A 57,049-nucleotide genomic window follows, 5' to 3' on the forward strand; every position below is an offset into this window, starting at 1 on the left:
AGTCGTCATCAGGATAGGCCGGAACCGCAGCAGGCAGGCCTGGTAGATGGCCTCGCGCGGCGTGTGTCCCTCCTCGCGCTGCGCCTCCAGCGCGAAGTCGATCATCATGATCGCGTTCTTCTTGACGATGCCGATCAGCAGCACGATGCCGATGATGGCGATGATGTCCAGGTCCAGCCCCGCCAGCAGCAGGGCCAGCAGCGCGCCCACGCCGGCCGAGGGCAGCGTGGACAGGATGGTCACCGGGTGGATGGTGCTCTCATAGAGCACGCCCAGCACGATGTACATGGTGATCACGGCCGCCAGCACCAGCAGCAGCGTGTTGGACAGCGAGGCCTGGAAGGCCAGGGCCGCGCCCTGGAAGGCGGCGTCCACCGACAGCGGCATATGGCCCTCGGTGCGCAGCTGTGCCATCAGGTCCTGCACGGCCTTGACCGCATGGCCCAGCGACACGCCGGGCGCGGTGTTGAACGAGATGGTGGCGGCGGGCAGCTGGCCCACATGGTTCACGGCCAGGGCCATGGGCCGCTCGCTGACCGTGGCCACCGAGGACAGCGGCACGGGCGCGCCCGCGCTGGAGGCCACATAGATGGCCTGCAGCGACTCGGGCCCGATCTTGAACTGCGGCGCCACTTCCAGCACCACGCGGTACTGGTTGGACTGCGTGAAGATGGTGGAGATCAGCCGCTGGCCGAAGGCGTTGTACAGCGCCGTGTCGATGGCCGCGACCGTCACGCCCAGCCGGCTGGCTTGGGCCCGGTCGATCTGCACGAAGGCCTGCAGGCCCTGGTTCTGCAGGTCGCTGCCCACGTCCACCAGCTCGGGCAGGTCGTGCATGCGCTCGACCAGGGCCTGGGTGCTGGTGGTCAGCTGCGCCATGTCGGGCGAGGACATCAGCAGCTGGTACTGGGTGCGCGCCACGCGGTCCTCGATGGTCAGGTCCTGCACGGGCTGGGCGTACAGGCGTATGCCCGGGATCTGCAGAGCATCGTCGGACAGGCGGCGCAGCACGGCGGGCACGCCATCGCGCTGGCCATGGGGCTTGAGGTCGATCAGCAGCCGGCCCGTGTTCAGCGTGGTGTTGCTGCCATCGACGCCGATGAAGGACGAGATGCTCTGCACGGCCGGGTCCTTGAGCAGCAGCTCGGCCAGGGCCTGCTGGCGCTCGGCCATGGCGGCAAAGGAGATGGACTGGTCGGCCTCGGTCGTGGCCTGGATGGTGCCCGTGTCCTGGTCGGGGAAGAAGCCCTTGGGCACGGCAAAGTACAGCAGCACGGTCACGGCCAGCGTGGCCAGGAAGACGATCCAGGTCAGGCCCCGGCGGTCCAGCACCCAGGTGAGGATGCGGCCGTAGCCGGCAATGGTGCGGTCGAAGAAACGGCCCGTGGCGTGGTACAGGCGGCCATGCCGCTCTTCCTCGGCCCCTTCGGGCTGGTGGCGCAGCAGCCGTGCGCACAGCATGGGCGTGAGCGTCAGCGAGACCACGGCCGAGATCAGGATGGCCACCGCCATGGTGATGGCGAACTCGTGGAACAGCCGCCCCACCACGTCGCCCATGAACAGCAGCGGGATCAGCACGGCGATCAGCGAAATCGTCAGCGAGATGATGGTGAAGCCGATCTGCTTGGCGCCCTTGAGCGCGGCCTGCATGGGCGGCTCGCCCTTTTCCACGAAGCGCGCGATGTTCTCGATCATCACGATGGCATCGTCCACCACGAAGCCGGTGGAGATCGTCAGCGCCATCAGCGTGAGGTTGTTGATCGAAAAGCCAGCCAGGTACATCACGCCGAAGGTGCCGATCAGCGACAGCGGCACGGCAAAGCTCGGGATCAGCGTGGCCGAGGCGCTGCGCAGGAAGACGAAGATCACCGCCACCACTAGGGCGATGGCCAGCATCAGCTCCAGCTGCATGTCGTTGACCGAGGCGCGGATGGTCACCGTGCGGTCGGTCAGCACCTGCACGTCCAGCGAGGCCGGCAGCGTCTCCTTGAGCTGGGGCAGCAGCGCCTTGATGCGGTCCACCGTCTCGATCACGTTGGCGCCGGGCTGGCGCCGGATGTTGAGGATCACGCCTGCGCGCGAACCGCCCTCGGGCGTGCCGGCCCAGGCGGCCAGGCGCGTGTTCTCTGCATCGTCCACGGTCTGGGCGATGTCGGACAGGCGCACGGGCAGGCCGTTCTTGAAGGCGATGATGAGGTTGCGGTACTCGGCCGCCGACTGCAGCTGGTCGTTGGCATCGATGGTGGAGGCGCGCGCCGGGCCGTCGAAGCCGCCCTTGGCCTGCTTGACGTTGGCCGCGGCGATGGCGGTGCGCACATCGTCCAGCGTCATGCCCAGGCCGGCCAGCGCCGTCGGGTTGGCCTGGATGCGCACGGCAGGCCGGCGCCCACCGGCAATCGCCACCAGGCCCACGCCGTTGACCTGCGAGAGCTTGGGCGCCAGGCGGTTTTCCACCAGGTCATTGACGCGGATCACCGGCAGCGAGGGCGAGGTGATGGCCAGCGTGAGGATGGGCGCATCCGCCGGGTTGACCTTGCTGTACAGCGGGGGCATGGGCAGGTCGCTGGGCAGCAGGTTGGAGCCCGCGTTGATGGCGGCCTGCACCTGCTGCTCGGCCACGTCCATGGCCATGTCCAGCGCAAAGCGCAGCGTGATCACCGAGGCGCCGCCCGAGCTGGTGGACGACATCTGCGACAGCCCCGGCATCTGGCCGAGCTGGCGCTCCAGCGGCGCGGTGACGTTGGAGGTCATCACGTCGGGGCTGGCACCGGGGTACAGCGTGGTGACCTGGATGGTGGGGTAGTCCACCTCGGGCAGGGCCGAAATCGGCAACAGCCGGTAGGCCAGCAGGCCGGCGATCAGCACCGCCACCATCAGCAGCGAGGTGGCGACGGGTCGCAGGATGAAGATGCGGGAAAGATTCATGGGGCCGCCTGGAAGGGCTTGCAGTCTTCAGGTGCCGGGGCGCTGCTCAGCGCCCGGCCGGAGCGGGAGCCGCCGGAGCAGCAGGCGCAGAGGGCGCGGCAGGTGCCGGGCCGGGCGAAGGCTGGGGCGATCCGGGCGACGGTGCCGGCGACCGGCCTGCGGGCGCGGAGCCTTCGGCCGCCGGCGCGGTCACGTTGCCGCCGTTACCCCCATTGCGCTGCCCACCGCGCTCGGCACGCAGCTTCTGCAGGTAGGCCTTGCGCTCGTCGGGGTTCATGGTCGCCAGCTTGGCGCGCACATCGGGCGGCAGGTTGCGCATGCCGCGCGGCTGGCCGGAGGCATCCTGCACGGCCTGGTCCACCTTCTGCACCTTGTCGGGCTCGATCACCGTGACCTTGGCGCCTTCGCGCAGGCGGTCAATGCCGTCCACCACCACCTGCTCGCCAGGCTTGAGTTCGCCCTTGACGCTCACCCGGTCGCCATCGGTCACGCCCACGGCAATGCGCCGCTGCGTCACCGTGCCATCCTCCTGGACCAGATAGACGTAGTTGTTCTGCACGGCCGTGGTCGGCACGGTCAGCGCCTGCTCCAGCCGGTCCACTTCCAGCTTGACGTTGACGAACTGGTTGGCGAACAGCCGGCTCTCGGCATTGTCGAAAGCGGCCTTGGCCTTGATGGTGCCGGTGGCGATGTCGATGCTGTTGTCCACCGCATTGAGGCTGCCGCGCCCCAGTTGCTGCTTCAGGTCACGGTCCCACAGCTCCACGGGCAGCTCGCGCCCCTCGGCCAGGCGCCGCGCCAGAGTGCCCACATGGGCCTCGGGCACGGAGAACACCGCGTCGATGGGCTTGACCTGGGTGATGGTGACGATGCCGTTGGCATCCGAAGGGTTGACCACATTGCCCCGGTCGGCCTGGCGCAGGCCCAGCCGGCCCGCAATGGGCGCCGTGATGCGCGTGTAGCTCAGTTGCAGCTTGGCCGCATCGGCCTGGGCCTGGTCGGCGGCCACCGTGCCCTGGTACTGGCGCACCAGCGCAGCCTGGGTATCGACCTGCTGGCCGGCAATGGAATCCTGGGCCTGCAGCTCCTTGTAGCGCTGCAGGTCCAGCTGGGCGTTCTTGAGCAGCGCCTGGTCGCGCTGCAGCGTGCCCTGGATCTGGTTGAAGCTGGCCTGGAAGCTGCGCGGATCGATCTCGGCCAGTAGCTGGCCGGCCTTGACCTCGTCGCCTTCCTTGAAATGCAGGCGCAGCAACTCGCCCGACACCTTGGCGCGCACCACGGCCGTGGCGCGCGGGTTCATGGTGCCGATGGCGCTGATCAGCACGCGCATATCACGCCGCTCCACCACGCCCACGGACACCGGCTGCGCCTGGGCACCCATGGCGCCGGGGCCGCCAGGCCCACCCGGCCCGCCGGGGCCGCGCCGCCCGCCTCCCGCACGCCCGCCACCCGGGCCGGGCGCACCGGCCGAGGCCTGCTCGCCCTGCGCTGGCGCCCGCTTGTTCCACCACCACAGCCCACCCCCCGCCACCAGGGCCAGTGCCACCACGCCCCACATCAGGGCGGGCCGTACCCGGCCGCGCTGGCGTACGCCGTGGGCATCTGCAACAAAGGGGCTGCTTGACAGGCGTTTCATGGTCACTGCGGGAAGTCGTGGGAGGAAACCGTGGGTCCGGCCCCAGAACAGGGAACGGCGGCGGATGCGGCTATGGTAGCCAGTCCCATGCTCTCCAAAACGAGGCAGATCGCCGTTTTACGCAGGCATTACCCCCGCTTTACCCCGGCTTTACCCGCTCTGACATGGTCGTTTTCGGAACAGGTCGGGCACCCGTCGGCAGGGTCTCAGACAGGGCACGGCGCTCAAAACACTGTTGACCCAGGCACGGCCAATGCGGGGCGCATCAGCCCGAAAGTCCATTGAAAACAAGGCATTGCACCGCACCCCGGCGCGGGCCGCGCCTCGCCCCCGGTTGGACTGCCCCCCGCGCTTGTGGCTACGATGCGCGGCCGCCGGCCTGCAAGCGCAGGCCGCCATCCATCCGTCCCAGGAGAACACCATGACGACTGCCAACCCACGCCTGACCGACCACCCCGAAGAAGCCGCCGTGCGCGTGCCGCTGGAGCTGTACATGCGCGGCCATGCCGAGGACAACAGCGCCCACATGCGCGCCGCCTTCATGCCCACCGCCCGCATCGAAAGCGTGCGAGAAGGCCCGCTGACCTCCTGGGACATCGACACCTATTGCGCCCGCTTCAAGGGCCAGCCCGCCGCCGACGAGGCCACGCGCCGCCGCAGCATCGACGCCATCGACATCGGCGGCACGGCGGCCAGCGCCAAGATCACCCTGGTGCACGGTGCCATCACCTTCATCGACTACTTCGTGCTGCTCAAGACCGAGGCCGGCTGGAAGATTGCCAACAAGGCCTTCCATGCCCAGCCGCACTGACATCACCAGGGCTTGACATGGGCCAACAGGCCGTAGGTCAGCGCACCAGCCAAGGTCGGCATGGCAATGCCTCCCCGCACCAGGCGTGCGAGGCAGATGGCCAGCAGCGCCAGGGCGATCACGGCCACCCGCCCCCAGCGGACATCGCTGGCCAACAGCCCCCAGGTTGACACCACGAACAGGGCAGCGATGGCGGCGGGCCCGACACCCGCCAGCCACCTCTGCACCTTCCGGGACGCCCGTGCAGAGTGCCCTCTGCGGCGTGCCTGCCACAACGGCAACCAGCGCAGGCCAAAGGTGCCGGCACCGCACAACAGCAAGATCCAGAATGTGTACGACATGGTGATCAGCCCCTATCGGCCGTGGCCGCATGCGCCAGCGCACCGCACAGGATCGCCAGCGCCAGGGCGTGGTAGCCCGGAATGAAGCAAACCAGCACCGCAGCGACCACGGCGGCCGTGAGCACCGCACGCCACCAGCGCAGCACCCCCGCCTCCAGCAGCAGCGCAAAGAACAACGCCGGCAGAACGAAGGCCAGCCCCTCGCGGACGGCTGCCGGCCACCGATCCACCTCGCCCACCAGCGTCACCCCCATCACCGTGCCGCCCACCCAGGCCGCGTAGGCGCCAAGTTGCAAGCCCAGAAACCAGTGCTCGCGCTCGGCCTCTGGCACGCCCTGCATCTTGCTCATGGCGGTGGCAAACACTTCGTCGGTCAGGCCAAAGGCCAACCAGGGCGTGGCCAGGCGCTGCCGCGGCCCCAGCACCACCTGCAGGGCCGGGCCATACAGCACATGCCGCGCATTCATCAACAGCACCGTGGGCAAAGCGGTCCACAGCCCGGCTCCCGAAGCCAGCAACGAAATCAGCAGGAACTGGCTGGCTCCGGCATAGACCAGCACGGAAGCCAGCACCGCAATGGATGGAGCAAGACCCGCCTGAACGGCCGCCACGCCAAAGGAAAAAGCAATCGGCAGATAGCCTGTTGCCACGGAGAGGCTGGCGGTCAGGCCGGCAGCCAGCGGACGAGCGCCGCTCACGCCGCGCCTCCGAACCATTTCGCTACAGGATTGCCGACAATCGTGCCGGGCAAGCCGGCCTCATTCCCAGCCAAACACATGATCGCCTCCCTCTATGAAAGAAGATCGATCAATATAGCGTCTCAACTCCCGTCACTGCAGCCCCATTCCACCCGCCTGCGGCGCCCCGTCTACCCCACCCCGCACACCAAGGGCGTGATGCCCTCGGACCCGTCATCCTCCAGCGGCTGCGGGGGCTGGGCTGCGGCGAGCTTGCCTTCTTCCACGGTCATGCCGCGCGGCAGGGCCACGCCGTTCTTGGCGGCCAGGACCTCGGCCATGATGCTGACGGCGATTTCGGGAGGCGTCTTGCTGCCTATGTACAGGCCGATGGGGCCACGCAGGCGCGCCAGTTGCGCGTCGCCCAGGCCGAAGTGCTCGCTCAGGCGCTGCAGGCGCAGCGCGGTGTTGCGGCGCGAGCCGATGGCGCCGACGTAGAAGGCCGGGGATTCCAGGGCTTCCATGAGGGCCAGGTCGTCGAGCTTGGGGTCGTGCGTGAGGCCGATGATGCAGGTGCGCGCATCGGCGCGCATGGTGCGCACGAGGTCGTCGGGCATCTCGCGCGACAGCTGCACGCCGGCCACGCTCCAGTGGCGGCTGTATTCCTCGCGCGGGTCGCAGACGGTGACCGCAAAGCCGTTGAACAGCGCCATGGTGGCCAGGTATTCGGACAGCTGGCCTGCGCCGATGAGCAGCATGCGGTACTCGGGCCCGAAGCTGTTGGCGACCTGCTGCCCGTCATGCACCAGCGGCTCGGGCGCGTCGCTGACCTGCTGGACGACCTGGCCGGTTGCCTTGTCCACGGTGCGCCGCACCATGCGGCCTTCGTCCAGCCATTGGACGAGTTGCTGCAGCGCAGCAGCGTCGGGATTGAATTCGAGCAGCAGCTCCAGCGTGCCGCCGCAGGGCAGGCCGAAGCGGTGGGCCTCGTCGGCGCTGACGCCGTAGCGCAGCAGCCGGGGCGCGCCGTCGCGCAGGGCGTCGGCGTCCGAGGCATGGCTGTAGCGGGCGATCAGGTCGTCCTCGATGCAGCCGCCGGACACGGAGCCGACCACGGCGCCCGAGGCCCCCAGCGCCATGATGGAGCCGATGGGCCGGGGCGACGAGCCCCAGGTACGCACCACCGTGGCCAGCAGCGCGCGCTCGCCCTGAGCGCGCCATTGCGCGAGGTGGCGCAGAACATGAACATCCAGGTTTTCCATTGCAAATCTCCACGCCGGCACCTGGCTTGCCTGTGCAGCTGGGCGCCTGGCGTTTTTCGGCGGCTATTGTCTCTCTGCATCAAGAAGGGTGCAGCAGCATGTAAAAAGGGCTTGGTAGCGCAGGGCGAAGCATAGAAGCCACAACAAATCTGAGGCCAGAGACGCCGAGCAAGAGCCGCCTCGCGGCGAGGGCGTCGTCCCCCTCCCGCGAAGCGAGAGAGAGGGGGAAGCGGCGCAGCCGCTCAGGGGGAGCGCCCTAGTACCGCGAAAGCAGCCAGCCAGCCCCGAGGACGACGACGATGGCCAGCCCCCAGCACCACAGCGGGATGGCGCGGCGCGAGCGTTCCTCGGCCTCGGTGGCCGGTGCGGCATCCAGCGGCGTGGCCACGCCGGCTGCGGCGTCGTGCTCCCAGGCCTGGGCGTCCACGGTGGGCTCGATGTGGCCGGTTTCATCGGCCAGGCCGGCAGGCAGGTGGGACAGGTCGGCGGTGTCGCCTGCATCGGCAGGCGCTGCGGGCGCGCGCGGGTGGCGCTGCTGCATCAGCGTGTCGAATCGCGCGAAGAAGTCGTCGGCCATGTTGCGGGCGGCGCCGTCGATCAGCCGCTGGCCCAGCTGGGCGATCTTGCCGCCGACCTGGGCCTGCACGCTGTAGCTGAGCAGGCAGCGCGGCTGGCCTGCGGCGTCGTCGGGCTCGGGGGTGAGGGTGACGTCGGCCTCGCCCTTGCCGAAGCCGGCCACGCCGCCCTGGCCTTCAAAGGCGATGCGGTAGCGCTCGGGCGGCGTGATGTCGGACAGCGTGACCTTGCCGCTGAACTTGGCCGATACCGGCCCCACCTTGACCGCCATGCCCACGGCGTACTGGTCATCGCCCAGGGGTTCGAAGCGGTCACAGCCGGCCAGGCAGGCCTTGAGCGTTTCAGGATCGTTGAGCGCCTCCCAGGCCTGCTGCTGGCTGACGGCAAGGGAACGGCTGGCTTGCATTTCCATGGCAATTCCTTTCTGCGATGGGGGTGGCCGCAAGCGGCTCAGCGGCCTGGCGCCGCCAGCAGCCGCGCCAGGTGACCGGCCAGCTGCTGCAACGATTCCAGGTTGTGTACCGCAAGCATGGCATGGGCATGACGATGCAGCACGGCTGCCCCCTGGGCCAGTGGGGCATACCCGTCAAAGCGCAGCAGCGGGTTGAGCCACAGCAGCCGCGCGCTGTGGCGGCGCAGCCAGGCCAGTTCGCGGTCCAGCTCGGCGGCATCGCCGGTGTCCAGGCCGTCGCTGATGATGAGCACCAGGGTGCGCCGGCCCACCAGGCCTGAAACCCGGTGGCGCGCATGCAGGCGGCGCAGTTCGCCCAGGCTGCTGCCCAGGCGCGTGCCGCCGCCAAAGTCGGCAATGGCGGCGTTGGCGCGCTCGAGCATGGCGTCGGTATCGGCCTGGGCAAAGGCCGGGCCCAGGTCGCGCAGCTCGGTGCCGAAGCTGAAGACCTGGCGGCGCAGGCCCGCATGGCGCTGCGTGCTGGTGGCCGCGTGCAGGAAGGCCAGCAACAGCCGCGCATAGCGCTCCATGGAGCCCGAGACATCGACCAGGGCCAGCCAGGGCAGCGGCAGGCGCCGCCGTTCGCGCCGCAGCAGCTGCAGCATTTCGCCGCCATGGTGCGATGCCGCGCGCAGGCTGGCAGCCCAGTCGGGCACCGCGCCGCGCTGGCCGGTGCGCGTGCGGCGGCTGCGGTAGCGGGGCAAGGGAAGGGCAATGTCCCGGGCCAGGCGCTGCACCAGCAGGTATTCGCTGGCGCTGAGCTGGTTGAAGTCGGCATGGCGCAGGCGGTGGCGCTCGCTGGCCGTCATGGCGGCGTCCAGCTTCAGCTCTTCGTCGACGGCGGCCCTGCCCTCGCCTGCCTGGCGGGGCGACAGGGCTTCCTGCACGCGCGGGCGGTGGCGCGGCGCGGACGGCAGGGGCGCCTGTGGCAGCAACTGGGCCAGCAGTTGCCGGGCCACATCGGGATTGCGGAAGTAGGCGTCGAACAGTTCGCGGAACACGGCGCGGTCCTGGGCGTTGCTCACAAATACGGCCTCCAGCGCTGCGGCCATGTCCTCGCGCGCCAGGCCGACCAGGGACAGGGCCTGCTGGGCCAGCGCCATGCGCCCGCCATCCACAGGCACGCCCGCGCGGCGCAGCGCACGCGCAAAGCCGACCAGGTTGCCTGCCAGCTTGCCGCTGCGCGCATCGCCCAGCCAGCTGGTGCGCTCGCCCCGATCGGCGGCACCGGCGGCACCGGCGGCACCGGCTGCACCAGCCGTCACGGCGCGGGCTCCGGCGCCAGCAGTTGCTGCAGCCGCTCGGGCGTGAGCGCGGCCACGTCCTCGCGCTGCTTGAAGAGGATGCCGGCCGTGTCGTGCACGACTTCGGGATCGACCACCAGGGTGTCCAGCGCCACCAGTGCCTTGGCCCATTCCACGCTTTCGGCAATGCCGGGCACCCGCTGGAAGGCGTCGGCAAAGGGCTGGCTGCGCAGCCGTCCCACGAAGCTCGCCACCTGGGCGGTCAGGGCCTGCCCGGCCCCGGGCACCAGGGCGCGCACGATGGCCAGCTCGCGCTCGCGCCCGGGATAGTCCAGCCAGTGGTAGAGGCAGCGGCGCTTGACGGCGTCGTGCAGGTCGCGCGTGCGGTTGCTGGTGAGCACGGTCACGGGCGGCACGCGCGCCGCCACCGTGCCCAGCTCGGGAATGCTGACCTGGTACTCGCCCAGGTACTCGAGCAGGAAGGCCTCGAAGGGCTCGTCGGCACGGTCGATCTCGTCGATCAGCAGCACGGCGCCGGGCTCGGGCTGCTGCAGGGCCTGCAGCAGCGGGCGGCTCACCAGGTAGCGCTCCTGGTAGACCTCCTGCTCGGCGCGCTGCAGTCGGTCCTGCTGCGGTGCGGCCGCGGGCTGCGTCGAGGCCAGCTCGGCCGCACGCAGGTGCAGCAGCTGGGCCGCGTAGTTCCATTCATACAGCGCCTCGCGCTGCTCCATGCCGTCATAGCACTGCAGCCGGATCAGGCGGCGCGCCAGCACGCGTGCCAGCGCCTGGGCCAGCGCGGTCTTGCCCACGCCGGGCTCGCCCTCCAGCAGCAGCGGCCGCTGCAGCCGCAGGGCCAGGAAGACGGCCGTGGCCAGGCGCCGGTCGGCGAAATAGCCTTCGGCCTGCAGCGCGGCGACCAGGGCGTCTATGGAGGCAATGGCTTGCTCGGAAGGCATCCGCCGTGTCACCCGAGCAACTGCGATACCGCACGCTGCGTCTGCACGCTGATCAACTGCGCCCGGTAGCGCGCGCTGGCATGCAGGTCGCTGTTGAGGTCGGCATGGTCGATCAACACCTGGGCGGCTGCGTCGGGCGTGAAGCTCTGGTTGAGCGCGGCCTCCAGCCCCGCATGGCGGAACACGCTGAGCCCGGCGCCCGTGATGGCCACGCGCACGCCGCTGTCGGTCTGGGCGACGAAGACGCCCACCAGGGCGAAGCGCGAGGCGGGCTGCTTGAACTTGAGGTACGCGGCCTTCTTCGGCACGGGAAAGCGCACGGCCGTGATCAGCTCGCCGCTGCCCAGCGCCGTGGTGTACATGCCCTGGAAGAAGTCGTCGGCCGCGATCTCGCGCCGGTCGGTGACGACGGTGGCGCCCAGGCCCAGCACGGCGCTGGGGTAGCAGGCAGCGGGGTCGTTGTTGGCCAGCGAGCCGCCGATGGTGCCGCGCGCACGCACCTGGCGGTCGCCGATGCCGCCGGCCAGCTCGGCCAGGGCCGGGATGGCGGCCTGGACCTGCGGGTTGGCGGCCACGTCGGCATGGCGCGTCATGGCGCGGATTTCCACGGTCTGGCCGTTGACGGCGATGCCGGCCAGGCCCTGGACGCGGTTCAGGTCCACGATCTGTTCGGGCCGCGCCAGGCGCAGGCGCATCGATGGCAGCAGGCTCTGGCCGCCGGCCAGGTACTGGCCTCCCTGCGCGGCCAGCGCGGCGGCGTCGGCCGTGGTGCCCGGGGCTTCATAGGTGAATGCGTACATGGCGCTCTCCTCAGGAGGTGGCTGCGGCGTCGATGGCCGACCAGACACGGTGCGGGCTGGCCGGCATGTCCAGGTCCCTGACACCCAGGGGGTGCAGTGCGTCGAGCACGGCATTGATGACGGCGGGCGGCGAGCCGATGGCCCCCGCCTCGCCGCAGCCCTTGGTGCCCAGCGGGTTGTGCGTGCAGGGCGTGCAGACGGTGCCGAGCTTGAACTCGGGGAAATCGTCGGCGCGCGGCATGGCGTAGTCCATGAAGCTGCCGGTGAGCAGTTGGCCGGTCTCGCGGTCGTAGACGCAGTTTTCCAGCAGCGCCTGGCCTATGCCCTGGGCCACGCCGCCGTGCACCTGGCCCTCGACGATCATGGGATTGATGATGGTGCCGAAGTCGTCCACGGCGCTGAAGCGGTCCACGCGCACCACACCCGTGGCCGGGTCCACCTCGACCTCGCAGATGTAGGTGCCTGCTGGGAAGGTGAAGTTGGTGGGGTCGTAGAAGGCGGTTTCGTTGAGGCCGGGCTCCAGCTTGTCCAGCGGGTAGTTGTGCGGCACATAGGCGGTGAGCGCGATCTGGGCAAAGGGGATTTTCTTGTCCGTGCCGCGCACCGTGAACTCGCCGCCCGCGAAGTCGATGTCGGCGTCGCTGGCCTCCATCAGGTGGGCCGCGATCTTCTTGGCCTTGGCCTCGATCTTGTCCAGCGCCTTCATGATGGCCGCGCCGCCCACGCTGATGGAGCGCGAGCCATAGGTGCCCATGCCGAAGGGCACACGGCCCGTGTCGCCGTGGACGATGTCCACGTTTTCCACGGGTATCCCCAGGCGCGCGGCCACCACCTGGGCAAAGGTGGTCTCGTGCCCCTGGCCGTGGCTGTGCGAGCCCGTGAACACGGTGACGCTGCCCGTGGGGTGCACGCGCACCTCGCCGCATTCGAACAGGCCGGCCCGCGCGCCCAGGGCGCCCGCGATGTTGCTGGGCGCCAGGCCGCAGGCCTCGATGTAGCTGCTGTAGCCCAGGCCGCGCCTGAGGCCCCGCGCCTCGCTGTCGGCCCGGCGCGCGGCAAAGCCGGCCACGTCGGCCAGGGCCTCGGCCTTGTCCATGCAGGCGCCATAGTCGCCCACGTCGTACTGCAGGGCCACAGGCGTCTGGTAGGGGAAGCTGGTGACGAAGTTGCGCCGCCGGATCTCGGCCTGGGTCAGGTTCAGCTGCCAGGCGCAGCGGCTGACCAGGCGCTCCAGCAGGTAGGTGGCCTCGGGCCGGCCCGCGCCCCGGTAGGCATCGACGGGGGCGGTGTGGGTGAACCAGGCATCGACTTCCACATAGACCTGGGGCGTGGCGTACTGGCCGGCCAGCAAGGTGGCATAGAGGATGGTGGGCACGGCGCTGGCGAAGGTGCTCAGGTAGGCGCCCAGGTTGGCATCCGTGTGCACGCGCATGGCCAGGAACTTGCCGCTGGCGTCCATGGCCATCTCGGCATGGCTGACGTGGTCGCGGCCATGGGCATCGGTGAGGAAGGACTCGCTGCGGTCGGCTGTCCACTTGATGTTGCGGTTGAGCTTTCGCGCACCCCAGGTCAGGCAGACATCCTCGGCATACAGGAAGATCTTGGAGCCGAAGCCGCCGCCCACGTCGGGCGCGATCACGCGCACCTTGTGCTCGGGCAGGCCCATGACGAAGGCCGTCATCAGCAGCCGCTCGACGTGCGGGTTCTGGTTGGCCACGTACAGCGTGTACTCGTCATTGGCGCGGCTGTAGCTGCCGATGGCCGCGCGCGGCTCCATGGCGTTGGGAATCAGCCGGTTGTTGACCAGGTCCAGTTGGGCGATGTGGGCAGCGCCCGCAAACACGGCATCCACGGCGGCCTTGTCGCCGATGGCCCATTTGTAGCAGTGGTTGTCGGGGGCGATGTCGTGCACCACCGCGCCGGGCACGCTGCCGGCCGCGGCGTCGGCCACCAGCACCACGGCGGGCAGCGGGTCGTAGTCCACCTCCACCAGCTCGGCCGCGTCGCGTGCCTGCTCCAGCGTCTCGGCCACGACCATGGCGACCTGGTCGCCCACGTAGCGCACGGTGTCCAGCGCCAGGATGGGGTGCGGCGGCTCCTTCATGGGCTCGCCGTTGGTGCTGGTGATCAGCCAGCCGCAGGGCAGGCCGTTGATCTTGTCGGCCGCCACATCGGCGCCCGTGAGCACGCCGATGACGCCGGGCGCGGCCTTGGCCGCATCGGTGGAAACGGAGCGCACACGCGCATGCGCGTGCGGCGAGCGCACGAACACCGCATGGGCCTGGGCGGCCAGCGCGATGTCGTCGGTGTACTGGCCCGCGCCCGTGAGGAAGCGGTAGTCCTCCTTGCGCTTGACGGGCTCGCCGATGTGGGGGAGCTTGGAAAAGTCGGATGCACCCATGGCTGTCTCCTTGTGGTGACCTGCGGCGCTCAGGCCGCAGGCCCTGCCATGGCTTGGCTGCCCTTTTTCACGGCGGCCACGATGTTCTGGTAGCCCGTGCAGCGGCACAGGTTGCCCTCCAGCGCCTCGCGGATCTCGCGATCGCCCGCGCACGGCTGGCGCTGGCACAGGTCCACGGCGCTCATGACCATGCCCGGCGTGCAAAAGCCGCATTGCAGGCCGTGGCACTCCTTGAAGGCCGCCTGCATGGGGTGCAGGCCGCCGTCGATATCCGCCAGCCCTTCGATGGTGCGCACCTCGCAGCCCTCGGCCTGCACGGCCAGCATGGCGCAGGACTTGACGGCGTGGCCGTCGACGATGACGGTGCAGGCCCCGCACTGGCTGGTGTCGCAGCCCACATGCGTGCCGGTCAGGCGCAGGTGCTCGCGCAGCGCATGCACGAGCAAGGTGTTGGGCGGAACGTCGATGCGCTGCGCGCGCCCGTTGACGGTGAGCTGGACATTCATCGTGCTGTCTCCTGCCTGTGATCGGCGGTGATCTGGAACGTGGGGGAACGCCGGGAACCTCGCCTGCCATGGTCGCCCTGCCCGCAGGCGCCCGTTCTAGGGTTGACCCGCAAGCCCGGGCCGGGCGGCGCGGATATTCTCAAAATGACACAGTCGTCACCGTAGCCGCAGCCCGCACCGCTTGCGCCTGCGCCTGCGCCTGCGCCCCAGCTTCGACCGTGCCCGCCTGCCAGCCCGTTCGCAATCCCTTGCCAGCCAGCCACAGGAGTTCCCGCCCCATGTTCGCCCTGAGCCCCGACGCCGCGCAGCCCTGCCCCGCCGATCCGCGCCACCAGCAGGTCGCCCGGGCCCGCAGCCTGGTTTTCGGCGATCAGGCGCTGGCCGGTTCACCGCCCGGCATCGCACCCTGGCTGTGGCGCTCCTGGCAGCGATGCCTGGCGGCAGGCCGCCGCCCGGACGAGCGCGTGGTCTACGAAGCATTGGGGCCGCATGCGCTGCGCCAGACCCGTGATGGCCAGGAGGTGCTGCTGCAGGCCGCGCGCCCCGTGATGGCCCAGCTGGTGGGCGCCGTGGGCGCCATGCACTACTTCAGCCTGCTGACCGATGCACGTGGCACGGTGCTGGAGGTGCAGGGGCCGCTGGAGCGCAGCGACATCCGCGTGCAGGCCATCGCCCGCGTGGGCGTGGACCTGTCCGAGCAGGGCGTGGGCACCACGGCCATTGGCGCGGCCCTGGCCGAGCACAGCCCCGTCTGGCTGCACCGGGCAGAGCATTTCTTCGAGGCCAACCGCCACTACAGCTGCGCGGGTGCGCCGCTGTCCGGCCCGGACGGCCGCTGCCTGGGCATGCTGGACATCACGGGCGTGGACGTGCCGGAGCGGCCCGAACTCATGCACCTGGCGCTGCGCTGCGCCCGCGCCATCGAGGACCGGCTGCTGCGCGCCCTGCCCCATGCCCTGCTGCTGCACCTGAACTGGCCCGGCGGGCCGCTGGGCCAGGAGGGCGAAGGCCTGCTGGCCGTGGACGCCGAAGGGCATGTGGCGGGCAGCAATACCCTGGCGCGCCAGCTCGTGCCCCAGCCGCTGTCGCTGCCGGGCCAGCCGCTGCACTGCAGCGAACTGCTGGCCATGCCCTGGACGGCGCTGGTGGACCATGCGCGCCAGCGCCCCAACGAGCCGCTGCGCCTGCCGCTGTGGTCGGGCCTGCGGCTGCAGGCCCTGGTGCAGCCCGGCCCCCAGTTGCGCCAGCTGCTGCCTGCGCTGGGCACGGCAGCGCTGGCCACCGCCGCCCAGCCCAGCCCGCTGCGCGCCAGCGAGGGCGTGCTGATCGAGCAGGCCCTGCAGGACGCCCAGGGCAATGTGACCCGGGCCGCCCGCGCGCTGGGCATCAGCCGGGCCACGCTGTACCGCAAACTGGGGGCGCGCAAGCCGGTTTCACCGCCCTGAAGGCCGGTGTACTGGGGTTCCTACCGATTTCTTAGGGGGTGGATACGGCCGCGAACCCTGGCGGGTCTTCGTAAAATCCAGGCTTTCCGGTCCAGGCGCCGACAAGAGCGCAGCGCACAGGCCTACAGGCCGCCGCTTGAAGGACCCCACAGCCTATCCTTTGGAGACACCATGCAGGCTCTATGCACAACACCCCAGTCCCACGGCGCAAGCCAGGCACCGGCACGCCCGGCACGTTCCACCGCTCCCGCGGGCGCAAGCCTCTCCATCTAGCCATCGGCCCCAGCGGGCCTATTTTTTTGTTCATACAAGGAGAGCAAGCGTGTCAGGACTCCTCAAATTCGCCATGGGCATGGACTGGGTATCCACCAAACTCAGCAAGGTCGCGGGCTGGGCCGTGCTCGCTGCCGCACTGATCTCCGCAGGCAATGCGGTCACGCGCTACGGACTGGACATGAGCTCCAACGCCTGGCTGGAGATCCAGTGGTACCTGTTCGGCACCACGGTGATGCTGGGCGCGCCGCTGGTGCTCAAGCTCAACGAGCATGTGCGCGTGGACATCATCTACGGCAAGCTGCGCGGCAAGGGGCCGGTCTTCGTGGACCTGTTCGGCCTGATCTTCTTCCTGCTGCCGGTGATGGGCCTGCTCACCTGGCTGACCTGGCCCTTCTTCTGGAACATGTTCGTGACCAAGGAGATGTCCGGAAACATCGGCGGACTGATCCGCTGGCCCGCCGGCCTGCTGCTACCCCTGGGCTTTGGCGCCATGTTCCTGCAGGGCGTGGCCGAGATCATCAAGCGTGTTGCCTATCTCAACGGCAGCTACGCGATGACGACGCACTACGAGAAGCCGGTTCAGTAACCCCGGCCCCGCTCCCACCGACTTCTCCAGGACGACACCAGAATGCACATGGAAAACTTTGCCCCGATCATGTTCACGGGGCTGATCGTGATCATGCTGATCGGCTTCCCCGTCGCGTTTTCGCTCGCGGCGCTGGGCCTGTTCAGCGGCTTCTTCGCCATCGAAATGGGTTGGTTCCCCGCCAACTTCATGTCCACCCTGCCGATCAACATGTTCGGCATCCTCTCCAATGACCTGCTGCTGGCCATCCCCTTCTTCACACTGATGGGCGCGGTGCTGGAGAAATGCGGCCTGGCCGAGGACATGCTCGACTCCATGGGCCAGCTGTTCGGCCCCGTGCGCGGCGGCCTGGGCTACTCGGTCATCATCGTGGGCTTCATCCTGGGCGCCATCACGGGCACCGTGGCCGGCCAGGTGATCGCCATGGCCATGATCTCGCTGCCGGTGATGATGCGCTATGGCTACAACATGCGCTACGCAACGGGCGTGCTGGCGGCCTCGGGCACCATCACGCAGCTGGTGCCGCCCTCGCTGGTGCTGATCGTCATGGCCGACCAGCTCGGCCGCTCGGTGGGTGACATGTACAAGGGCGCCTGGGGCCCGGCCATCCTGCAGGTGCTGATCTTCGCCATCTACACCTTCATCCTGGGCCGCATCCGCCCCGAGTACGTGCCCGGCCTGCCCCGCACGGCACGCACGCTGCACGGCTGGGCGCTGTGGGGCAAGTGCCTGCGCGGCATCATTCCCTCGGCCATCCTGATCTTTGCGGTGCTGGGCTCCATGGGCGGCCTGCCCTTCATGGACCATGCCATCGCCACGCCCACCGAAGCCGGCGCCATGGGCGCTGTGGGCTCGTTGATCCTGGCGGCCATCCACAAGCGCCTGAACTGGCAGCTGCTCAAGGAGGCCATGGACGGCACCATGCGCCTGACGGCCATGGTGGTCTTCATCCTGATCGGCTCGCGCGTGTTCTCGCTGGTGTTCCAGGGCGTGGACGGCGCCATCTGGATCGAGCACATGCTCACCGACCTGCCGGGCGGCCAGATCGGCTTCCTGATCGTGGTGAACATCTTCATCTTCTTCCTGGCGTTCTTCCTGGACTTCTTCGAGATCGCCTTCATCATCTTGCCCCTGCTGGGCCCGGTGGCGCACAAGCTGGGGATCGATCTGGTCTGGTTCGGCGTGCTGCTGTGCGTGAACATGCAGACCTCGTTCATGCACCCGCCCTTCGGCTTTGCGCTGTTCTACCTGCGCGGCATCTCGGACACGCTGTTCAAGGAAAAGCGCATTGACCGGCCCGTCAAGTCCAGCGACATCTACATGGGCTCCATTCCCTGGGTGGTGATGCAGCTGATCCTGGTGGCCATCGTGATCTTCTTCCCGCAGACCGTGACCGTCTTCCTCGACAAGGAGGTGGTCGTGGACCTGGACAAGGTCCAGCTGGAGATGCCGGCCGACATGCAGCCGCAGGGCGGCAGCATCGACCTGGACAATCCGTTCGGCGCGTCCGCAGATACACCGCCCGCCGATACGCCACCCGCTGACACGCCCGCAGCGCCCGATGCTGCACCGGCTCCGGCTGAACCGGCAGCGCCCGCGCAATGACGCAGGAGCCGTCCACTGCGGCGCTGGAAAGCGCCGCCTACCCTCCGCTGGTGCGCGTGATGGCCGTGGCCATCGTGCTTGCACTGGCGGCCTTCGCTGCCTGGTCGGCGCCCGCATTGAGCGATGCGCAATGGTCGTTCGCCAGCCTGAGCACCTATGCGCTGGCCGCCGTGCTCATCGCCTGGGTGGGCTGGTGGATGGTCTTCAGCCGCACCCGATACCAGGACGGCGAGCTGACCCAGACCTGGCTCTGGGACAAGCGCGTGCAGGCGCGCGAGGTGGCCACCTTCAAGATCGTGCACTGGCCCTGGCTGCAGGGCTTGGTGGCGCCGCGCATGCTGGTGCGAAGGCGCAACGGCTCCATCGCCTGGATGCATTCGGCCGACCCGCGCCTGCTGGTCGCCTTCGGCGAAGCCGTAGTGCAGCAAGGCATGCAGCCCGCAGCGGCACAAACCTGAAGCCGCGCCAAAGAAAAAGCCCCGCTGGTATTGCGCCAGCGGGGCTTTTTTGTCGCGCAGCAGGCCTTGCGGCCTGCCTGCGCTCACAGCTTCTGTTGCTGCATGAAGCGGTCGAAGGTGCCTTCGGTGAAGCGGAACCAGGCGTTCTGGTCGGCCAGGAACTTGGCGTAGTCGGTGTAGACCTTCTTCCACTCGGGATTGGTGTTGTTCAGGTCGGCATAGATCTGCTGGGCCGACTTGAAGGCGGCCGTCATCACGTCCTGCGTGAACGGGCGCAGCTTGGTGCCCGAGCCCACCAGCTGCTTGATGGCAACGGGGTTCTTGGCGTCGTACTTGGCCAGCATGGTCACGTGGGCGTGCGAGGCGGCAGCCTCCACCACGGCCTTGTATTCGGCCGGCAGGCCTTCCCAGGCCTTGGTGTTGATGTAGAAGTCCAGCTGCGGACCGCCTTCCCACCAGCCGGGGTAGTAGTAGAAGGGCGCGACCTTGTTGAAGCCCAGCTTCTGGTCGTCATAGGGACCCACCCATTCCAGCGCGTCGATCGTGCCCTTTTCCAGCGCGGGATAGAGGTCGGCGCCGGGGATGGACTGGGGGATCACACCGAAGGGCTCCAGCACCTTGCCCGCAAACGGGTTGGTGCGGAACTTCAGGCCCTTGAGGTCGGCGACCGACTTGATTTCCTTGCGGAACCAGCCGCCCATCTGCGCGCCCGTGTTGCCGCCGGGCAGGTTGATGATGTTGTACTTGGCGTAGAACTCGCGCATGAGCTTGAGGCCGTTGCCCTCGTACATCCATGCGTTCATCTGGCGGGCGTTCAGGCCGAAGGGAACAGCGCAGCCCAGGCAGAAGGTAGGGTCCTTGCCGTAGAAGTAGTAGGGAGCGGTGTGGGCCATTTCCACGGCCGCGCTCTGCACGCCGTCCACCACGCCGAAGGCCGGCATCAGTTCGCCGCCTGCGTGCACCGAGATCTGGAACTTGCCGCTGGTGGCTTCGCTGACCTTCTTGGAGAAGACTTCCGCCGTGCCGTAGATGGTGTCCAGGGACTTGGGGAAGCTCGATGCCAGGCGCCAGCGGATCGCCGCTTGCGCATGCACGGCGGGGGCTGCACCAGCAGCCAGGATGCCGGCGATACCGGCGTTTTTGAGGATGGAACGACGATCCACTTCACTCTCCTTGATGAACGGAATTTCTGGGCGGGCTGCCAATCTGTGTCAGCTTGTATGACCGCCTGAAAATGTACATGAGGAGAGGGCAGGCACCGCCCCCAAATGGGCTGTGCCTTCTAGGAACTTCTACCTACGAAACGCCCGCAACTCTCGCGCTCACAGCCGCACCACGCTCATGTAGCTGCTGTAGCGGAATTCGGAAAAACGGTCCCACAGCAGCTGGTCGCGCTGGAAGCTGCGCAGGCTGTGGTGGATCTTCTTGAACTGGGGTGACTTGGCGTCGTTCTCGGCCAGCACTTCCATGGAGGCCTTGAAGCCCGCATCCATGAAATCCTTGGGAAAGGCGCGCAGCTGGACCTTGTCGCCCAGCAGCTTCTTGAGGGCCCCAGGATTCAGCGCCACATAGCGCGAGGTCATCTCGCGCGCGGCCACGGCGGCAGCGGCATCGACCATGGCGCGGAACTCGGGCAGCAGCGACGCATAGGCCTTGGTGCTGATGAAGAAGGACAGCTCGGCGCCACCCTCCCACCAGCCCGGGTAGTAGTAGTAGGGGGCGACCTTGCTGAAGCCCAGCTTCTGGTCATCGTAGGGGCCGACGAATTCGGCCGCGTCCAGTGTGCCCTTCTCCAGTGCCTGGTAGGTGTCGCCCACGGGAATGTTGTGGGCGACCACGCCCAGCTTGTGCATGGTGTCGCCAAACAGGCCGCCGCCTAGGCGCATGCGCAGGCCCTTGAGATCGGACAGGGTCTTGATCTCCTTGCGGAACCAGCCGCCCATCTGCGTGCCGGTGTTGCCCGCGCTCAGGCTCTTGATGCCGTACTGGGCATAGAAGTCGTCCATGAGCTTGCGGCCGCCGCCGTGCTCCATCCAGGCGTCCATCTGGCGCGCGGTCAGGCCGAAGGGAATGGCGCAGCCCAGCGCGAAGATGTAGTCCTTGTCGGTGAAGTAGTAGGGTGCCGTCAGCGCCATCTCCACGGTGCCGTTCTGTATGCCATCGACGACGCCGAAGGCCGGCATCAGCTCGCCGGCCGGGTGCACGCTGACCTCGAACCGCCCGGCAGACAAGGCCTTGAGCGTGCGCGCAAAGGTCTCGGCCGAGCCCAGGATGGTGTCCAGCGACTTGGGAAAGCTCGCAGCCAGCCGCCAGCGCACCGTGCCTGCCGCCGCATCCTGCGCGTGGACTGCGGGTGCGGCCGCCGCTGCCAGCACGCCGGCCATGCCTGCATGTTTGATGAGTGAGCGACGGTCCATGGATGGCTCTCCCTGATGGCCTTTTTCAGCAAAAAAAACGCACGTCTGCACGTGCGTTCGCTACTGTAGCAGGCGCCAGCCCTGCCAACGGTCCCGCAGCGCGCCTGAAGAGGCTCCCGCAGGCCGCCCGGCGCCAGCTGGCGCGGCCTGCGGCGCATCTGACGGAAAGCTTGCGGGGCGCCAGCCCTGCTCAGGCTACCGCGCGCTCGGGTGCCAGATGGGCGCGGACCGAGGCCTCGATGCCCGCCGCATCCAGGCCCTGCAGGGCCAGCAGCTTGGCGGGATCGCCGTGCTCGATGAACTCGTCGGGCAGGCCCAGCTGCAGCAGCTGGCGCGTGATGCCGGCGGCCTGCAGCGACTCGGCCACGGCGCTGCCTGCGCCGCCCATGATGCAGCCCTCTTCCACGGTGACGATGAGCTCGTGCGTGGAGGCCACCTGGCGCAGCAGTTCCTCGTCCAGCGGCTTGGCCCAGCGCATGTTGACCACGGTGGCGTCCAGCGCCTCGGCCGCGGCCAGGGCCGGGTACAGCAGGGTGCCGAAGGCCAGGATGGCGACCTGCTTCTTGGCAGACTCGCGGCGCACCTCGCCCTTGCCGAAGGGCAGGCCCTCCAGGCTCTCCAGTGGGGCCACACCCACGCCCGCCCCACGCGGGTAGCGCACGGCCACGGGATGGTCCTGCTCGTAGGCGGTGGTGAGCAGCTGGCGGCATTCGCGCTCGTCGGCCGGGCAGGCCATGCTCATGTGCGGAATGCAGCGCACGAAGGCGATGTCATACGCACCTGCGTGCGTGGCGCCATCGGCGCCGACCAGGCCCGCGCGGTCCAGCGCAAAGACCACGGGCAGCTTTTGCAGCGCCACGTCATGGATCAACTGGTCGTAGCCGCGCTGCAGGAAGGTCGAATAGATGGCGACCACGGGCTTGAGGCCCTCGCAGGCCATGCCGGCCGCGAAAGTGACCGCATGCTGCTCGGCAATGCCCACGTCGTAGTAGCGGCCCGGAAAGCGCTTGTGGAACTCCACCATGCCCGAGCCCTCGCGCATGGCGGGGGTGATGCCCACCAGGCGCTGGTCCTTGTCCGCCATGTCGCACAGCCAATGGCCGAAGACCTGGGTGAAGGTCTGCTTCGGGGGCGTGGCCGGCTTGACCAGGCCCACGCTGGGATCGAACTTGCCGGGGCCGTGGTAGGCCACGGGATCGGCCTCGGCCAGCTTGTAGCCCTGGCCTTTCTTGGTGACCACGTGCAGGAACTGCGGGCCCTTGAGGCTCTTGATGTTCTCCAGCGTGGGGATCAGCGAATCGAGGTCATGCCCGTCGATGGGGCCGATGTAGTTGAAGCCGAAGTTCTCGAACAGCGTGGCCGGCACGACCATGCCCTTGGCCTGCTGCTCCAGCCGCTTGGCCAGCTCCAGCAGCGGCGGCACCTGCTTGAGCACGCTCTTGCCCATGTCGCGTGCCTTGGCGTAGAACTGCCCGCTCATGAGCTGGGCCAGGTAGCGGTTGAGCGCGCCCACGGGCGGGCTGATGCTCATGTCGTTGTCGTTGAGGATGACCAGCAGGTTGGCATCGGTCACGCCGGCGTTGTTCAGCGCCTCGAAGGCCATGCCAGCCGTCATGGCGCCGTCGCCGATGACGGCGATGGCGCGGCGGTCCTCACCCTTTTGCTTGGCAGCCAGGGCCATGCCCAGGGCGGCCGAGATGCTGGTGGAGGAGTGCGCCGTGCCGAAGGTGTCGTACGGGCTCTCGGCGCGCTGCGGAAAGCCCGACAGGCCGCCGAACTGGCGCAGCGAGGCCATGCGCTCGCGCCGGCCCGTGAGGATCTTGTGCGGATAGGTCTGGTGGCCCACGTCCCAGACCACGCGGTCGTAGGGCGTATCGAACACCGCATGCAGCGCCACCGTCAGCTCCACCGTGCCCAGGTTGGAACTCAGATGCCCGCCGGTCTTGGAGACGCTGTCGAGCACATAGGCACGCAGTTGCTGGGCCAGGGTCTTGAGTTCGGCACGCGACAGACGCCTCAGATCCGCGGGATCGTCGATGGTCTGCAGCAGGGAGTAGGTGTTCGTGGTCATGCTAGGTATCTTGGAGCGGCAAGGCCGCGGTCCGTATTGTCAGTGGGTGCGGCTCACCACCATGTCGGCAAGCGCCGCCAACGCGCGGGTATCAGGCAGGCCGCTGCGCGCCAGCGCCGCGTGCGCCAGGGCGCACAGCTCGTCGGCATGGGCGCGGGCCTGGTCCAGGCCCAGCAGCGAGACGTAGGTCGGCTTGTCGTTGGCCGCGTCCTTGCCGGCCGTCTTGCCCAGGGTGGCCGAGTCGGCCACCACGTCGAGGATGTCATCCACCACCTGGAAGGCCACGCCCAGCGCCTGCCCGTAGTCGGACAGCGCCTGCCAGGCCTGGGCATCCACGCCCTCCTTGCAGGCCGCTCCCATGAGCACGCTGGCATGCAGCAGGGCGCCGGTCTTGAGGCGGTGCATCTCGCGCAGCTGGGCCTCGCTCAGTTGCAGGCCCACGCTGGCCAGGTCGATGGCCTGGCCACCGGCCATGCCCTGCGCGCCTGCGGCACGGCCCAGCAGCCGGCACAGCCGCGCCTGCAGGGCGTCAGGCATGCTGCCGGCCTGATCGGGCTCGGGAACGAGCAGCTCGAAGGCCAGCGCCTGCAGCGCATCGCCAGCCAGCAGGGCCGAGGCTTCGCCGAACTGCACATGCACCGTGGGCTTGCCACGGCGCAGCACGTCGTTGTCCATGCAGGGCATGTCGTCGTGCACCAGCGAATAGGCATGGATCAGCTCCACCGCGCAGCCGGCACGCACGGCCGCGGGCTGCAGGCCATCGACGGCCTCCGCGGCGGCCCAGACCAGCAGCGGGCGCAGGCGCTTGCCGCCATCGAGCACGGCGTAGCGCATGGCCTCGCCCAGGCCCGCAGGCGCATCCACGCCCACCCATTGCGACAGCGCGCTTTCGGTGCGCGCCAGGCGATCGGTCATCCAGCAGGGGAAATCCAGCGCGCCGGGGCTGGCCGGCTGGGAAACATCGGAAGCGCAAGTCATCACGGCACTCATGGCAATCTTCAATCCTGGCTCCACGGGGCCAGCGTCCCCTCGTCAAGCACCTTGACCTGTTCCTGCACCGCGTCGAGCTGGCCGCGGCAATAGCCGAGCAGCTGCGCCGCGCGCTGGTAGCCTGTCAGCATCTGCTCCAAAGGCAGCTGGCCCGACTCGATCTGCGCGATGAGCTGCTCCAGCTCCTGCAGCGCGGATTCGTAACTGGTGGGCTCGGCAAGAGCCTTGGGAGCAGCCTTGGGCATGGTGCGATGGCGGTGCGTTGTGGGGAACCGACGATTCTAGGCGCCCCTCCATGACCGTGCCGCCAATAACCGGACAGCCCTTGACAGGCGGCATCCGGCGCGCGCAATACACGTACCGGGCATCCGGAAATAACCCCACGGGCTATAATCCCATTCCCCGTCAAACCGGCCCCTTGCCTGGGCATACGGTCGGGCTCATCGACAAGAGACAGCGCCTCGGGCGCCGCTTCTTTTCACGTCGTGAAGCCTGCCTCCATGTCCAGGAACGGCCGGTTTTGCTTTTTCCAATCCCGTGCGCACGCGCACCCTCCCTGTGGGGAGTCTTTAGGTCAGGTCACCCATGTCTGATTTAAGTCTTCAACTGCAGCAGGCCGCAAGCCAACTACCAGTTTCCAGTTACTTCGACCCTGCGTTGTTCCAGCGCGAGTTGGAGACCATCTTTCAACGCGGCCCGCGCTACGTGGGCCACCAACTGGCCGTTCCCGAGATAGGCGACTACTACGCCCTGCCCCAGGAAAAGGAAGGCCGCGCTCTGGTGCGCAATGCCAGGGGGCAGGTGGAGTTGATCTCCAACGTCTGCCGCCACCGCCAGGCCGTGATGCTCAAGGGCCGGGGCAATCTGATGACCGAAGGCAAGGGCCATGCGGGGGGCAACATCGTCTGCCCGCTGCACCGCTGGACCTACAGCACCAGCGGCGAGCTGCTGGGTGCACCGCACTTCAGCCACGATCCCTGCCTGAACCTGAACAACTACCGGCTGCGCGAGTGGAACGGCTTGCTGTTCGAGGACAACGGCCGCGACATCGAGTCCGACCTGGCCGGCATGAAGCTGCGCGAGCAGCTGAGCTTCGAGGGCTTCGTGCTCGACCATGTCGAGATGCACGAGTGCAACTACAACTGGAAGACCTTCATCGAGGTCTACCTCGAGGACTACCACGTGGGTCCCTTCCACCCGGGCCTGGGCAACTTCGTGACCTGCGACGACCTGCAGTGGGAGTTTGCCAAGGAGTACTCGGTGCAGACCGTGGGCGTGGCGCCCGGCTTTGCCCAGCCCGGCTCGGACACCTACAGGAAGTGGCACGACGTGCTGCTGGCCTACCGCAACGGCGAGCTGCCCGAACGCGGCGCGATCTGGCTGACCTACTACCCGCACATCATGGTGGAGTGGTATCCGCACGTGCTCACGGTCTCGACCCTGCACCCGCTGGCGGTGGACCGGACACTGAACGTGGTCGAGTTCTACTACCCCGAGGAGATCGCGGCCTTCGAGCCCGAATTCGTGCAGGCGCAAAAGGCCGCCTACATGGAGACCTGCATCGAGGACGACGAGATCGGCGAGCGCATGGACGCCGGCCGCAGGGCGCTGTACGAGCGCGGCGACAACGAGGTCGGCCCCTACCAGAGCCCCATGGAAGACGGCATGCAGCACTTCCATGAGTGGTATCGCGGCGTGATGGGTGACGCAGTCCCCGCACGCTGATCTGCTCCGGCTCTCCCGACGGCCCGCATTCGTGCGGGCCGTCTGCATTGGGCCGTCTGCATCGGGCCGTCTGCATTGAGCGGCAGGCCTGCTGCCCAGCTCCTCTGAATGCAAGCGCCCTGATGTGCCCAATGGGCAGGGCTGACGGCGGCAATGCATCCCGAGGCAAGTCCAATGTCTTGGCTTATGCAATACAGTTCCTTGCGCGTGTCCCTGCCACGGCCCTGGGCCGTACGCAGCCAGGCGGCATGCGCCAAAAACAAAACCCAACCCTTTTCTCGTCCAGCGCCGCAGTCCTTGTGCGGCTCTATCCGGTCATTTATATGCAAGCCCTGTGGATGGTGGCGGCCGCATTCGTCTTTGCGGTCATGAGTGTGTGTGTGAAGTTCGCCTCCCAGGATTTCAACGCGGCGGAAATCGTCTTCTACCGCGGGCTGGTCAGCATGGTGGCGCTGTGGTGGCTGGCGCGCCACCAGGGCATCTCGCTGGCCACGCGCTACCCGCGCGAGCATGCCTGGCGCAGCTTCGTGGGCGTGACGTCCATGGGCGCCTGGTTCTACTCCATCGGCCATCTGCCGCTGGCCACGGCGGCCACGTTCAACTCCATGAGCAGCATCTGGATGGCGGTCTTTCTGATCGGCCAGGGCCTGCTGCTGCGCCACCAGCTGCGCCGCCAGCCCGAATCGCATGCACTGCGCGCGCTGCCGCCGTTTCCCTGGAGCCTGGTCGCCACCGTGGCCCTGGGCTTCGTGGGCGTGATCCTGGTGCTGCGCCCCAGCGCGGCGCCGCAGGAATTCGTGGCCAGCGCGGGCGGCCTGATCGGCGGGGTGTTCGCCGCCATGGCCTATATGCAGGTGGCCACGCTGTCGCGCATGGGCGAACCCGAGGCGCGCGTGGTCTTCTACTTCGCACTGGGCTCGGCCGTGGCCGGCGCCCTGGCCATGTGCTTCACGGGCGTGTCCGCCTGGCCGGGCTGGCGCGCGTTGTGGCTGCTGCCCGTGGGCGTGCTGGCCGCCGTGGCCCAGGTCTGCATGACGGCGGCCTACGCCTCGGCCAGCAACAGCCGCAACACCCTGGTCGTGGCCAACCTGCAGTATTCGGGCATCGTCTTCGCGGCCCTGCTGAGCCTGGCGATGTTCGGCGAAAGCGTGCCGCTGATCGGCTGGGCCGGCATTGGCCTGATCGTGGCCAGCGGGGCCCTGGCCACGGCCCTGCGTTCGCGCGGCTGACGCCGCCGGCCCGCCTGGGGCCGTCGCATAATGGATCGGATCTTTTGCCGCAGGCGCACCACCGCCTGCACAGGCCTTCGGAGTTCCGCATCCATGACTTCCAACACCACCTACCAGACCCACCAGACCCTGATCTCCGTCCAGGAGCTGGCCGCGCTGCAGGCCAGCGGCCGTCCGCTGATGGTCTTCGACTGCAGCTTCGACCTGGCCCAGCCTGCGGCCGGCAAGGCCCAGTACCTGCAGGCCCATGTTCCAGGCGCAGTCTTCGCCGATCTGGACCATGACCTCAGCGCAAAACACGGCGTGCCCGGCGCCCATGGCAGCGTGGCGGCCAGCGAGCAGGCCGCCTCGGGCGGCCGCCACCCGCTGCCCAACCGCGAACGCTTTGCCGTGTGGCTGTCCAGCATCGGTTTTTCCAACGACATGCAGGCCGTGGTCTATGACCGCAACGGCGCCAACTACTGCGGGCGCCTGTGGTGGATGCTGCAATGGGCCGGCCATGGCGATGTGGCCGTGCTCGACGGAGGTCTCCAGGCCTGGCAGGCCGCAGGCCAGCCCGTGGCATCGGGCGAGGAAAGCGCGCGCTTCCAGTCCAACTTCGAGCTGCGCGAGCCGCTGCAGCAACTGGCAACGGCGCAGCAGGTGCTCGATGCACTGGGCAGCGCAGGCCAGACCGTGGTCGATGCACGCGCCCCGGCCCGCTACCGCGGGGAGGTCGAGCCGCTGGACCCTGTGGCCGGCCACATCCCGGGCGCGCTCAACCGGCCCTTCACCGAGAACATCGCCGCCGACGGCCGCTTCAAGCCTGCCGCCCTGCTGCGTGCGGAGTTCGACCAGCTGCTGGCAGGCCGCGATCCTTCCAGCGTGGTGCACCAGTGCGGCAGCGGCGTGAGCGCGCTGCCCAACCTGCTGGCCATGCGCATTGCGGGACTGCCGCCTGCAAGGCTGTTCGCGGGCAGCTGGAGCGAGTGGTGCAGTGACCCGAAGAGGCCGGTGGAGCGCGGCTAATTCGGCTTATGCCTCCCCTTGGGGAGGCTGCACAATGACAGCACTGTGTCAAAAGGCCGACATGCAACAACACCACTGCAGCGGCCTGCTCCCAAGCCCCCAGAAGGCGGGGCCAGAGCGAAATCGAGTCATCCAAACCTTGCTACAGGTGTAAGGTAAATCTTACAAACGCCGTCTCACAACCAGACATCCGGCGCAGACCTGCCCCGACTTCAACGGCGAAGGGCCCTCCTCCACAATCCATCTCAACAGATCGCAACAGGTTGAACATCTTGTTTCTACCCGGGCGTTGCGGCTGCCGAGATGCAAAGGATGGTCCTATGAACAATGAACAGCTGCTTGCCGAAATCCGCGAAGCCAACCTCACTTACCTGATGCTGGCCCAGACCCTGATCCGCCAGGACAAGGCCGAAGCGGTGTTCCGCCTGGGACTGAACGAAGAATCGTGCGACCTGCTGGCCGCACTGTCGGCAGCCCAGGTGCTGAAGCTGGCCTCGCGCAACACCTTGCTCGCCAGCTTCCGGGTGGACGACGAAATGGTCTGGAGCTTGCTGACCAACCACAGCAGCAACAAGATCGGCAACGGTGCGACCAACACGCTGCACGCCAACATCCTGATGGCTAGCCGCGTCTCCGAAGTCCTCTGATCCGCCTGAAGAACTCTGGAGCCCGCCATGTCCACCCCCGCCAAAAGTGTCCTGAACGAGTCCAAGCAGATCGAGCGTGCCGCCATGCTCATCGAGATGGGTGCACGCATGCAGGTGCTCGAATCCGAGACCACGCTGTCCTACGAGCGCCTGATCCGCCTGTACAAGGAGATCGCCGGCAAGTCGCCTTCCAAGGGCCAGCTGCCGTTCTCGACCGACTGGTTCCTGACCTGGCAGGAGAACATCCACAGTTCGCTGTTCCTGAATATCTACGAATACCTGTCCAAGGGCGCCGAGCTGGATGCCGTTGAACAACTGACCAAGGCCTACCGTCTCTATACCGAGCAGATCCAGGCCGCCGAGCTGGAAGCGCTGCTGTCCTTCACCCGCGCATGGCGCCTGGTGAAGTTCGTCGACGCGCAGATGCTGACCCGCACCCAGTGCACGGTGTGCAAGGGCCAGTTCGTGACCGAGCCCTACGAGAACGAGCGCCACTACCAGTGCGGCCTGTGCAATCCGCCCGCACGCGCCGGCAAGAGCAAGAGCGCCGGCTCGCTGATGCTGCACTGACGATCTGCACTGCGCATCGCACCCGCGATGCCGCCACAGGAATCCAGAACTCTAGACCGTCCCGCCGCCTGCCCTGGCGGCGCAGTCCCTGGCGAACTGCGGCAGTTTCTCGCCCGGCAGGGCGCGGCTGAAGTACCAGCCCTGCACCAGCAGATCGCCCTCGAAGCCCAGGGACTGCAACTGCGCCTCGGTCTCCACGCCCTCGGCCACCACGTTCAGTTGCAGCGCCTCGCAAAAGCGCAGCAGGCCGTCCAGCACCAGCTCGCCCTTGGCATGGCCGCTGGCCACGACGAAGCTGCGGTCGATCTTGATGGCATCCACATCGAACTGGTGCAGGTAGCTCATGGACGAGAAGCCGGTGCCGAAGTCATCGATGGACACCTTGGCGCCCAGCGCATGGATCTGCCCTATGGCGCGGCGGATCGCCTCCACGTCGCCCACCATTTCTTCCTCCGTGATCTCCACGCCGACCTGCCCCCTGGCCTGGGCCAGCAGCAGCATCAGGCGCGAGCAGTGCTCGGGCGAGGTCAACGTGGCACCCGACACATTGATGCTGATCGGCATGGCAAAGCCCTCCTGGCGCCAGTGCCGGCTCTGGCGCACGGCAGCGCCCGCCACCCACAGGTCCACCTCGCGCATCAGCCCCGCATCGGCCAGCCAGCGCAGGAAACTGCCGGGCTGCTGCAAGCGGCCCTGCGCGTCCCGCGCGCGCAGCAGGGCCTCGCAGCCCAGGCACAGGCCGCTGCGGTGCGAGACCTGGGGCTGGAATTCCAGGTGGAACTCGTACTCGCTGATGCGACGGATATGCGCCAGCATGGTCTCGCGCCGGGCCTGCGCCTGATGCGCCTGCACCAGCGGATCGCGCACGATCAGGCCGGCCTCTTCGGGCAGGCGCGAGAACGTGGTGTCCAGCGCGTGCAGCACGATGGCACCGTCGTCCTGGCCCAGCCGGTCGATGGCCCGCACGTAGGGCGCATAGATCAGCGCGCCCAGGGCCGTCAATGCCAGTTGCAGCACCACGGCCGCCATGTCCCCGCCCGTGCTCACATAGGCATTGAAGACCACGGGCGCAGTCAGCGGCAGCACCATGGAGGCCGGTGCTACCCAGCCGGCCTGCACCACCGTGACGGCCACGACCAGGTTGATGGCGGGTACCGCGAGAAACGGCACGAGCAGGCGCAGGTTCAGGATGATCGGCAGCCCGAACAGCAGGATCTCGTTGACGTTGAGCAAGGAGATGGGCAGCGCCGCCAGCGCCAGCACGCGCAGGCCCCGCCCCCGGCAAAACAGCAGCACGGCCAGCGCCAGCGACAGCGTTGCGCCGGAGCCGCCGATGAAGACGAAGGAGCCCATCAGCCCGCCGCTGAGCGCCCAGGGCGCCTGCAGCCCCTGCGCCATGGCGGCGGCATTGGCCACCACCGCCTGGTCCAGCACCTGGAAGAAGGGCTGCATGGCGTAGTAGCCCTGGACGCCGAAGAACCAGAGCACGGAATTGAGCAGTGCCAGCGTCAGCCCGCTGCGGTAGGGGTTCTCTGGGCCCGCGATGGCCAGCGGCAGTTCGGCCCGCGTGATATCCGGCAGCACCTGTTGCAGGCCCAGCAGCAGCAGCACGAGCAGCACGGCGACAAGGGCGCCGGGAACGACGAGGTTCATGACCTCGCGCACGTTCTCGCTCACGAAGCCGGTGCGCGCGATGCGCGTCCAGCGCAGCCGGCTCAGGCGCGCCATCAGGGGCACGGTGATCAGGGGGGAGGCGATGGAGATGAACAGCACCAGGGTGGCCGCCGCGCGCGGATGCTCGCTCAGCAGATAAATGGCCATCTGCACATGCGCGAAGCACAGAAAGGTCACCGGCAGGCGCGGCAGCCGGTGGCGTATGGAGAGCATGTAGCCGATGGACGCGGCCACCAGCAGCGGCAGGATGCTGCCGATCTCCGCGTGCAGGCCCGCAAGCACCCGCACCACGGGTTCGGGCTGGCCGGACATCTGCGCCAGCGCCGACAGGATGAGGAACAGGGCCGAGACCAGCAGACAGGGAACCAGCCAGAGCAGACCCTCGCGTATGGCCCGCATGGAGTTGGCACCGGCCAGCCTGGCCAGGCGCTGTGTCAGGAACAGTTGCACGTCCGGAAAGCCGGCCCGTGACCTCTTGTTGCCCATGGCTCCCACCCTTTTCTTCCCGGCAGAAGTCAGGCGCTCCTGTCCGGAGCACATCGTACAACGCCGGCCGCAAAGGGCTGTTGCGGCCTGCAGAGAGCAGGATCAGCCCGTGTTGCGCACCCCGGCCGCGATGCCGTTGATGGACAGGTGGATGCCGGTCTTGATGCGCTCATCGGTCTGGCCAGCGCGCCAGCGGCGCACCAGCTCCACCTGCAGATGGTGCAGCGGATCGATGTAGGGGAAGCGATGGCGGATGGAGCGCGCCAGCGCTTCGTTGTGGGCCAGGCGCTGCTTGTCGCCCGTGATGCGCGCCAGCGCATCGACGGTGCTGTGCCACTCGGCCTCGATGGCGCTGAAGATACGGCGGCGCAGGCGCGCGTCCGGCACCAGGTCGGCATAGCGCGAGGCCAGGTTCAGGTCGCTCTTGGCCAGCACCATGTCCATGTTGGACAGCAGGGTACGGAAGAACGGCCACTGGCGGTACATCTTCTGCAGCAGGGCCAGCTGGGCCTTGCCATCCTTGCCCGGCTGGTCGATGAAGGCCTTGACCGCGGCGCCAAAGCCGTACCAGCCCGGCAGCGTGAGCCGGCACTGGCCCCAGCTGAAGCCCCAGGGAATGGCGCGCAGGTCCTCGATCTTCTGCGAGGGCTTGCGCGACGCCGGGCGCGAGCCGATGTTCAGCTCGGCAATCTCGCGGATGGGCGTGCTGCTGAAGAAGTAGCTGGTGAAGCCGGGGGTCTCGTACACCAGGGCGCGGTAGGCGCCCATGCTGGCGTCGGACAGGAAGGCCGCCGCATCCAGGAAGGCGCGTGTGGCCGGCTTGGTCGGCTGCAGCAGCGTGGCCTCCAGCGTGGCGGCCACCAGGGTCTCCAGATTGCGCCGGCCGATCTCGGGGTTGGCGTACTTGGAGGCGATGACCTCGCCCTGCTCGGTCAGGCGGATCTGGCCGCGCACCGTGCCCGGGGGCTGGGCCAGGATGGCCTGGTAGCTGGGGCCGCCGCCCCGGCCCACCGTGCCGCCGCGGCCATGGAACATGCGCAGGCTGATGCCATGGCTGTCGGCCAGCTCGTCGAACAGCTCGACCAGAGAGATCTCGGCGCGGTACAGCTCCCAGTTGCTGGTGAAGATGCCGCCGTCCTTGTTGCTGTCGCTGTAGCCCAGCATGATGTCCTGCTCGCCGCCGCTGCGCTGCACCATGGCCGCCACGCCGGGCAGCTGGAAGTAGCGGCGCATGATGGGCGAGGCGCTGCGCAGGTCGCCAATGGTCTCGAACAGCGGCACGACGATCACATCGCAGATGGCGCCGTCGTCCAGCGTGCCGCGCAGCAGCCCGGCCTCCTTTTGCAGCAGCAGCACTTCCAGCAGGTCGCTGACCGATTCGGTGTGGCTGATGATGCAGTGGCGTATGGCCTCGGCGCCCAGGGCCGCGCGCAGGCGGCGCGCGGTCTCGAAGATGGCCAGTTCGCCGCGCGCATGCTCGGAATAGTCGGCGCCCACCACGCGCAGCGGCCGCGCCTCTTCCAGCAGGCGCACCAGCAAGGCGCACTTGGCGTCTTCCTGCAGGCCCGAGTAGTCGGGCTCCAGGCGCGCGGCAGCCAGCAGCTCGGCCACCACTTCCTCATGCTTGTCCGAGCTTTGGCGCAGGTCCACCGTGGCCAGGTGGAAGCCGAAGACCTGCACGGCGCGCATCAGCGGGCGCAGGCGCTGGGGCGCCAGCACCTCGCCGTGGTTGCGGCTCAGGGAATCATCGATGACGCGCAGGTCGGCCAGGAACTCCTCGGGCGAGGCATAGGCGTTCTGCGGCGCCACGGCATGGCGCGCAGCCTCGCCGCCGGTCAGGCCCTTGAGCGTGGCGGCCAGACGCGCGTAGATGCCGGTGAGCGCGCGGCGGTAGGGCTCGTCGGAGCGGTGCTCGTTGGTGTCGGGCGAGCGCTCTGCCAGCGCCTGCATCTCGGGCGTGACATCGGCCAGGCGCTGGGACAGCGACAGCTCGCCGCCCAGGTAGTGCACCTCGCGCAGATAGTGGCGCAGGGCCACGTCGGCCTGGCGCGACAGCGCCAGCTCCAGGCTCTGGGCCGTGACATTGGGGTTGCCGTCACGGTCGCCGCCGATCCAGTGGCCCATGCGCAGGAAGCTGTGCACGGGAAGGGTGTTGCCCAGCTCCTGCTCCAGTTGCGCATACAGCTTGGGGATCTCGCGCAGGAAGGTGGCTTCGTAGTAGGACAGCGCGTTTTCGATCTCGTCGGCCACGGTGAGCTTGGAGTAGCGCAGCAGGCGCGTCTGCCACAGCTGGCTGACACGGGCGCGCAGCTGGGCCTCGTTGCGTTCCAGCTCGCGCGGGGTGAGCGCGTCCTTGGCGCTGTTGTACAGCTGGGCGCGGGCCACGATGTCCTCGCGCGCGGCCAGCAGTTGGGAGATGTCGCGCTCGGCCACCAGAATGCTCTGGCGCTGCACTTCCGTGGGGTGGGCCGTGAGCACGGGTGCCACATAGCTCTTGGCCAGCGTCTGCGCCACGGTACCGGCCGAGATGCCGGCCCAGCGCAGGCGCGCCAGCGCCACTTCGATGCTGCCTTCCTGGGTGTTGCCCGCGCGCTCGTGCACGGCGCGGCGGCGGATGTGGTGGCGGTCCTCGGCCAGGTTGGCCAGATGGCTGAAATAGGTGAAGGCGCGGATCACGCTCACCGTCTGGTCCGTCGTCAGGCCCTTGAGCAGGCGCTTGAGCGCGCGGTCGGCGGTCTCGTCGGCATCGCGGCGGAAGGTCACCGACAGCTGGCGCACCTGCTCGATCAGCTCGAAGGCCGCCACGCCTTCCTGCTCGCGGATCACATCGCCCAGAATGCGCCCCAGCAGGCGTATGTCCTCGATCAGCGGCAGGTCCTTGTCCGTCTTGCGGACAGGCTTGTCATCACGCCTGTCATCTCGCGCATTGCTCTTGCGGGGGGCGGTGGCCATCAACGAATCTCCTGGAATCGGTCAGCGTATCGGTTTGCTTGGGCTTCGGTCCTGGTGCCGGGTTTACTGCGGCGCAGCATGCTAGCATCCCGCGCTCCCCCCGAGGCACCTGATGAACACCAAACCACTTCTCCCCCACTCCATCGTGATCGCCACGCGCGAGAGCCAGCTGGCACTGTGGCAGGCCGAGCATGTCCAGGCGCTGCTGCGCGCCCGGGGGCATGAAGTGGAATTGCTGGGCATGACCACCAAGGGCGACCAGATCCTGGACCGCACGCTGTCCAAGGTGGGCGGCAAGGGCCTGTTCGTCAAGGAGCTGGAAGTGGCGCTGGAAGAAGGACGCGCCCACATCGCCGTGCACTCGCTCAAGGACGTGCCCATGGAGCTGCCCGAAGGCTTTGTGCTGGCCTGCGTGATGGAGCGCGAAGACCCGCGCGACGCCTTTGTCTCCAATCGCTACACCGCGCTGGCCGAGCTGCCGCAGGGCGCCGTCGTCGGCACATCGAGCCTGCGCCGCCAGGCACTGCTGCAGGCCCTGCGCCCCGACCTGAAGATAGAGCCGCTGCGCGGCAACGTGAACACCCGCCTGCGCAAGCTGGACGAAGGCCACTACGACGCCATCGTGCTGGCCGCCGCAGGCCTGATGCGCCTGGGCCTGGCCGACCGCATCCGCGCCAGGTTCGAGCCCACCGGCATGCTGCCGGCCGCAGGCCAGGGCGCGCTGGGCATCGAGGTGCGCGCCGACCGCCAGGACCTGATCGACGCGCTGGCCCCGCTGGCCCACCAGACCACCTGGCTGACCGTGACCGCCGAGCGCGCCGTCAGCCGCTGCATGGGCGGCAGCTGCTCCATGCCGCTGGCGGCGCACGGCACATTCGACGGCCAGCAACTGCGCCTGGACGCAGCCTGGGGAGACCCGCAAGGCCGGCTGCCGCTGGTGCAGGTGCACGCCGACGCCACCGTCACCGACTTCGCCAGCGCAGACGCGCTGGGCCAGCACGTGGCTGCGCTGCTGCAGGCGGCGGGCGCCCAACCGGCCCCCAAGCTCTAGACGGCACGCCCACATGCCACCGCGCATACTCGTCACCCGCCCGGCCCATGACGCAGCCGCGTGGGTGGATGCGCTGCAGGCCCGGGGCCTTCCGGCCCAGCCGCTGGCGCTGATGGCCATAGGCCCCTGCCGCGATGCGGCCACGCAACAGGCCTTGCAGGCCGCCCGCAACGCGCTGCGCGAAGGCCCGGGCTACCGCGCCGTGATGTTCGTCAGCGGCAATGCCGTCCAGCATTTCTTCGGCACCGACCCCGCACAGCTTCCGGCCTCCACCCGCGCCTGGACGCCCGGCCCCGGCACGGCCCAGGCGCTGCTGGCCCTGGGCATTGCGCCAGCACAGATCGACGGCCCGCCACCGGACGCCGCCCAGTTCGAATCCGAAACGCTATGGCGGCGCGTGCATGACCAGATCCATGCGGGCGACCGCGTGCTCATCGTGCGCGGCGACAGCCAGGCAGGAGCGCCCAGGACCGTGCCGGCCACGGCAGGCGCAGGCCGCGATTGGCTGGCCGCCCGACTGCGCGAAGCGGGTGCCCAGGTCGAAATGCTGGCGGTCTACCAGCGCGAACTGCCTGCCTGGGATACAGCCCAGACGGCACTGGCACGCCAGGCGGCCGACGATGGCTCGCTCTGGCTGCTCAGCAGCGCCGAATCCGTTGCCAACCTGCAACAGCTCCTGCCGGGCCAATCGTGGCAAAAGGCGCGAGCGCTTGCTACGCACGAGCGAATCGCCGCCCAGGCCAGACAACTGGGATTCGGATATGTCAAGCAATGTCGGCCGGCTCTGGAGGACGTGGTTGCGTCGATAGAATCGACGCCATGAGTTCCGACGCAGCGCAAGACCGCCCCACCCCGCAGGACCTGACGCCACCAGCCTCCGCCGCAGCATTCGCTGCCGGCTCCGCCCAAAGCAGCCCCGCTGCAGACCTGCGCAGCGGCTCCTCTGCCCTGGTCCTGGGCGTGGGCGCCGTGGCCGTGGCGGCGCTCATTGCCTGCGGCATGCTCTGGCAGCGCCTGGGCAATATCCAGGAACAATTGGCCCGCCAGTCCGCGCAGTCCGGCTCCCAGTCGGTCGAGGCCCGCACCCTGGCGCGCGATGCCCAGGACCTGGCCCGCGACAGCGCGGCGCGCACCTCGGTCATGGAGGCGCGCATTGCCGAGCTGTCGCTGCAGCGCACGCAGCTCGACGAACTCCTGCAAAGCATGTCGCGCTCGCGCGACGAGAACCTGGTGGTGGACATAGATTCCTCCATCCGCCTGGCCCAGCAGCAGGCCGAGCTGTCCGGCAGCCTGCAGCCGCTGGTGGCCACGCTCAAGAACGCCCGCCAGCGCATAGAGCGCGCCGCACAGCCCCGTCTGGCTCCCGTGATGCGGGCGCTGGACCGCGACCTGGAGCGGCTGGCCCGCATGAGCGTGACCGACACGGCCGGCCTGCTCACCCGTATCGAGGATCTGGTGCGCCTGGTCGACGAGATGCCCCTGCTCAACGCCGTGGCCCAGCCACGCGCCAGCCGCCATCGCGGCGTGGCCGGCCAGGCGGCCCGCCAGCCCGAGCCCGCCCCCATCGAGGGCAGCCCCACCGAGTGGAGCTGGTGGCAGTCCTGGGGCGAGCGCGGCTGGACGGCCGTGCGCGAAGAGGCCCAGGACCTGCTGCGCGTCAGCCGCATCGACCACCCGGATGCCATCTTGCTGGCGCCCGAGCAGGCCTATTTCCTGCGCGAGAACCTCAAGCTCAAGCTGCTGAACTCGCGCCTGGCCCTGCTGTCGCGCCAGTGGGATGCGGCGCGTGCCGACCTGGCCGCCTCGGGCATGGCCGTGAACAAATACTTCGATCCTGCCGCGCGCCGCACCCAGATCGTGCAGGCCCAGTTGCAGCAGATCCAGGCCAATCTGCGCACCACCGAACAGCCTGCGCTGCAGGAAACCCTGGCGGCGCTGGCAACGGCCGCCGCAGGCCGCTGAGCCGCCGGGAGACAGACGAATGCGCGCTGCACTGTGGTTGATCGGTTTGTTCGGCATGGCCGTTGCGGCCGCCTTGTTCGCGGGCTCCAACCAGGGCACGGTGACCCTGTTCTGGGCGCCCTACCGGCTGGACCTGTCCCTGAACCTGGCCATTGCCATCATCGTGCTGGCCTTCGTGCTGCTGTATGCCGCGCTGCGCGCCCTGGCCGCGCTGCTGCAGATGCCGCACCAGGCACGGCGCTGGCGCAGCCAGCAAAAAGAGCGCGCCATGCACCACAGCCTGCTGGAAGCCCTGTCGCACCAGCAGGCCGGCCGCTTCCTGCGCGCACGCAAGTCGGCACTGGCCGCCCTGGCGATGGAGGAATCCCTGGCCGAGGCCCATGCCGCCGTGCCGCACGGCACGCGGCTGCGTGCGGCCGCCCACATGGTGGCCGCCGATGCCTCCCACGCCCTGCAGGACAGCCCGCAGCGCGACCACCACTGGCGCGAAGTCCTGGCCAATGCACCGGCGCAGGGCAATGCCCAGGAGCAGGAAATGCGCGAAGGCGCCCAGATGCGCGCCGCGCGCTGGGCCCTGGACGACCGCGACGCAGCTGACGCGCTGCGTCGCCTGGCCGAACTGCCCCAGGGCGCGGCACGCCGCACGATCGCGCTGCGCATCCGCCTGAAGGCCTCGCGCCTGGCCGGCCAGACATCGACGGCGCTGGACACGGCCCGCCTGCTGGCCAAGCACCGCGCCTTCTCGCCAGCGGCTGCCGCCAGCGTGGTGCGCGGCCTGGTGCTGGAGAGCATCAACGAGGCACGCGACACCACGCAGCTGCAGCACTTCTGGCTGTCGCTGGACGGTGAGGAACGTGCCATGCCCGAGATCGCGCTGCCGGCCGCATCGCGCCTCATGGCCCTGGGCGGCGAGGCCGCGCAGGCCCGCGCCTGGCTGCTGCCCGTGTGGGAACGCCTGCTGTCCCATGCCGGCCCGCGCAGCGAATCGCATCTGCCGCGCCTGGTCCAGGTGCTGGAGCCCTGCCTGGACGGCCTGGACGGCACCTGGCTGGCACGCATCGAGGCGGCCACCAACAGCCATCCGCGCGAACCCCGCCTGCAATACCTGGCCGGCATGGCCTGCGTGCAGCGCCAGCTCTGGGGCAAGGCCCAGCAACTGCTGCTGCGCGCTGCGCCCCATCTGCAGGAAAGCGCACTGCGCACCCGTGCCTGGCAGCGCCTGGCCCTGATGGCCGAGCACCGGGGCGATGCCGGCGCAGCCGCAGCCGCATGGAAGCAGGCGGCGCAGGCCGTGGTCATGCTGCCCGCCGATCCCGCCCGGCCCTGAACTCCTGCAGCCCGCGCGTAACGCGGGTGCTGCGGGTGCTGCGGGCACCACCGGTGCTGCGGCCTTCATCTTTTTTGAATTGAGCCGTCAATACCGCTGAACTCTTTTGGATTTGCCGCTTCCTACACTGCACGTTGTCCGCAGTGCACGAAGTTCTCGCAGAGCGCACCGCACCCTTTTTGCCATCCAGGGCCCCTTCACAGGGGCCCTGAACGGTTCCAAAGCCTGCCGCCATCCATGACAGAGTCCTCAGCCCGCGCCAACGCGCCAGCAAAATCCTCCTCCAGAGCCACGCGCTATACCGGCGTGGCCATGGCCGCCCACTGGGTGCTGGCACTGGGCCTGATCGCCGCCCTGGGCCTAGGCTGGTACATGACCGGCCTGCCGTTCTCCCCCTCGCGCCTGAAGCTGTACAACTGGCACAAGTGGCTGGGCGTCACGCTTTTGTCGCTGAGCCTGCTGCGCCTGCTCTGGCGCGTCACCCACCGCCCGCCCGAGCTGCCGCCCGCCGTGGCCCACGCCATGCCGCAATGGCAGCACTGGGCCCACAACGGCACCCACCACGCCATGTACCTGCTGTTCTTCGCCGTGCCCCTGCTGGGCTGGGCCTACAGCTCGGCGGCCGGCTTTCCCATCGTCTTCCTCGGCATGCTGCCCCTGCCTGACTTCGTGAGCGCCAGCCCCGAACTGGCGGAAACCCTCAAGCCCCTGCACGGCTGGGCGGCCTGGGCCCTGGTCGTGCTGATTGCCATGCATGTGGGCGCCGCCCTCAAGCACCAGTTCATCGACCGCGACGGCCTGATCTCCCGCATGCTGCCGGGCCGCGCCTGAACCTTTCGCCAACCTCTCGCCAGCCAGGGCCGGTGTCCATCCGGCCCCAGCCACCCCCTGACCGGACCTTCCCGACCCCTAGGAGTCTCGCCATGCGCTTTTCCTCCACGCTGACCACCATCGCCCTGGCCGCTGCGGCCCTGGCTTCCCAAGCGGCACTGGCCGAGCAAAAGCTCGTGCCCGCCCAGAGCGCCGTGAACTTCACGGCCAAGCAGATGGGCGTGCCCCTGCAGGGCCACTTCAAGAAGTTCGATGCCCAGGTCCAGTTCGACACGGCCAAGCCCGACACCAGCAAGATCCGCTTCACCGTGGACACCGGCAGCGCCACCATGGGCGCCAAGGAAACCGACGCCGAACTGCCCAAGGCGGATTGGTTCAACGTCGCCAAATTCCCGCAGGCCGTGTTCGACTCCACCGCCGTCAAGGCGCTGGGCGGCGGCAAGTACCAGGTGGACGGCAAGCTCAGCATCAAGGGCCAGGTCCAGAACGTGAGCATTCCCGTGCAACTGGCCCAGTCCGGCACCACGACCACGGCCACCGGCACGCTGCCGCTCAAGCGCCTGCAATTCAAGATCGGCGAAGGCGAATGGGGCGATACCTCCATGGTGGCCGACGAGGTGCAGGTGCAGTTCAAGCTCGCACTGACCGGCGTGGGCAAGCTGTAAGCCGCGTCCCTGCCCAAGATCGGCCATTTTCTTTCCCGTTTCGTGCAACCCCAACCTAGGAGTTCTTTCATGCGCACTTCCGTGTTTGCCCTGGCCATTGCCGGCCTGTTCGCCACCGCTGTCCAGGCTGCTCCCGCAACCTACGCCATCGACCCGACGCACACCTTCGCCACGTTCGAGATCGACCACAACGGCGCCTCGACCAACCGCGTGCGCTTCGACAAGAAGAGCGGCACCGTGGAATTCGACCGTGACGCCAAGGCCGGCAAGGTCGAAGTCGTGCTGGAAATGGAATCGCTGAGCTCGGGCACCGCCGCCTTCGACAAGCACCTCAAGAGCGCCGACATCTTCAACGTGGCCAAGTTCCCCCAGGCCAAGTTCGTCTCCGACAAGTTCGTCTTCGACGGCGACAAGCTCAAGGAAGTCACCGGCCACCTGACCATCCTGGACAAGACCCAGCCCGTGACCATCAAGGCCAACAAGTTCACCTGCTACCCCAACGCCATGCTGCAAAAGCGTGAGACCTGCGGCGGCGACTTCGAAGCCGTGATCGACCGCACCGCCTTCGGCGTGAACTACGGCGTGGACTATGGCTTCCCCAAGCAAGTGCGCCTGGTGATGTCCATCGAAGCGGTCAAGCAGCAGTAAACCCGCATTCGCCGCAGTGCCTTTCAGGGCGCTGCCGCCCAAAGCCCGTGATCCGCAAGCCGGTCACGGGCTTTTTTTTGCCTTTCCTGAATTCCCGGAAAAGACCTTGCCAATGCCCTCCATTCGCACCTGATCCACAGAGGCACAGCGAGCACATTGGCGGCCTTTGCAAATGCATCAAATTGATAGCGATTTCACGGTCATTGAGAAGTCGCAGCATAACGATTCCTCGATATCGATAGATACAAATAGACATACTCCAAAAAACTTACTTTAAATTTCATTTTCCGATCACTCCCTGGCATTCACCCATGAAGCAGATCTCCATTGCCCCCGCCGTTGTCGCCGCCATTGCCGCCCATTCATTCCCAATGGCCGCCAATGCCCAGAGCATCACGGTCGCTCCGGCTGCCGCCGTCGCGGCAACCGCGATTCCGGTGGACAACCCTTGGAGTCTGTTGGCCCTTGCCATAGGCTTGGCCATGGCCGCTTGGCTGGTGCTGCGCAACCGGCAGCACCGGGCGCTCTTCATGGCGCTGTGCACCAGCGCCATCGTGTGCGCCACGCTGTGGCACAGCCCCGATCTGCGTGCCCAATTGACGGGCAGCTTTACCAACCCGGCGGGTGAGACACGGCCATTGCTCGTTGCGCAAATTGTCAATGGCGGCAATATCAATGGATTTTCTGCAGAAGATTTCACCAATGATTCCGGTGTGGCACTCAAAATCACCGCCATTCAGCCACCGAATTTGAATCAGTGTTTTCCCTCGGGCTTCACCCATCTCATGCCACCAGGGGCACCGCCCGCATCGCCCCCGCCTCTTTGCGCCGTGGGCAACACCATTGCGCCCAATGGCACATGCCGGGTGAATGTGGAAACCATTTGCCGCGCCGAGGCGGCCCAGGCCACGGCTGGCGCCAGCCCCACCACGCTCAGCGTTCCCGGCGCGGGCCTGTCATTTGCCGCAGGCAGCACCGGCACGGTGAACGTCAGCAACAGCGGCGGCTCGGCAGCGCTCAATGTGCAGGCCACCATTCCCGCAGGCAGCGGCATCACCATCTCCTCCAACAGCTGCGCGGCAACGCTGCCTGCGGGCTCCAGCTGCGCCATCACCCTGACGGCACCCGCGGCGGAAGGCCCGACCACGGTCAGCATTGCCGGCAGCAACGCCGCTGCCACCACCACCCCGGTCACCGTGACAGGTGGCCCGGCCCCGACCACCACACTGAGCATTCCCGCCACGCCGCTGTCGTTTGCGGCGGGCAGCACGGGATCGGTGACCATCACCAACAGCGGCGGCGCAAATGCGCTCAATGTGCAGGCCAGCATTCCTGCGGGCAGTGGCATCACGGTGTCCAACACCACCTGCCCTGCCGCCCTGGCACCCTCTGCCAACTGCACGATCACGTTGACCGCCCCCTCGGCGGAAGGCCCGACCGCCATCGGCTTCGGCGGCAGCAATACGGCGTCCACTTCCGTGCCGGTCACGGTGTCGGCAACCGGCACGCCCACGACGCTGAACATTCCTGCGACGTCCGTGTCCTTCGGAGCGGGCGGCGCCGGCTCGGTGAGCATCACCAACAGCGGCAGCGCACCTGCGCTCAATGTGCAGGCCAGCATTCCGGGGGGCAGTGGCATCACGGTGTCCAACACCACCTGCCCCGCCCTCCTGGCTCCCTCGGCCAGCTGCACGATCACGCTGACAGCCCCCTCGGCGGAAGGCCCGACCTCCATCGGCTTCGGCGGCAGCAACACGGCTTCCACGCCCGTGCCCGTCACGGTGACGACTGCCGTCCTGCCCGCGACGCTGACCATTCCCTCGGCGTCCCTGTCCTTCGGAGCGAACGGTGCTGGCTCGGTGACCATCACCAACAGCGGCAGCGCACCTGCGTTCAATGTGCAGGCCAGCATTCCGGCGGGCAGCGGCATCACAGTGTCCAACACCACCTGCGCCGCCATCCTGGCTCCCTCGGCCAATTGCACGATCACGTTGACTGCCCCTTCGGCCGAGGGCCCGACCAACATCGGCTTCGGCGGCAGCAATGCGCCCGCCGCTACCGCACAGGTCACGGTCACCGCACCCGTCGCGCCAACCGCGCCTACCGTTCCCCCGGCACCCGTGCTGCTCGGCGCCTACGGCGCAGGCTCGGTGACCATCACCAACAACGGAACGGCGCCTGCGTTCAATCTGCGGGCCATCATTCCGGTCGGCAGCGGTATCACGGTGGCCTCCTCCACCTGCCCGGCGTCACTGCCGGTGGGCGCAAGCTGCACCATCACACTGACGGCGGCAGGACCGGAAGGCCCCACGAACATCGGCGTTGGCGGCAGCAACACGCCGGCCACGACGGTGCCCGTCACGGTGACGACCCCTGTCACGCCGACTACGCTGAACATTCCCACTGCCCCCGTGTCCTTCGGCACCGGCGGCGCAGGCTCGGTGACCATCAACAATAGCGGAAGCGCACCCGCGTTCAACGTACAGGCCACCATTCCGGCCGGCAGCGGCATCACGGTGTCCAACTCCACCTGCGCCGCCATCCTGGCCCCCGCTGCCAGCTGCACGATCACGCTGACGGCCGCTGCGGCCGAAGGCCCGACCGACATCGGCTTCGGCGGCAGCAACACGCCGGCCACGACCGTGCCGATCACGGTGACAGCCCCCGTCGTGCCCACCACGCTGAACATTCCCACGACACCCCTGTCGTTCGGCACCGGCGGTGCAGGTTCGGTGACCATCACCAACAGCGGAAGCGCACCCGCGTTCAACGTACAGGCGACCATCCCGGCCGGCAGCGGCATCACGGTGTCCACCACCACCTGCCCCGCCATCCTGGCCCCCGCTGCCAGCTGCACGATCACGCTGACGGCCGCTGCGGCCGAAGGGCCGACCGCCATCAGCTTCGGCGGCACCAACACACCGGCGACGACGGTGCCGGTCACGGTGACAGCCCCCGTCGCGCCGACCACGCTGGACATTCCCGCCGCACCCGTGTCGTTTGGCACCAGCGGAGCGGGCACGGTGACCATCACCAACAACGGGCCCGCACCGGCGTTCAACGTGCAAGCCACCATTCCGGTCGGCAGCGGCATCACGGTGGCGTCCAGCACCTGCCCCATCTCCCTGGCCCCCGGGGCCGACTGCACGATCACGCTGACGGCTGCGGCCGCAGAAGGCCCGACCGCGGTCATCTTTGGCGGCAGCAATACGCCCACCACGACCGTGCAGGTCACGGTGACGGTGCCCGTTCCCACGGCCACGCTTTCGATACCCAGCGCTCCGCTGTCGTTCGCTGCGGGCGGCTCGACAACGGTCCTCATCAGCAACACCGGCGCTTCTGCAGCCTTCAACGTGACCGCCACGGCGCCGGCCGGTAGCGGAATCACCGTGCAGTCGAACACGTGCGGTGCCGCACTCGCCTCTTTGGCCAGCTGCGGCATCACCCTGACTGCGGCCGCCGCCGAAGGCCCCACGGCCATCAGCTTCGGCGGCAGCAATACGCTGGCCACGACCGTGCCGGTCACGGTGACGGCGCCCGTCACGCCGACCACGCTGGGCATGTCCACCACGCCCGTGTCGTTCAACACAGGGACAACGGGCTCGGTGACCATCACCAACAACGGTGGGGCCCCTGCGCTCGACGTTCAGGCCACGATTCCAGCAGGCAGCGGCATCACGGTGTCGGCCAACACCTGTGGTTCATCGCTGGCAGCGGGGGCCAATTGCACGATCACGCTGACTGGAGCCACGCCGGAAGGTCCGACGGCCATCAGCTTCGCTGGCAGCAACACCACGGCAACGTCAGTGCAGTTCACCGTGACGGCGCCCAGCACCACGACCACGCTGGGAATCTCCGCATCGACCCTGACGATTGCTACTGGCGGCACGGGCTTCGTGACCATCACCAACACGGGATCGAATGCCGCCGCCAATATCGGCGCCACCATCCCCGGCGGCAGTGGGCTGTCCGTTTCCGGCAACACCTGCGGGCTGTCGCTGCCGGCCGGGGGGACTTGCACGGTGACCTTCACCGCAGGTTCGGACGAGGGGCCGACCAATGTCACCATCCAGGGCAGCAACACCGACACCGCAGCCTTGTCGATCACGGTCTCGGGTTCCATCGACATTGGCGCCTACCACCTCGATGGCAGCTGTGGTGTGCTTGGCGTCCTTGGCCCCGGCTTCACCCTCACGGCAGGCTCTGCGCCGCTTCCCGTCGGCACCACGGTGACCATCATCGGTTCGGGAGTTGCCAACATCGGTGTGTTCAGTGTGACGGGAGGCACAGCCAACGTGTCGGTACTTTCCGCAACCTCCCGCCAGGTCACCCTGACCTCGGCACTGCCGGCAGGGGCCACGATCGCGTTCAGAACCACGCTGTCCATCAGCGTCGCCTTCACGCTGAATGGCTCGACGACGCTGCCCAACGGCTATGCGGGCACAGGCGGGAAGCCCGCTGGCAGCGTGAGTTCCACGCTCATTCTCTGCAGCGCCACCTGATTGCAGGCGCTGCGGCAACACCCGGAAACCTCAGCGTCGGCAAGGCGGGGCCTCGAAGGCCGCGCCTTTTTTCTGTCCATCCCGCACCACGCCTGCCAGCCTGCGCACCCCTTGCTCGATGGCCTGCGGCTGCAGGCTCGCATAACCCAGGACCAGCCCGGCGCAGGACTGGCGGCGATGGGCATCACCGGCCGCATAGAGCGGCGAGATGGGGCGAACGCCCACGCCACGCTCTCTCGCCAACCGCACCAGGGCAATCTCATCGCGCTGATGCACGGCAGGCACCCAGGCCACCACATGCAGGCCGGAGGCCGAGCCTTCGACCTGCACCGCGCCCGGCAAGTGCCGCTCCAGCGCCTGCAGCAATGCCGCCCGCCGGCCTTCGTTGCGACGGCGGGCAGCGCGCACATGGCGCTCGTAGCTGCCGTCCTCGATCAGCGCGGCCAGCACCAGCTGGTCCAGGCGCGGCGCATGCCGGTCGGCCAGCCGCCGGGCTTCCCGGAAAACGGGCACCAGGGACGGCGGCAGCACCAGGTAGCCCATGCGCATCTGCGGCGATAAGGCCTTGGAGAAAGTGCCGACATGGATGACGCAACCCACCTCGTCAATGGACTGCAGGGCGTCGATGGGGCGCAGCCCGTAGCGGAATTCGCCGTCATAGTCGTCTTCCAGAATCCAGGCACCCGTGGCGCGCGCCCAGGCCAGCAGTTGCTGCCTGCGGCCTATGGGCAGCACGCCGCCCAGCGGAAACTGATGCGAGGGCGTGACATAGGCCAGCCGCGCCTGGCGCCCGGCCAGCGCCGAGGTATCCAGGCCCTGTTCATCGACGGCCATTTCCTGCAGGCATGCGCCCTGGGCCTCAAACACGCGGCGCGCCATCAGGTAGCAGGGCTCTTCCATCAGCACGGTCTCGCCCGGATCGACCAGCACGCGCGCGCACAGGTCGATGGCCTGCTGCGAGCCCTGCACCACCACGATCTGATCGGCCGAACAGACAAGCCCCCGCGCCCTGCGCAGATAGCCTTGCAGCGCCATGCGCAGCGCCGGCTCGCCTTCGGGCGCGTCGTAGGACAGGGAAGACTGGCGCTGCACGATGGCGCGGTTGTAGGCGCGCCGCCATGCCAGCGTGGGAAAGTCGTCAAAGGCCAGGGCGCCGTAGAGAAAGTCGATCGGGGCTGGCCCACCATCGCCTGCTGCCGGCGGCAGGGCTGACGCCAGCGCATCCACCCGCTGCCCATAGGAAGACAGCCGCGGACTGCCGTGCTGCTGGGCCGCTGACGGCATGCTGCGCGCACGGCTGCGCTGCGCCGCGCCAGCCGCCACGCGCGCCCTGCTGCCTGGAGCGGTCTCCAGATAGCCTTCGGCCGCAAGCTGCTCGTAGGCGGCCGTGACGGTGGTGCGCGACACGCCCAGGTCCAGCGCCAGGGCGCGGGTGGAGGGTAGGCGTGCGCCCACGGCCAAGCTGCCGTCGGCCACCTGTGATTTCAGCCATTCGTGGAGGGTGCGGGCGCCGGGCGCTGCACCGGCATGGCGGGTGAGAGCGGATTTCAACTGGTCTGCCAAAAAATCACGAAACTGGATTTTTCATTGTGCCAGGGATGGTGGATAGTCCGCTTTCCCCCGATGCCGGCACACCAGCCCAGGAAGCGCCCATGTACACGCCCGCCCATTTCTCCCTCACCGATTCCGACAGCCTGCACGGCCTGATCCGCAGCCACCCCCTGGGCACGCTCGTCACCCAGGCCAACGGCGTGCTGGACGCCAACCACCTGCCGTTCCTGCTGGATGCGGACCCAGGGGAGATGGGCACGCTGAGCGCCCATGTGGCCCGCGCCAATCCCATCTGGCAGCAGTGCCGCGACGGCGCCGAGGTGCTGGTCGTCTTCCGTGGAGCCGAAGGCTATATCTCGCCCAGCTGGTATCCAAGCAAGCACGAGACGCACCGCCTGGTGCCCACCTGGAACTACGAGGCTGTGCATGTGCACGGGCAAATCAGCATCCATGACGACGAGAAATTCGTGCGCGGGCTGGTCGGGCGGCTCACGCGGGTCCATGAGGCATCGCAGGCCCAGCCCTGGAAGATGTCCGACTCGCCGCGTGAATTCATCGACGGCATGCTGCAGGCCATCGTCGGCCTGCAGATCCGCATCACCCGCCTGGAGGGCAAGGCCAAGCTCAGCCAGAACCGGCAGGCCCGGGACCTGGACGGCGCCATCGGCGCGCTGCGCGAGCGCGGACAGGAGCCGCTGGCCAGCGCCATGGATGCGGCGCCGCGCCTCTAGCGCCTGCCATCCTCACACAGATTGCCAACCGCCGATGTACACATCCACCTTCACCTTCGCGCCGGGCGAATACGACGCGCCATTCCATGTCCTTGACGGCCGGATCGCCGAGATCGCCCGCGCCATCCCCGGCTACCTGGGCGAAGAGGCCTGGGAGAACCCCGCCACAGGCCTGGTCTCCAACGTCTACTACTGGCAGACCTGGGAGGCGCTGCAGCAACTGATGCGCCACCCTGCGCACCTCGAAGCCAAGCAGCAGCAGGCGCGCTGGCTCAAGGGCTACCAGGTGGTGATCGCCCAAGTGGTGGGCAGCTACGGCGATGGCGGGATAGCGCACCCGCTGGCCACCGCTGCGCAAGGCACTGCGCACCCGGCTCGCTGACCGGACCCGCTTTTGGCCCGATGATGGCGGCCATGCGATGGCGTTTTGATCCTGTTTCCCTGGCGTGGGCGGTGGCCCTGTTTGTCTTGCTCGTGCTGCTGGCCACCGTCGGCGCGCGCTGGGGCTGGGTGCGCAGCTTCTTCGGCGACGTGTTGGCCGTGGCCTGGGTCTATGCCGTGTTCAAGACCGTGATCGCCGCGCGCGTGCTGACGCTGGCGTCGGCCGCGCTGTGCGTGGGCCTGCTGGTGGAGCTGGGCCAGTTCCTGGCATCGACCTTCCAGTTGCACATTCCCAACCGCGCTTTGCGCATCGTGCTGGGCAGCACGGCCGACTGGTGGGATGTGCTGGCCTATGTGATGGGTTTTGCAGCCGTGCTGGCGGTGGAGGCTGCGTTCCGTGGCCGCAGGCGCCCCGTCTTCACGGCATAAACCCGCAGCGGTCCGCTACGGCTCTGGAACAAGCTCCTCGACAACGGATTCGCAGTGGATTTTCAGCCGCCCATAGTGGGACAGCTGCAAGAACAGATGCTGCGCCCTTGCTGACGAAGGCCTCTTCGTATCCCGCTGCAGCACTTCGCAGCGGTCCAGGCAGTCATCCATCTCTGCGGCTGCGTCGCGCTGGACGTCGGCAAAGTACGCCTGCACGGTAGGAAAGTTGAAGATCCGTTCAAAGCGGATGGCTACCCTGGCCTGCGGCCTGTCGAACACGGCATAGAGAAAGAAGCACAGTTCCACGCTCCGGGCCGCCACATCCAGGCGCACCTGCTCCAGCAATCCATCGTGGTACTGGTACTGCAATCGATGGCTCCGCGCCGGATCAGGCCCGTACAGCGCAACCGCCGGCCTTTAGCACCCGCTTCGTCGAGGCCGGATACCGCTCCAGCTTGTCCGCCGGCCGGCGCGGCCTGGCCACCAGCTCGCCACCGCAGTTGGGGCAGGCGCCGTGCAGCACATGATCCGCACAGCCGGCACAGAACGTGCACTCGAAGGTGCAGATGCGAGCCTCGGCAGACTCTGGCGGCAGGTCCTTGTCGCAGCATTCGCAGTTGGGTCGAAGCTCAAGCATCGGTGCACTCCGGGTGGGGTCCATGAAGACTGGGCATCCTAGTGGATGTGCTCTGCCGAGGAGCGATCCTCGCGCTCCATCTGCAGCGTCGTATGGTGCAGGTCGAAGCCGGCCTGCAGCCTGTCCTCGATATCGCGGCGCACCTGCTCGCCGTCCGCGCCGAGCAGCAGCACCACGTGGCCGGTCAGCATGGGCTTGCTCTGCGTGACCGCCCACAGGTGGACATCGTGGATCGCTGCCACGCCCGCCGTGCCCGAAATCGTCTCGCGCACCGCCTGCAGGCTCATCCCCGAGGGCACGCCTTCCAGCAGGATGTTGATGCACTCGCGCAGCAGGGTCCAGGTCCGCGGAAACACCATGAAGCCGATGCCCACGGCCACCGCCGAGTCGATCCACCGCCAGCCCGTCAGCCAGATCAGCGCGGCACCGGCGAGCACGCCGACCGAACCCAGCATGTCCGCCCATACCTCCAGGTACGCGCCCTTCACGTTCAGGCTCTCGTCCTTGCCACCCGACAGCAGGCGCATGGAGAGCAGGTTGATCACCAGGCCCACGGCCGCCACCGCCATCATGCCCAGGGACTGGATTTCTGCAGGTGCCGACAGCCGGCGGTAGGCCTCATACAGGATGTAGAAGGCCACGCCCAGCAGCACCAGCGCATTGATGGCGGCAGCCAGGATCTCGAAGCGCGCATAGCCGTAGGTGCGCAGCAGGTCGGCTGCCTTGCGGCCGGCGCGTATGGCCACCAGGGCCAGCAGCAGCGCCATCGCGTCGGTCAGCATGTGCATGGCGTCGGAGATCAGGGCCAGGCTGCCCGTGACCATGCCGCCGATGATTTCCACCACCATGAAGGTGCCGGTCAATCCGAAGGCAAACCAGAGGCGGGATTCCGGCAGGGCACGCACGTCGCCGTGCTGATGGCTGTCGCTCATGAGATTCCTTGACTTGAAAACGGTTGTGAACAGAGGGCCGCTGCATCGATGGCGTCCATGGCAGGCAGGGGCACGGACCTCCATGAGAAAGCGTGAAGTGACTTGAAGGTCAAGTGCTGCCGACAACTGGCACCGCAGGTGGCCCAAACACCGCAGCGCGCATATCCCTGCAATCCATCGCAACATTTCATTTAGGTAAATTGATTACGAATAGTAGAATCACATCATCCACCAAGGAGACATTCGATGAACACAAGCGCCCGTCCCGACCTGTCCACACTGCCACCGCCCGCCGCCGTGCAGCAGCTGCACCACTACGCCTACAAGGCCCGCGATGCCGAGGAGACCCGCCACTTCTACGAGGACATCCTGGGCCTGCCGCTCTACCACATCATCCAGAGCGACTACGTGCCCAGCACGGGCGAGTACTGCCCCTACACGCACTTCTTCTTCCGCCTGAAGGATGGTTCGTTCATCGCCTTCTTCGACATCGGCGATGACGAAAAGGCCCTGCCCTCGCCCAACACGCCGCTGTGGATCAACCACATCGCCTTCCGCGTGGACACCGTCGAGGAACTGGAGAACACCAAGGCCCGCCTGGTGGCGCATGGCATCGAGGTGCTGGGCGTGACCGACCACCACATCTTCAAGAGCATCTATTTCTTCGATCCCAACGGCATCCGCCTGGAGCTGTCGGCCCAGCTGGCCGACGAAGTGCAGATGGCGCGCGAAAGCACCACCGCCCACGCCCGCCTGAACGAGTGGACGGCACGCAAGGAGCAATGGCGCAAGGAACGCGCCGAAGGCAAGGCCGCCCAGCCGCTCAAGCCCCAGAGCAACGACCGGCCCGAGTTCGTGCCCGATGCAGCCTAGAGCGTGTTGTGCACTTTAAAGTGCACAACACGCTCTCAATAAAACCCGGCGAACAGGCAGGCGGACGGGGTCGGTAGAATCCCCGTCAAACCGTCATCCATTTCGCATATGCAGACGGCATCCCTTCAACGGATGCCGTTTTCATTTGCCAAACGCCATTCGCACAATTCCCCGCAAGCAAGCCATGAGCGACACCATTGCCCAGCCAGGCCTCGACAGCCTGTCCAAATCGTTTGAACCCGCCGCCATCGAGGCCCAATGGGGCCCTGAATGGGAAAAGCGCGGCTACGGCGCAGCCGGCGTGCGCGGCACGGGCCAGGCAGATGCATCCCAGCCATCGTTCTCCGTCCAGCTGCCGCCGCCCAATGTGACAGGCACGCTGCACATGGGCCATGCGTTCAACCAGACCATCATGGACAGCCTCACGCGCTACCACCGCATGAAGGGCCACAACACGGTCTGGGTTCCCGGCACCGACCACGCGGGCATCGCCACCCAGATCGTGGTGGAGCGCCAGCTGCAGGAGCAGGGCATCGCCAGCCGCCACGACATGGGCGCGACGCCTCCCGAGGCGCGCAAGAACTTCGTGAGCAAGGTCTGGGAGTGGAAGAACCAGAGCGGCAACACCATTACCGGCCAGATGCGCCGCATGGGCGACAGCGTGGACTGGAGCCGCGAGTACTTCACCATGGACGACAAGCTGTCGTCAATCGTCAACGAGACCTTCGTGCGCCTGTACCAGCAGGGCCTGATCTACCGCGGCAAGCGCCTGGTGAACTGGGACCCCAAGCTGATGTCCGCCGTCTCCGACCTCGAGGTCGAGAACGAGGAGAAGGACGGCTCGCTGTGGCACATCGCCTACCCGCTGGCCGACGGCTCGGGCCAGCTCGTGGTGGCCACCACGCGCCCGGAAACCATGCTGGGCGACGCAGCCCTGATGGTCCACCCCGAGGACGAGCGCTACCAGGCGCTGATCGGCAAGACCGTGATCCTGCCCCTGGTGGGCCGCGAGATCCCCATCATTGCCGACGACTACGTGGACCGCGAGTTCGGCACGGGCGTGGTCAAGGTCACGCCTGCGCATGACAACAACGACTACGCCGTGGGCCAGCGCCACGGCCTGCCGATGATCTGCGTGCTGACGCTCACGGCCACCATCAACGACGAGGCGCCCGAGAAGTACCGCGGCATGGACCGCTTCGTGGCGCGCAAGGCCATCGTGGCCGACCTGGACGCGGCCGGCCTGCTGGTCGAGACCAAGAAGCACAAGCTCATGGTGCCCATCTGCACGCGCACGGGCCAGGTGATCGAGCCCATGCTGACCGACCAGTGGTTCGTGGCCATGAACAAGGTGGGCGAAGGCGATGCCACGGGCAAGTCCATCGCGCAGAAGGCCATCGATGCCGTCTCCAGCGGCCAGGTGCAGTTCGTGCCCGAGAACTGGGTCAACACCTACAACCAGTGGATGAACAACATCCAGGACTGGTGCATCTCGCGCCAGCTGTGGTGGGGCCACCAGATTCCCGCCTGGTACGACGAGGACGGCAAGGTCTACGTGGCCCGCACCGAGGAAGAAGCCCGCGCCCAGGCCCCCGGCAAGACGCTCACGCGTGACGAGGACGTGCTGGACACCTGGTACTCCTCGGCCCTGGTGCCGTTCTCCACCATGGGCTGGCCGAACCAGACCGAGGCGGCCGACGATGACTACAACCTCTACCTGCCCAGCTCGGTGCTGGTCACGGGCTACGACATCATCTTCTTCTGGGTCGCCCGGATGATCATGATGACCACGCACTTCACGGGCCGCGTGCCCTTCCGCCATGTCTACATGCATGGCCTGGTGCGTGACGCCCAGGGCAAGAAGATGAGCAAGTCCGAGGGCAACGTGCTCGACCCCGTGGACCTGATCGACGGCATCGACCTGGACACCCTGCTGGACAAGCGCACGCAGGGCCTGCGCCGCCCCGAGACCGCGCCCCAGGTGCGCAAGAACACGCAAAAGGAATTCCCCGAGGGCATTCCCGCCTACGGCGCCGACGCGCTGCGCTTCACCTTCGCGGCCCTGGCCTCGCTGGGCCGCTCCATCAACTTCGACAGCAAGCGCTGCGAGGGCTACCGCAACTTCTGCAACAAGCTGTGGAACGCCAGCCGCTTCGTGCTGATGAACTGCGAAGGCCATGACTGCGGCCTGCTGCCCCACACCAAGGAGCAATGCCAGGCCGGCGGCGAGTTCGCGGGCTACATGCAGTTCAGCCAGCCCGACCGCTGGATCGCCTCGCAGCTGCAGAAGGTCGAGGCCGAAGTGGTCAAGGGCTTTGCCGAATTCCGCCTGGACAACGTGGCCAACGCGCTGTACGACTTCGTCTGGAACGAGTTCTGCGACTGGTACCTGGAAATCGCCAAGGTGCAGATCCAGACCGGCAGCGAGGCCCAGCAGCGCGCCACGCGCCGCACGCTGATCCGCACGCTGGAGGCCATCCTGCGCCTGGCCCACCCCATCATCCCGTTCGTGACCGAAGCCCTGTGGCAGAAGGTCGCCCCGGTCGCCGGCCTGCCCGGCGAGTCCGTGGCCGTGGCCCGCTACCCCGAGGCCCAGCCCGAGAAGATCGACGAGGCCGCCATCGCCTACGTGGGCCGCATCAAGCAGATGATCGACGCCTGCCGCACGCTGCGCGGCGAGATGGGCGTGTCGCCGGCCCAGCGCCTGCCGCTGCTGGCCGTAGCCAGTTCGGCCGATGAGTCGCAGTTCCTGCGCACCAATGCCGCCGTACTGCAAAACCTGGCCAAGCTCAGCGAGGTCAAGGTGTTCGACGACGAAGCCGCCTGGGCCGAGGCCGCCCAGGCCGCCCCGGTCTGCGTGGTGGGCGAGGCGCGCCTGGCGCTGTTCGTGGAGATCGACGTGGCCGCCGAAAAGGCCCGCCTGTCCAAGGAAGCCGCACGCCTGGAAGGCGAGATCACCAAGGCCAATGCCAAGCTGGGCAACGAGGCCTTCGTGGCCAAGGCGCCCCCGGCCGTCATCGACCAGGAAAAGAAGCGCGTGGCCGACTTCGGCGCCACGCTGATCCGCATCCAGGAACAACTCGCCCGCCTGGGTTGAAAGATCCGTTTATGAGCACCCAGACCCGTGTCCGCAAAGCCGTGTTTCCCGTTGCCGGGCTCGGCACGCGCTTTCTGCCCGCCACCAAGGCCTCTCCCAAGGAGATGCTGCCCGTGGTGGACAAGCCGCTGATCCAGTACGCCGTGGAAGAGGCCTACGAGGCCGGCATCCGCGACATGATCTTCGTCACCGGCCGCAGCAAGCGCGCCATCGAGGACCATTTCGACACCGCCTACGAGCTGGAAAACGAGCTGGAGAACGCCGGCAAGCAGGCCATGCTGGAGCTGGTGCGCAGCATCAGCCCCGCCGACATGAACTGCCTGTTCGTGCGCCAGCCGCGCTCCCTGGGCCTGGGCCATGCCGTGCTGTGCGCCGAGCCGCTGGTGGGCAACGAGCCCTTTGCCGTGCTGCTGGCCGACGACCTGATGGTGGGCGAGCCCGGCGGCCCCGGCGTGATGGCGCAGATGACATCGGCCTTCCACAAGCAGGGCCGCTCCCTGCTGGCCGTGCAGGAAGTGCCGCTGGAGCAGACCAAGCGCTATGGCATCGTGGCTGGCGAGCCGGCCGGCGGTTCGCTGATGCGCATCGAGAAGATCGTGGAAAAGCCTGCGCCCGAGAAGGCCCCCTCGCGCATGGGCGTGGCTGGCCGCTACGTGCTGACACCGGCCATCTTCGAGGAGATCCGCAACCAGCCCAAGGGCGTGGGCGGCGAGATCCAGCTGACGGACGCCATCGAACGCCTGATGGCCCATGAAGCCGTCTACGCCTTCCAGTACCAGGGCAAGCGCTACGACTGCGGCAGCAAGGAAGGCTTTTTGCAGGCCACGGTGGAACTGGCGCTGCAGCATGAGGATGTGGGCGCGAGCTTCCGCGAATACCTGCAGGGCCTGAGCATCTGAGGCCGGGCCTCAGAGCCGCCCCTGCCCCATGCAAAAGGCCTGCGAAAGCAGGCCTTTTTCTTTGGAGCGAACCGCGTGCAGCCGCTCAGCGCCGGCGCAGGATATGGATGAACTCCGCACCCACGGTCTGCTGCTCCACCAGTTCATTGCCGGTCTGCTTGGCAAAGGCCTGGAAGTCGCGCAGCGAGCCCGTGTCAGTGGCCACCACCTTGAGCAGCTGGCCGCTGTCCAGTTCGGCCAGCGCCTTCTTGGCCTTGAGAATGGGCAGCGGGCAGTTGAGCCCGCGCGTGTCGATTTCCTTGTGAATTTCCATCGGATGCACCTCTTGAGCCTGGGATTCTAGGCGGCATCGCGGCTGAGGCCGGCAGCAGTGTCTTGATCGGCGCGACTCGCTTCAGCCTCCTGGGCCTGCTCGGCACGCTTCCAGAAGTCACGGATCACAGGATCATGCCCCCGGCTGCGCAGCCACTTGGCCAGCGCCATGCCGGTGCCCGAAGGCCAGGCCTGCACCTTCTCAGGCTCCAGCAGGCGGTACTCGAGCAGCTCGGGCGACAGCCGCACCTGGCCGCTGGCGCGCACATGGAAGGCGATGATCACCTGGTTCATGCGCAGGAACTCATGCACGCTGATCAGCTCCAGCGACTCGGCCTGCAGGCCGGTTTCCTCCGCCACCTCGCGTGCCACGCCCTCCTCGGGCGACTCGCCGGCTTCCATGAAGCCCGTGATCAGGCCGAAGACCTTCTCGGGCCAGGCCGCATTGCGCGCCAGCAGCACCTTGCCGTCCAGCTCCACGATGGCGGCCAGCACCGGCGTGGGATTGTTCCAGTGCGTCCAGCCGCACTCGGGGCAGCGCAGGCGCGATACATCGCCGCCGTCCTCGGCCTGGATCACCCACTGCAGGGGCGTTGCGCAGTGCGTGCAATAGCGGGTTTCATAGTGCATGGGGCTGTTCCTGGTTTTTTGCTGTCCTGGCTCAATGCAAACAGGAAGGCCCGCCGGAAGGCGGGCCTGTCGCTGCGTCAGGCGGGGAAGACGCCCGTGGACAGATAGCGGTCGCCGCGGTCGCAGACCACGAAGACGATGGTGGCGTTGTTCTCGCGCTCGGCAATCTGCTGGGCCACCCAGCAGGCGCCCGCCGCAGAGATGCCGGCAAAGATGCCTTCCTCGCGCGCCAGGCGGCGCGCCATGTCCTCGGCATCGTCCTGGCCCACGAGCACGGTCTCGTCGATCAGCGAGGCGTCGTAGATCTTGGGCATGTATTCCTCGGGCCACTTGCGGATGCCGGGGATGCGCGAGCCTTCGGCCGGCTGGGCGCCCACGATGCGGATGGCCGGGTTCTTTTCCTTGAGGAACTTCGCCACGCCGGTGATCGTGCCCGTGGTGCCCATGGCGCTCACGAAATGCGTGATCTCGCCGCCGGTCTGCTCCCACAGCTCGGGGCCCGTGGTCTCGTAGTGGATGCGCGGATTGTCGGGGTTGCCGAACTGGTCGAGCACCACGCCCTTGCCCTGGGCCACCATCTGGTCGGCCAGGTCGCGCGCGTATTCCATGCCGCCACTCTTGGGCGTGAGGATCAGCTCGGCGCCATAGGCCTTCATCGTCTGGGCACGCTCGATGGACAGGTCCTCGGGCATGATCAGCACCATCCGGTAGCCCTTGATCGTGGCGGCCATGGCCAGCGCAATGCCGGTATTGCCCGAAGTCGCCTCGATCAGCGTGTCGCCGGGCTTGATGTCGCCGCGCTCTTCGGCGCGGCGGATCATCGACAGGGCCGGCCTGTCCTTGACCGAACCGGCCGGGTTGTTGCC

The 57,049-nt window shown here is 67.8% G+C and carries 50 protein-coding genes (1 of these 50 cut by a window edge); 24 read left to right on the forward strand and 26 right to left on the reverse strand.

Annotation, left to right across the window (positions count from 1 at the left end; translation table 11 throughout):
• Positions 1–2,925, reverse strand: a 2,925-nt coding sequence (locus INR38_RS15115; protein WP_207475974.1) for an efflux RND transporter permease subunit, incomplete at its 3' end; no start/stop codon positions are given.
• Between the two features lie 46 nt (positions 2,926–2,971).
• Positions 2,972–4,561, reverse strand: a complete 1,590-nt coding sequence (locus INR38_RS15120) for an efflux RND transporter periplasmic adaptor subunit (protein WP_207475975.1) — start codon at positions 4,559–4,561, stop codon at positions 2,972–2,974.
• A 421-nt stretch (positions 4,562–4,982) separates the two neighbouring features.
• Between INR38_RS15120 and INR38_RS15125 the strand changes: the two genes are divergently transcribed.
• On the forward strand, positions 4,983–5,372 hold the full coding sequence (locus INR38_RS15125) for a nuclear transport factor 2 family protein (RefSeq protein ID WP_013803605.1): 390 nt from the start codon (positions 4,983–4,985) through the stop codon (positions 5,370–5,372).
• A 2-nt stretch (positions 5,373–5,374) separates the two neighbouring features.
• On the opposite strand, the gene INR38_RS15130 is transcribed toward INR38_RS15125, so the two are convergent.
• The 9 genes from INR38_RS15130 to INR38_RS15170 form a co-directional block, all read right to left on the reverse strand.
• On the reverse strand, positions 5,375–5,713 hold the full coding sequence (locus INR38_RS15130) for an AzlD domain-containing protein (protein ID WP_207442052.1): 339 nt from the start codon (positions 5,711–5,713) through the stop codon (positions 5,375–5,377).
• Positions 5,714–5,718: 5 nt separating this feature from the next.
• Entirely contained in the window at positions 5,719–6,411 is a 693-nt protein-coding gene (locus INR38_RS15135; RefSeq protein WP_133072818.1) for an AzlC family ABC transporter permease, read from the reverse strand.
• A gap of 170 nt (positions 6,412–6,581) precedes the next feature.
• On the reverse strand, positions 6,582–7,652 hold the full coding sequence (locus tag INR38_RS15140; protein ID WP_207442050.1) for an XdhC family protein: 1,071 nt from the start codon (positions 7,650–7,652) through the stop codon (positions 6,582–6,584).
• A 256-nt stretch (positions 7,653–7,908) separates the two neighbouring features.
• The gene (locus INR38_RS15145; protein WP_043824113.1) at positions 7,909–8,640 is read right to left on the reverse strand and encodes a carbon monoxide dehydrogenase subunit G; all 732 of its coding nucleotides are present in this window, start codon (positions 8,638–8,640) and stop codon (positions 7,909–7,911) included.
• A 38-nt stretch (positions 8,641–8,678) separates the two neighbouring features.
• A complete protein-coding gene (locus INR38_RS15150; protein ID WP_207442048.1) occupies positions 8,679–9,944 on the reverse strand; it encodes a VWA domain-containing protein in 1,266 nt (421 codons plus the stop codon).
• Complete coding sequence (locus INR38_RS15155; protein ID WP_192366939.1) at positions 9,941–10,879, reverse strand: MoxR family ATPase; 939 nt, start codon at positions 10,877–10,879, stop codon at positions 9,941–9,943. The genes INR38_RS15150 and INR38_RS15155 overlap by 4 nt, the downstream gene beginning before the upstream one ends.
• Positions 10,880–10,887: 8 nt before the next feature.
• Positions 10,888–11,679 carry a xanthine dehydrogenase family protein subunit M gene (locus tag INR38_RS15160; protein WP_207442047.1) on the reverse strand — a complete coding sequence of 264 codons (792 nt, stop codon included), beginning with the start codon at positions 11,677–11,679 and terminating at the stop codon, positions 10,888–10,890.
• Between the two features lie 10 nt (positions 11,680–11,689).
• Entirely contained in the window at positions 11,690–14,080 is a 2,391-nt protein-coding gene (locus tag INR38_RS15165; RefSeq protein WP_063326873.1) for a xanthine dehydrogenase family protein molybdopterin-binding subunit, read from the reverse strand.
• 29 nt (positions 14,081–14,109) lie between these two features.
• Positions 14,110–14,586: a (2Fe-2S)-binding protein gene (locus INR38_RS15170; RefSeq protein WP_013803615.1), complete on the reverse strand. Its 477-nt coding sequence runs from the start codon at positions 14,584–14,586 to the stop codon at positions 14,110–14,112.
• Positions 14,587–14,864: 278 nt separating this feature from the next.
• Here INR38_RS15170 and INR38_RS15175 point away from each other — a divergent pair, with 278 nt between their 5' ends.
• From INR38_RS15175 to INR38_RS15190, 4 genes are all read left to right on the forward strand, one after another.
• Positions 14,865–16,031 (forward strand): helix-turn-helix domain-containing protein, encoded by a 1,167-nt coding sequence (locus tag INR38_RS15175; protein WP_207442046.1) that lies wholly within the window; start codon positions 14,865–14,867, stop codon positions 16,029–16,031.
• Between the two features lie 322 nt (positions 16,032–16,353).
• Complete coding sequence (locus INR38_RS15180; RefSeq protein ID WP_013803617.1) at positions 16,354–16,893, forward strand: TRAP transporter small permease subunit; 540 nt, start codon at positions 16,354–16,356, stop codon at positions 16,891–16,893.
• 42 nt (positions 16,894–16,935) lie between these two features.
• The gene (locus tag INR38_RS15185) at positions 16,936–18,498 is read left to right on the forward strand and encodes a TRAP transporter large permease subunit (protein ID WP_013803618.1); all 1,563 of its coding nucleotides are present in this window, start codon (positions 16,936–16,938) and stop codon (positions 18,496–18,498) included.
• Positions 18,495–18,956: a hypothetical protein gene (locus INR38_RS15190; protein ID WP_013803619.1), complete on the forward strand. Its 462-nt coding sequence runs from the start codon at positions 18,495–18,497 to the stop codon at positions 18,954–18,956. Before INR38_RS15185 ends, INR38_RS15190 begins: the two co-directional genes overlap by 4 nt.
• Positions 18,957–19,039: 83 nt before the next feature.
• On the opposite strand, the gene INR38_RS15195 is transcribed toward INR38_RS15190, so the two are convergent.
• The 5 genes from INR38_RS15195 to xseB all read right to left on the reverse strand — a co-directional run bounded on the left by INR38_RS15195 (position 19,040) and on the right by xseB (position 24,679).
• Entirely contained in the window at positions 19,040–20,119 is a 1,080-nt protein-coding gene (locus INR38_RS15195; protein WP_013803620.1) for a TRAP transporter substrate-binding protein, read from the reverse strand.
• A gap of 159 nt (positions 20,120–20,278) precedes the next feature.
• Positions 20,279–21,373: a TRAP transporter substrate-binding protein DctP gene (gene dctP / locus INR38_RS15200; protein ID WP_013803621.1), complete on the reverse strand. Its 1,095-nt coding sequence runs from the start codon at positions 21,371–21,373 to the stop codon at positions 20,279–20,281.
• Between the two features lie 190 nt (positions 21,374–21,563).
• Positions 21,564–23,444, reverse strand: a complete 1,881-nt coding sequence (gene dxs, locus INR38_RS15205; protein ID WP_034391284.1) for a 1-deoxy-D-xylulose-5-phosphate synthase — start codon at positions 23,442–23,444, stop codon at positions 21,564–21,566.
• A gap of 39 nt (positions 23,445–23,483) precedes the next feature.
• Positions 23,484–24,434: a polyprenyl synthetase family protein gene (locus tag INR38_RS15210; protein ID WP_207442044.1), complete on the reverse strand. Its 951-nt coding sequence runs from the start codon at positions 24,432–24,434 to the stop codon at positions 23,484–23,486.
• Positions 24,435–24,442: 8 nt separating this feature from the next.
• Positions 24,443–24,679 (reverse strand): exodeoxyribonuclease VII small subunit, encoded by a 237-nt coding sequence (gene xseB / locus INR38_RS15215; RefSeq protein WP_012204163.1) that lies wholly within the window; start codon positions 24,677–24,679, stop codon positions 24,443–24,445.
• A gap of 340 nt (positions 24,680–25,019) precedes the next feature.
• Here xseB and INR38_RS15220 point away from each other — a divergent pair, with 340 nt between their 5' ends.
• The 5 genes from INR38_RS15220 (at position 25,020) to flhC (ending at position 29,613) form a co-directional block, all read left to right on the forward strand.
• Positions 25,020–26,159, forward strand: coding sequence for an aromatic ring-hydroxylating dioxygenase subunit alpha (locus tag INR38_RS15220; RefSeq protein ID WP_012204162.1), 1,140 nt, complete (start codon positions 25,020–25,022; stop codon positions 26,157–26,159).
• 323 nt (positions 26,160–26,482) lie between these two features.
• Positions 26,483–27,388 (forward strand): DMT family transporter, encoded by a 906-nt coding sequence (locus INR38_RS15225; RefSeq protein WP_034391274.1) that lies wholly within the window; start codon positions 26,483–26,485, stop codon positions 27,386–27,388.
• A gap of 93 nt (positions 27,389–27,481) precedes the next feature.
• On the forward strand, positions 27,482–28,396 hold the full coding sequence (locus INR38_RS15230) for a sulfurtransferase (RefSeq protein WP_202758081.1): 915 nt from the start codon (positions 27,482–27,484) through the stop codon (positions 28,394–28,396).
• Positions 28,397–28,716: 320 nt separating this feature from the next.
• The gene (gene flhD / locus INR38_RS15235) at positions 28,717–29,043 is read left to right on the forward strand and encodes a flagellar transcriptional regulator FlhD (protein WP_012204159.1); all 327 of its coding nucleotides are present in this window, start codon (positions 28,717–28,719) and stop codon (positions 29,041–29,043) included.
• 27 nt (positions 29,044–29,070) lie between these two features.
• Positions 29,071–29,613 carry a flagellar transcriptional regulator FlhC gene (gene flhC, locus INR38_RS15240; protein ID WP_012204158.1) on the forward strand — a complete coding sequence of 181 codons (543 nt, stop codon included), beginning with the start codon at positions 29,071–29,073 and terminating at the stop codon, positions 29,611–29,613.
• 51 nt (positions 29,614–29,664) lie between these two features.
• Here flhC and INR38_RS15245 read toward each other — a convergent pair whose 3' ends face one another.
• Positions 29,665–31,773 carry an EAL domain-containing protein gene (locus INR38_RS15245; RefSeq protein ID WP_202758082.1) on the reverse strand — a complete coding sequence of 703 codons (2,109 nt, stop codon included), beginning with the start codon at positions 31,771–31,773 and terminating at the stop codon, positions 29,665–29,667.
• A 102-nt stretch (positions 31,774–31,875) separates the two neighbouring features.
• Positions 31,876–34,725, reverse strand: coding sequence for a phosphoenolpyruvate carboxylase (ppc, locus tag INR38_RS15250; protein ID WP_099734353.1), 2,850 nt, complete (start codon positions 34,723–34,725; stop codon positions 31,876–31,878).
• Positions 34,726–34,837: 112 nt separating this feature from the next.
• Between ppc and hemC the strand changes: the two genes are divergently transcribed.
• The 7 genes from hemC to INR38_RS15285 all read left to right on the forward strand — a co-directional run bounded on the left by hemC (position 34,838) and on the right by INR38_RS15285 (position 41,209).
• Positions 34,838–35,776: a hydroxymethylbilane synthase gene (hemC, locus tag INR38_RS15255; protein WP_123692480.1), complete on the forward strand. Its 939-nt coding sequence runs from the start codon at positions 34,838–34,840 to the stop codon at positions 35,774–35,776.
• Positions 35,777–35,789: 13 nt separating this feature from the next.
• Positions 35,790–36,599 (forward strand): uroporphyrinogen-III synthase, encoded by an 810-nt coding sequence (locus tag INR38_RS15260; protein WP_207442042.1) that lies wholly within the window; start codon positions 35,790–35,792, stop codon positions 36,597–36,599.
• Complete coding sequence (locus tag INR38_RS15265; RefSeq protein ID WP_012204153.1) at positions 36,596–37,738, forward strand: uroporphyrinogen-III C-methyltransferase; 1,143 nt, start codon at positions 36,596–36,598, stop codon at positions 37,736–37,738. Before INR38_RS15260 ends, INR38_RS15265 begins: the two co-directional genes overlap by 4 nt.
• 19 nt (positions 37,739–37,757) lie before the next feature.
• Entirely contained in the window at positions 37,758–39,065 is a 1,308-nt protein-coding gene (locus INR38_RS15270) for a heme biosynthesis HemY N-terminal domain-containing protein (protein ID WP_207442040.1), read from the forward strand.
• A gap of 237 nt (positions 39,066–39,302) precedes the next feature.
• On the forward strand, positions 39,303–39,896 hold the full coding sequence (locus tag INR38_RS15275) for a cytochrome b (RefSeq protein ID WP_071954686.1): 594 nt from the start codon (positions 39,303–39,305) through the stop codon (positions 39,894–39,896).
• A 92-nt stretch (positions 39,897–39,988) separates the two neighbouring features.
• On the forward strand, positions 39,989–40,561 hold the full coding sequence (locus INR38_RS15280) for a YceI family protein (RefSeq protein ID WP_034391259.1): 573 nt from the start codon (positions 39,989–39,991) through the stop codon (positions 40,559–40,561).
• Positions 40,562–40,630: 69 nt separating this feature from the next.
• Complete coding sequence (locus INR38_RS15285) at positions 40,631–41,209, forward strand: YceI family protein (RefSeq protein WP_012204149.1); 579 nt, start codon at positions 40,631–40,633, stop codon at positions 41,207–41,209.
• A 362-nt stretch (positions 41,210–41,571) separates the two neighbouring features.
• Here the strand turns inward: INR38_RS15285 and INR38_RS28715 are convergent, their stop codons facing one another.
• Positions 41,572–41,991 carry a hypothetical protein gene (locus INR38_RS28715; RefSeq protein ID WP_242699079.1) on the reverse strand — a complete coding sequence of 140 codons (420 nt, stop codon included), beginning with the start codon at positions 41,989–41,991 and terminating at the stop codon, positions 41,572–41,574.
• Positions 41,992–42,081: 90 nt separating this feature from the next.
• Here INR38_RS28715 and INR38_RS15290 point away from each other — a divergent pair, with 90 nt between their 5' ends.
• Positions 42,082–45,711, forward strand: coding sequence for a hypothetical protein (locus INR38_RS15290; RefSeq protein ID WP_242699080.1), 3,630 nt, complete (start codon positions 42,082–42,084; stop codon positions 45,709–45,711).
• A 30-nt stretch (positions 45,712–45,741) separates the two neighbouring features.
• On the opposite strand, the gene INR38_RS15295 is transcribed toward INR38_RS15290, so the two are convergent.
• Positions 45,742–47,262 (reverse strand): PLP-dependent aminotransferase family protein, encoded by a 1,521-nt coding sequence (locus tag INR38_RS15295; protein WP_242699081.1) that lies wholly within the window; start codon positions 47,260–47,262, stop codon positions 45,742–45,744.
• Between the two features lie 101 nt (positions 47,263–47,363).
• Here INR38_RS15295 and INR38_RS15300 point away from each other — a divergent pair, with 101 nt between their 5' ends.
• The 3 genes from INR38_RS15300 to INR38_RS15310 are packed head-to-tail and all read left to right on the forward strand — an operon-like array spanning position 47,364 to position 48,803.
• Positions 47,364–47,993, forward strand: a complete 630-nt coding sequence (locus INR38_RS15300; protein WP_207442036.1) for an FMN-binding negative transcriptional regulator — start codon at positions 47,364–47,366, stop codon at positions 47,991–47,993.
• 34 nt (positions 47,994–48,027) lie between these two features.
• Positions 48,028–48,375, forward strand: coding sequence for an antibiotic biosynthesis monooxygenase (locus tag INR38_RS15305; RefSeq protein ID WP_207442035.1), 348 nt, complete (start codon positions 48,028–48,030; stop codon positions 48,373–48,375).
• Between the two features lie 20 nt (positions 48,376–48,395).
• Positions 48,396–48,803: a DUF2809 domain-containing protein gene (locus INR38_RS15310; protein ID WP_207442034.1), complete on the forward strand. Its 408-nt coding sequence runs from the start codon at positions 48,396–48,398 to the stop codon at positions 48,801–48,803.
• A gap of 15 nt (positions 48,804–48,818) precedes the next feature.
• Here INR38_RS15310 and INR38_RS15315 read toward each other — a convergent pair whose 3' ends face one another.
• The 3 genes from INR38_RS15315 to INR38_RS15325 are packed head-to-tail and all read right to left on the reverse strand — an operon-like array spanning position 48,819 to position 50,372.
• A complete protein-coding gene (locus INR38_RS15315; protein WP_207442032.1) occupies positions 48,819–49,172 on the reverse strand; it encodes a hypothetical protein in 354 nt (117 codons plus the stop codon).
• 19 nt (positions 49,173–49,191) lie between these two features.
• Positions 49,192–49,440, reverse strand: a complete 249-nt coding sequence (locus tag INR38_RS15320) for a DUF1272 domain-containing protein (RefSeq protein ID WP_012204142.1) — start codon at positions 49,438–49,440, stop codon at positions 49,192–49,194.
• A gap of 38 nt (positions 49,441–49,478) precedes the next feature.
• Positions 49,479–50,372: a cation diffusion facilitator family transporter gene (locus INR38_RS15325; RefSeq protein ID WP_207442031.1), complete on the reverse strand. Its 894-nt coding sequence runs from the start codon at positions 50,370–50,372 to the stop codon at positions 49,479–49,481.
• Between the two features lie 246 nt (positions 50,373–50,618).
• Between INR38_RS15325 and INR38_RS15330 the strand changes: the two genes are divergently transcribed.
• The 3 genes from INR38_RS15330 to galU all read left to right on the forward strand — a co-directional run bounded on the left by INR38_RS15330 (position 50,619) and on the right by galU (position 55,241).
• Positions 50,619–51,245, forward strand: coding sequence for a VOC family protein (locus INR38_RS15330; RefSeq protein ID WP_034391240.1), 627 nt, complete (start codon positions 50,619–50,621; stop codon positions 51,243–51,245).
• 184 nt (positions 51,246–51,429) lie between these two features.
• Positions 51,430–54,342: a valine--tRNA ligase gene (locus INR38_RS15335; protein ID WP_207442030.1), complete on the forward strand. Its 2,913-nt coding sequence runs from the start codon at positions 51,430–51,432 to the stop codon at positions 54,340–54,342.
• Between the two features lie 11 nt (positions 54,343–54,353).
• On the forward strand, positions 54,354–55,241 hold the full coding sequence (gene galU, locus INR38_RS15340; protein ID WP_063326888.1) for a UTP--glucose-1-phosphate uridylyltransferase GalU: 888 nt from the start codon (positions 54,354–54,356) through the stop codon (positions 55,239–55,241).
• 85 nt (positions 55,242–55,326) lie between these two features.
• On the opposite strand, the gene INR38_RS15345 is transcribed toward galU, so the two are convergent.
• From INR38_RS15345 to cysM, 3 genes are all read right to left on the reverse strand, one after another.
• A complete protein-coding gene (locus tag INR38_RS15345) occupies positions 55,327–55,554 on the reverse strand; it encodes a sulfurtransferase TusA family protein (protein ID WP_012204137.1) in 228 nt (75 codons plus the stop codon).
• Positions 55,555–55,580: 26 nt separating this feature from the next.
• The gene (locus INR38_RS15350) at positions 55,581–56,183 is read right to left on the reverse strand and encodes an NUDIX hydrolase (RefSeq protein WP_013803642.1); all 603 of its coding nucleotides are present in this window, start codon (positions 56,181–56,183) and stop codon (positions 55,581–55,583) included.
• Positions 56,184–56,260: 77 nt separating this feature from the next.
• Positions 56,261–57,049: the 3' portion of a cysteine synthase CysM gene (gene cysM / locus INR38_RS15355; RefSeq protein WP_017407070.1), read on the reverse strand. It continues 117 nt past the right edge of the window; only the last 789 of its 906 coding nucleotides appear in the window; its start codon lies off the right edge, out of view; it ends in the stop codon at positions 56,261–56,263.

The organism is Delftia sp. SD018 (assembly GCF_017355445.1).
Taxonomy (GTDB): domain Bacteria; phylum Pseudomonadota; class Gammaproteobacteria; order Burkholderiales; family Burkholderiaceae_C; genus Comamonas; species Comamonas acidovorans.

What these genes read in the sequence shown, in the direction of transcription:
- INR38_RS15120 (WP_207475975.1), bottom strand. Translation starts at nt 4,561, where the DNA reads ATGAAACGCCTGTCAAGCAGCCCCTTTGTTGCAGATGCCCACGGCGTA.
- INR38_RS15125 (WP_013803605.1), top strand. Translation starts at nt 4,983, where the DNA reads ATGACGACTGCCAACCCACGCCTGACCGACCACCCCGAAGAAGCCGCC.
- INR38_RS15130 (WP_207442052.1), bottom strand. Translation starts at nt 5,713, where the DNA reads ATGTCGTACACATTCTGGATCTTGCTGTTGTGCGGTGCCGGCACCTTT.
- INR38_RS15140 (WP_207442050.1), bottom strand. Translation starts at nt 7,652, where the DNA reads ATGGAAAACCTGGATGTTCATGTTCTGCGCCACCTCGCGCAATGGCGC.
- INR38_RS15145 (WP_043824113.1), bottom strand. Translation starts at nt 8,640, where the DNA reads ATGGAAATGCAAGCCAGCCGTTCCCTTGCCGTCAGCCAGCAGCAGGCC.
- INR38_RS15155 (WP_192366939.1), bottom strand. Translation starts at nt 10,879, where the DNA reads ATGCCTTCCGAGCAAGCCATTGCCTCCATAGACGCCCTGGTCGCCGCG.
- INR38_RS15160 (WP_207442047.1), bottom strand. Translation starts at nt 11,679, where the DNA reads ATGTACGCATTCACCTATGAAGCCCCGGGCACCACGGCCGACGCCGCC.
- INR38_RS15165 (WP_063326873.1), bottom strand. Translation starts at nt 14,080, where the DNA reads ATGGGTGCATCCGACTTTTCCAAGCTCCCCCACATCGGCGAGCCCGTC.
- INR38_RS15170 (WP_013803615.1), bottom strand. Translation starts at nt 14,586, where the DNA reads ATGAATGTCCAGCTCACCGTCAACGGGCGCGCGCAGCGCATCGACGTT.
- INR38_RS15175 (WP_207442046.1), top strand. Translation starts at nt 14,865, where the DNA reads ATGTTCGCCCTGAGCCCCGACGCCGCGCAGCCCTGCCCCGCCGATCCG.
- INR38_RS15185 (WP_013803618.1), top strand. Translation starts at nt 16,936, where the DNA reads ATGCACATGGAAAACTTTGCCCCGATCATGTTCACGGGGCTGATCGTG.
- INR38_RS15190 (WP_013803619.1), top strand. Translation starts at nt 18,495, where the DNA reads ATGACGCAGGAGCCGTCCACTGCGGCGCTGGAAAGCGCCGCCTACCCT.
- dctP (WP_013803621.1), bottom strand. Translation starts at nt 21,373, where the DNA reads ATGGACCGTCGCTCACTCATCAAACATGCAGGCATGGCCGGCGTGCTG.
- dxs (WP_034391284.1), bottom strand. Translation starts at nt 23,444, where the DNA reads ATGACCACGAACACCTACTCCCTGCTGCAGACCATCGACGATCCCGCG.
- INR38_RS15210 (WP_207442044.1), bottom strand. Translation starts at nt 24,434, where the DNA reads ATGAGTGCCGTGATGACTTGCGCTTCCGATGTTTCCCAGCCGGCCAGC.
- xseB (WP_012204163.1), bottom strand. Translation starts at nt 24,679, where the DNA reads ATGCCCAAGGCTGCTCCCAAGGCTCTTGCCGAGCCCACCAGTTACGAA.
- INR38_RS15220 (WP_012204162.1), top strand. Translation starts at nt 25,020, where the DNA reads ATGTCTGATTTAAGTCTTCAACTGCAGCAGGCCGCAAGCCAACTACCA.
- INR38_RS15225 (WP_034391274.1), top strand. Translation starts at nt 26,483, where the DNA reads ATGCAAGCCCTGTGGATGGTGGCGGCCGCATTCGTCTTTGCGGTCATG.
- INR38_RS15230 (WP_202758081.1), top strand. Translation starts at nt 27,482, where the DNA reads ATGACTTCCAACACCACCTACCAGACCCACCAGACCCTGATCTCCGTC.
- flhD (WP_012204159.1), top strand. Translation starts at nt 28,717, where the DNA reads ATGAACAATGAACAGCTGCTTGCCGAAATCCGCGAAGCCAACCTCACT.
- flhC (WP_012204158.1), top strand. Translation starts at nt 29,071, where the DNA reads ATGTCCACCCCCGCCAAAAGTGTCCTGAACGAGTCCAAGCAGATCGAG.
- INR38_RS15245 (WP_202758082.1), bottom strand. Translation starts at nt 31,773, where the DNA reads ATGGGCAACAAGAGGTCACGGGCCGGCTTTCCGGACGTGCAACTGTTC.
- ppc (WP_099734353.1), bottom strand. Translation starts at nt 34,725, where the DNA reads ATGGCCACCGCCCCCCGCAAGAGCAATGCGCGAGATGACAGGCGTGAT.
- hemC (WP_123692480.1), top strand. Translation starts at nt 34,838, where the DNA reads ATGAACACCAAACCACTTCTCCCCCACTCCATCGTGATCGCCACGCGC.
- INR38_RS15260 (WP_207442042.1), top strand. Translation starts at nt 35,790, where the DNA reads ATGCCACCGCGCATACTCGTCACCCGCCCGGCCCATGACGCAGCCGCG.
- INR38_RS15265 (WP_012204153.1), top strand. Translation starts at nt 36,596, where the DNA reads ATGAGTTCCGACGCAGCGCAAGACCGCCCCACCCCGCAGGACCTGACG.
- INR38_RS15270 (WP_207442040.1), top strand. Translation starts at nt 37,758, where the DNA reads ATGCGCGCTGCACTGTGGTTGATCGGTTTGTTCGGCATGGCCGTTGCG.
- INR38_RS15275 (WP_071954686.1), top strand. Translation starts at nt 39,303, where the DNA reads ATGACAGAGTCCTCAGCCCGCGCCAACGCGCCAGCAAAATCCTCCTCC.
- INR38_RS15280 (WP_034391259.1), top strand. Translation starts at nt 39,989, where the DNA reads ATGCGCTTTTCCTCCACGCTGACCACCATCGCCCTGGCCGCTGCGGCC.
- INR38_RS15285 (WP_012204149.1), top strand. Translation starts at nt 40,631, where the DNA reads ATGCGCACTTCCGTGTTTGCCCTGGCCATTGCCGGCCTGTTCGCCACC.
- INR38_RS28715 (WP_242699079.1), bottom strand. Translation starts at nt 41,991, where the DNA reads ATGGGTGAAGCCCGAGGGAAAACACTGATTCAAATTCGGTGGCTGAAT.
- INR38_RS15300 (WP_207442036.1), top strand. Translation starts at nt 47,364, where the DNA reads ATGTACACGCCCGCCCATTTCTCCCTCACCGATTCCGACAGCCTGCAC.
- INR38_RS15305 (WP_207442035.1), top strand. Translation starts at nt 48,028, where the DNA reads ATGTACACATCCACCTTCACCTTCGCGCCGGGCGAATACGACGCGCCA.
- INR38_RS15310 (WP_207442034.1), top strand. Translation starts at nt 48,396, where the DNA reads ATGATGGCGGCCATGCGATGGCGTTTTGATCCTGTTTCCCTGGCGTGG.
- INR38_RS15320 (WP_012204142.1), bottom strand. Translation starts at nt 49,440, where the DNA reads ATGCTTGAGCTTCGACCCAACTGCGAATGCTGCGACAAGGACCTGCCG.
- INR38_RS15325 (WP_207442031.1), bottom strand. Translation starts at nt 50,372, where the DNA reads ATGAGCGACAGCCATCAGCACGGCGACGTGCGTGCCCTGCCGGAATCC.
- INR38_RS15330 (WP_034391240.1), top strand. Translation starts at nt 50,619, where the DNA reads ATGAACACAAGCGCCCGTCCCGACCTGTCCACACTGCCACCGCCCGCC.
- INR38_RS15335 (WP_207442030.1), top strand. Translation starts at nt 51,430, where the DNA reads ATGAGCGACACCATTGCCCAGCCAGGCCTCGACAGCCTGTCCAAATCG.
- galU (WP_063326888.1), top strand. Translation starts at nt 54,354, where the DNA reads ATGAGCACCCAGACCCGTGTCCGCAAAGCCGTGTTTCCCGTTGCCGGG.
- INR38_RS15345 (WP_012204137.1), bottom strand. Translation starts at nt 55,554, where the DNA reads ATGGAAATTCACAAGGAAATCGACACGCGCGGGCTCAACTGCCCGCTG.
- INR38_RS15350 (WP_013803642.1), bottom strand. Translation starts at nt 56,183, where the DNA reads ATGCACTATGAAACCCGCTATTGCACGCACTGCGCAACGCCCCTGCAG.